General features: G+C 64.9%; 48 protein-coding genes (2 of these 48 cut by a window edge). 23 read left to right on the top strand and 25 right to left on the bottom strand.

From position 1 onward, the window contains the following. On the bottom strand, positions 1 to 565 hold the 5' portion of the coding sequence (locus tag IEW01_RS17165) for a DUF4336 domain-containing protein (RefSeq protein ID WP_229738330.1). The gene continues 161 nt to the left of window position 1, outside the view; only the first 565 of its 726 coding nucleotides appear in the window; it begins with the start codon at positions 563 to 565; its stop codon lies beyond the left edge, outside the window. 7 nt (positions 566 to 572) lie between these two features. Further along, entirely contained in the window at positions 573 to 923 is a 351-nt protein-coding gene (locus IEW01_RS17170; protein WP_188530127.1) for a hypothetical protein, read from the bottom strand. Positions 924 to 1098: 175 nt separating this feature from the next. On the opposite strand from IEW01_RS17170, the gene IEW01_RS17175 reads away from it, so the two are divergent. Further along, positions 1099 to 1971 (top strand): CHAD domain-containing protein, encoded by an 873-nt coding sequence (locus IEW01_RS17175; protein WP_188530130.1) that lies wholly within the window; start codon positions 1099 to 1101, stop codon positions 1969 to 1971. On the opposite strand, the gene IEW01_RS17180 is transcribed toward IEW01_RS17175, so the two are convergent. Then, the gene (locus IEW01_RS17180) at positions 1968 to 2375 is read right to left on the bottom strand and encodes a DUF4864 domain-containing protein (protein WP_188530132.1); all 408 of its coding nucleotides are present in this window, start codon (positions 2373 to 2375) and stop codon (positions 1968 to 1970) included. The genes IEW01_RS17175 and IEW01_RS17180 overlap by 4 nt on opposite strands. Before the next feature lie 49 nt (positions 2376 to 2424). Further along, positions 2425 to 4008, bottom strand: a complete 1584-nt coding sequence (locus tag IEW01_RS17185; protein ID WP_188530134.1) for a lysine--tRNA ligase — start codon at positions 4006 to 4008, stop codon at positions 2425 to 2427. Between the two features lie 163 nt (positions 4009 to 4171). On the opposite strand from IEW01_RS17185, the gene IEW01_RS17190 reads away from it, so the two are divergent. Beyond that, on the top strand, positions 4172 to 4552 hold the full coding sequence (locus tag IEW01_RS17190) for a tellurite resistance TerB family protein (protein ID WP_438810830.1): 381 nt from the start codon (positions 4172 to 4174) through the stop codon (positions 4550 to 4552). A gap of 32 nt (positions 4553 to 4584) precedes the next feature. Further along, positions 4585 to 5286, top strand: coding sequence for a glutathione S-transferase C-terminal domain-containing protein (locus IEW01_RS17195; protein WP_188530138.1), 702 nt, complete (start codon positions 4585 to 4587; stop codon positions 5284 to 5286). A 1-nt stretch (position 5287) separates the two neighbouring features. Here the strand turns inward: IEW01_RS17195 and IEW01_RS17200 are convergent, their stop codons facing one another. The 5 genes from IEW01_RS17200 to mgrA all read right to left on the bottom strand — a co-directional run bounded on the left by IEW01_RS17200 (position 5288) and on the right by mgrA (position 9751). Beyond that, positions 5288 to 5686: a c-type cytochrome gene (locus IEW01_RS17200; RefSeq protein WP_188530140.1), complete on the bottom strand. Its 399-nt coding sequence runs from the start codon at positions 5684 to 5686 to the stop codon at positions 5288 to 5290. A 113-nt stretch (positions 5687 to 5799) separates the two neighbouring features. Continuing rightward, a complete protein-coding gene (locus tag IEW01_RS17205) occupies positions 5800 to 6198 on the bottom strand; it encodes a c-type cytochrome (protein WP_188530142.1) in 399 nt (132 codons plus the stop codon). 128 nt (positions 6199 to 6326) lie between these two features. Then, entirely contained in the window at positions 6327 to 7838 is a 1512-nt protein-coding gene (gene dacB, locus IEW01_RS17210; protein WP_188530144.1) for a D-alanyl-D-alanine carboxypeptidase/D-alanyl-D-alanine endopeptidase, read from the bottom strand. 103 nt (positions 7839 to 7941) lie between these two features. Beyond that, on the bottom strand, positions 7942 to 8553 hold the full coding sequence (locus IEW01_RS17215; RefSeq protein WP_188530147.1) for a nicotinate-nucleotide adenylyltransferase: 612 nt from the start codon (positions 8551 to 8553) through the stop codon (positions 7942 to 7944). A 133-nt stretch (positions 8554 to 8686) separates the two neighbouring features. Continuing rightward, positions 8687 to 9751, bottom strand: coding sequence for an L-glyceraldehyde 3-phosphate reductase (gene mgrA / locus IEW01_RS17220; protein ID WP_188530149.1), 1065 nt, complete (start codon positions 9749 to 9751; stop codon positions 8687 to 8689). Positions 9752 to 9877: 126 nt separating this feature from the next. Here mgrA and ettA point away from each other — a divergent pair, with 126 nt between their 5' ends. Further along, positions 9878 to 11533: an energy-dependent translational throttle protein EttA gene (gene ettA, locus IEW01_RS17225; protein WP_188530151.1), complete on the top strand. Its 1656-nt coding sequence runs from the start codon at positions 9878 to 9880 to the stop codon at positions 11531 to 11533. A gap of 740 nt (positions 11534 to 12273) precedes the next feature. Here ettA and IEW01_RS17230 read toward each other — a convergent pair. From IEW01_RS17230 to IEW01_RS17245, 4 genes are all read right to left on the bottom strand, one after another. Next, positions 12274 to 12807: an REP-associated tyrosine transposase gene (locus IEW01_RS17230; RefSeq protein ID WP_188530153.1), complete on the bottom strand. Its 534-nt coding sequence runs from the start codon at positions 12805 to 12807 to the stop codon at positions 12274 to 12276. Between the two features lie 75 nt (positions 12808 to 12882). Beyond that, positions 12883 to 13056, bottom strand: a complete 174-nt coding sequence (locus IEW01_RS17235) for a hypothetical protein (protein WP_188530155.1) — start codon at positions 13054 to 13056, stop codon at positions 12883 to 12885. Positions 13057 to 13168: 112 nt separating this feature from the next. Further along, a complete protein-coding gene (locus tag IEW01_RS17240) occupies positions 13169 to 13369 on the bottom strand; it encodes a YgaP family membrane protein (protein ID WP_188530156.1) in 201 nt (66 codons plus the stop codon). A gap of 117 nt (positions 13370 to 13486) precedes the next feature. Next, a complete protein-coding gene (locus IEW01_RS17245; RefSeq protein WP_188530157.1) occupies positions 13487 to 13954 on the bottom strand; it encodes an Lrp/AsnC family transcriptional regulator in 468 nt (155 codons plus the stop codon). Positions 13955 to 14159: 205 nt separating this feature from the next. On the opposite strand from IEW01_RS17245, the gene IEW01_RS17250 reads away from it, so the two are divergent. The 5 genes from IEW01_RS17250 to IEW01_RS17270 all read left to right on the top strand — a co-directional run bounded on the left by IEW01_RS17250 (position 14160) and on the right by IEW01_RS17270 (position 18969). Next, entirely contained in the window at positions 14160 to 15560 is a 1401-nt protein-coding gene (locus IEW01_RS17250; protein WP_188530159.1) for an aminotransferase class V-fold PLP-dependent enzyme, read from the top strand. Positions 15561 to 15690: 130 nt separating this feature from the next. Next, the gene (dctP, locus tag IEW01_RS17255; protein ID WP_188530161.1) at positions 15691 to 16704 is read left to right on the top strand and encodes a TRAP transporter substrate-binding protein DctP; all 1014 of its coding nucleotides are present in this window, start codon (positions 15691 to 15693) and stop codon (positions 16702 to 16704) included. A 9-nt stretch (positions 16705 to 16713) separates the two neighbouring features. Continuing rightward, positions 16714 to 17259, top strand: coding sequence for a TRAP transporter small permease (locus IEW01_RS17260; RefSeq protein ID WP_229738331.1), 546 nt, complete (start codon positions 16714 to 16716; stop codon positions 17257 to 17259). A 3-nt stretch (positions 17260 to 17262) separates the two neighbouring features. Then, on the top strand, positions 17263 to 18552 hold the full coding sequence (locus IEW01_RS17265; RefSeq protein WP_188530163.1) for a TRAP transporter large permease: 1290 nt from the start codon (positions 17263 to 17265) through the stop codon (positions 18550 to 18552). A gap of 12 nt (positions 18553 to 18564) precedes the next feature. Beyond that, complete coding sequence (locus IEW01_RS17270; RefSeq protein WP_188530165.1) at positions 18565 to 18969, top strand: OsmC family protein; 405 nt, start codon at positions 18565 to 18567, stop codon at positions 18967 to 18969. Positions 18970 to 19096: 127 nt separating this feature from the next. Here the strand turns inward: IEW01_RS17270 and IEW01_RS17275 are convergent, their stop codons facing one another. From IEW01_RS17275 to IEW01_RS17315, 9 genes are all read right to left on the bottom strand, one after another. Continuing rightward, positions 19097 to 20602, bottom strand: a complete 1506-nt coding sequence (locus IEW01_RS17275; RefSeq protein ID WP_188530167.1) for a sulfatase-like hydrolase/transferase — start codon at positions 20600 to 20602, stop codon at positions 19097 to 19099. Then, positions 20589 to 21374 (bottom strand): phosphonoacetaldehyde hydrolase, encoded by a 786-nt coding sequence (phnX, locus tag IEW01_RS17280; protein ID WP_188530169.1) that lies wholly within the window; start codon positions 21372 to 21374, stop codon positions 20589 to 20591. Before phnX ends, IEW01_RS17275 begins: the two co-directional genes overlap by 14 nt. After that, the gene (locus IEW01_RS17285; RefSeq protein ID WP_229738332.1) at positions 21371 to 22564 is read right to left on the bottom strand and encodes a 2-aminoethylphosphonate--pyruvate transaminase; all 1194 of its coding nucleotides are present in this window, start codon (positions 22562 to 22564) and stop codon (positions 21371 to 21373) included. The genes phnX and IEW01_RS17285 overlap by 4 nt, the downstream gene beginning before the upstream one ends. Before the next feature lie 14 nt (positions 22565 to 22578). Continuing rightward, positions 22579 to 23670 (bottom strand): ABC transporter ATP-binding protein, encoded by a 1092-nt coding sequence (locus IEW01_RS17290; protein WP_188530171.1) that lies wholly within the window; start codon positions 23668 to 23670, stop codon positions 22579 to 22581. Beyond that, complete coding sequence (locus IEW01_RS17295) at positions 23667 to 24668, bottom strand: ABC transporter ATP-binding protein (protein ID WP_229738333.1); 1002 nt, start codon at positions 24666 to 24668, stop codon at positions 23667 to 23669. The genes IEW01_RS17290 and IEW01_RS17295 overlap by 4 nt, the downstream gene beginning before the upstream one ends. A gap of 4 nt (positions 24669 to 24672) precedes the next feature. Further along, a complete protein-coding gene (locus IEW01_RS17300) occupies positions 24673 to 25824 on the bottom strand; it encodes an ABC transporter permease (RefSeq protein WP_188530174.1) in 1152 nt (383 codons plus the stop codon). 2 nt (positions 25825 to 25826) lie between these two features. Beyond that, entirely contained in the window at positions 25827 to 26819 is a 993-nt protein-coding gene (locus IEW01_RS17305; RefSeq protein WP_229738334.1) for an ABC transporter permease, read from the bottom strand. Positions 26820 to 26890: 71 nt separating this feature from the next. Further along, complete coding sequence (locus IEW01_RS17310; protein WP_188530176.1) at positions 26891 to 28954, bottom strand: ABC transporter substrate-binding protein; 2064 nt, start codon at positions 28952 to 28954, stop codon at positions 26891 to 26893. An 84-nt stretch (positions 28955 to 29038) separates the two neighbouring features. Next, positions 29039 to 29941: a LysR substrate-binding domain-containing protein gene (locus IEW01_RS17315; RefSeq protein WP_188530178.1), complete on the bottom strand. Its 903-nt coding sequence runs from the start codon at positions 29939 to 29941 to the stop codon at positions 29039 to 29041. Between the two features lie 202 nt (positions 29942 to 30143). On the opposite strand from IEW01_RS17315, the gene IEW01_RS17320 reads away from it, so the two are divergent. The 3 genes from IEW01_RS17320 to IEW01_RS17330 are packed head-to-tail and all read left to right on the top strand — an operon-like array spanning position 30144 to position 32770. Further along, on the top strand, positions 30144 to 30461 hold the full coding sequence (locus tag IEW01_RS17320; RefSeq protein ID WP_188530180.1) for an ArsR/SmtB family transcription factor: 318 nt from the start codon (positions 30144 to 30146) through the stop codon (positions 30459 to 30461). Positions 30462 to 30516: 55 nt separating this feature from the next. Continuing rightward, positions 30517 to 31563, top strand: coding sequence for a permease (locus tag IEW01_RS17325; protein WP_188530182.1), 1047 nt, complete (start codon positions 30517 to 30519; stop codon positions 31561 to 31563). Positions 31564 to 31609: 46 nt separating this feature from the next. Then, on the top strand, positions 31610 to 32770 hold the full coding sequence (locus tag IEW01_RS17330) for an MFS transporter (protein ID WP_188530184.1): 1161 nt from the start codon (positions 31610 to 31612) through the stop codon (positions 32768 to 32770). A gap of 19 nt (positions 32771 to 32789) precedes the next feature. On the opposite strand, the gene IEW01_RS17335 is transcribed toward IEW01_RS17330, so the two are convergent. Then, positions 32790 to 33101, bottom strand: a complete 312-nt coding sequence (locus tag IEW01_RS17335; RefSeq protein WP_188530186.1) for an NIPSNAP family protein — start codon at positions 33099 to 33101, stop codon at positions 32790 to 32792. Positions 33102 to 33289: 188 nt separating this feature from the next. Here IEW01_RS17335 and IEW01_RS17340 point away from each other — a divergent pair, with 188 nt between their 5' ends. From IEW01_RS17340 to IEW01_RS17390, 11 genes are all read left to right on the top strand, one after another. Beyond that, positions 33290 to 33982 carry a TetR/AcrR family transcriptional regulator gene (locus IEW01_RS17340; RefSeq protein WP_188530188.1) on the top strand — a complete coding sequence of 231 codons (693 nt, stop codon included), beginning with the start codon at positions 33290 to 33292 and terminating at the stop codon, positions 33980 to 33982. Positions 33983 to 34214: 232 nt separating this feature from the next. Beyond that, positions 34215 to 35543, top strand: a complete 1329-nt coding sequence (locus IEW01_RS17345; protein ID WP_229738335.1) for an extracellular solute-binding protein — start codon at positions 34215 to 34217, stop codon at positions 35541 to 35543. A gap of 84 nt (positions 35544 to 35627) precedes the next feature. Beyond that, positions 35628 to 36548: a carbohydrate ABC transporter permease gene (locus tag IEW01_RS17350; protein ID WP_229738336.1), complete on the top strand. Its 921-nt coding sequence runs from the start codon at positions 35628 to 35630 to the stop codon at positions 36546 to 36548. Positions 36549 to 36550: 2 nt separating this feature from the next. Next, positions 36551 to 37513, top strand: coding sequence for a carbohydrate ABC transporter permease (locus tag IEW01_RS17355; protein WP_188530191.1), 963 nt, complete (start codon positions 36551 to 36553; stop codon positions 37511 to 37513). Between the two features lie 15 nt (positions 37514 to 37528). Further along, positions 37529 to 38632: an ABC transporter ATP-binding protein gene (locus IEW01_RS17360; RefSeq protein WP_188530193.1), complete on the top strand. Its 1104-nt coding sequence runs from the start codon at positions 37529 to 37531 to the stop codon at positions 38630 to 38632. A 16-nt stretch (positions 38633 to 38648) separates the two neighbouring features. Next, entirely contained in the window at positions 38649 to 39530 is an 882-nt protein-coding gene (locus tag IEW01_RS17365) for an FAD binding domain-containing protein (RefSeq protein ID WP_188530196.1), read from the top strand. Next, on the top strand, positions 39520 to 40014 hold the full coding sequence (locus tag IEW01_RS17370) for a (2Fe-2S)-binding protein (protein ID WP_188530198.1): 495 nt from the start codon (positions 39520 to 39522) through the stop codon (positions 40012 to 40014). The genes IEW01_RS17365 and IEW01_RS17370 overlap by 11 nt, the downstream gene beginning before the upstream one ends. Then, positions 40011 to 42380: a xanthine dehydrogenase family protein molybdopterin-binding subunit gene (locus tag IEW01_RS17375; RefSeq protein ID WP_188530200.1), complete on the top strand. Its 2370-nt coding sequence runs from the start codon at positions 40011 to 40013 to the stop codon at positions 42378 to 42380. The genes IEW01_RS17370 and IEW01_RS17375 overlap by 4 nt, the downstream gene beginning before the upstream one ends. A 9-nt stretch (positions 42381 to 42389) precedes the next feature. After that, entirely contained in the window at positions 42390 to 43295 is a 906-nt protein-coding gene (locus IEW01_RS17380; RefSeq protein WP_188530202.1) for an NAD(P)-dependent oxidoreductase, read from the top strand. Continuing rightward, positions 43295 to 43900, top strand: a complete 606-nt coding sequence (locus IEW01_RS17385) for an SRPBCC family protein (RefSeq protein ID WP_188530204.1) — start codon at positions 43295 to 43297, stop codon at positions 43898 to 43900. The genes IEW01_RS17380 and IEW01_RS17385 overlap by 1 nt, the downstream gene beginning before the upstream one ends. Before the next feature lie 5 nt (positions 43901 to 43905). Further along, complete coding sequence (locus tag IEW01_RS17390) at positions 43906 to 45078, top strand: M20 aminoacylase family protein (RefSeq protein ID WP_188530206.1); 1173 nt, start codon at positions 43906 to 43908, stop codon at positions 45076 to 45078. 73 nt (positions 45079 to 45151) lie between these two features. Here IEW01_RS17390 and IEW01_RS17395 read toward each other — a convergent pair whose 3' ends face one another. Further along, positions 45152 to 46801 (bottom strand): ShlB/FhaC/HecB family hemolysin secretion/activation protein, encoded by a 1650-nt coding sequence (locus IEW01_RS17395; protein ID WP_188530207.1) that lies wholly within the window; start codon positions 46799 to 46801, stop codon positions 45152 to 45154. Positions 46802 to 46863: 62 nt separating this feature from the next. Next, positions 46864 to 57671, bottom strand: the 3' portion of a protein-coding gene (locus IEW01_RS17400) for a leukotoxin LktA family filamentous adhesin (protein WP_188530209.1). Its footprint extends 8611 nt past the window's final position; 10808 of the gene's 19419 nt are visible here — the last part of the coding sequence; the start codon falls outside the window, past its right edge; it ends in the stop codon at positions 46864 to 46866.

Below are 57671 nucleotides of genomic sequence, written 5' to 3' on the forward strand. Positions count from 1 at the left end.
GCATGCTGCCGCGCGGCGCCTGGATGCCGCCCAGCCTGGTGGCGAGCCGCATCCAGAACCCGAGCTTGCGCGGCTCGAAATTCTCGATCAGATCGGTGAGAATGAGCGTGGCGCTCGCACGGTGGAAAAACACCGCCTCGCGGTGCACCTCGGACCCGCGCACGATCATCTGGTCGATCTCCCCGGCCCAGCCGGCGGGCGGGTCTTGCGTGAGCTGGTGGTCGAAATGCAGCGTCATTCCCCGCTTGCTCGCCCGTTTCGCAACGCCCGGTGCAGCCCAGGCCTCGGCCTCGGGGAAGCGGGCCTGCCAGTCTGCGACGCAGGCGTAGTGAATCCAGTTCGGGGCAACGAGATGGCGCACCGGCCCCAGCGCCTCGACCCGTTCGGCCAGCGCCGGGGTCAGCCGCGTCGGGGAATGCACCCAGAGCGCACCGTCCGCCAGCCGAACGATGGTGGCCCGGGTGGAAAACGGCATGCCGTAGAAGCGGATAGCGGGGCCATCGACGATCCAGATATCCTCGGCCACCGGCTTGGGCAGATCGAGCGGTTCGTATCCCGTGCCCACCTTGCTCTCACGACCCGAGCATCGTGCGCACCAGCGCCTCTTGCGTGAAAACCCGGTAGTCCACCCCCAGCATCTCGGCCACCGTGCGAACGCGGAACTCGATCGCCCCCTCGCGCCCGTCGGTGTCGATCAGAACCACCATCGGCGTCTTGCCGGTCAGTTGCGCGGCAAACAGAGCCTGCTGGATCGAATCGAGCGAGGAGCGGGTATCGCGCCCGGCCTCGATCACGTGCGCCTCGATTTCGCAATCCACCCGGATGCGGTGGATGTCGTAGCCGACGCTGTAGCCATGCGTCACCTCCGGTTCACCACCGAAGATGAGCCCGCACATGATCGCGATGAAATGGCTCTCGTACATCGAATCCCCAACACCCTACCACAATATATGGTAGTCAGAGCGCGTGGCGAAACCCTTTCTTGTGCCGGATTGCCGTCATCTTCCATCAATCTTGCACGCGGCGGCCGCACCGGCTTCAAATTCGCCTGCGCGATCCCAGATATCTCTTGAGGGTAGAACGGCGGGCGATGAGACAATGGCAAAGCGCTTCAAACCAACGCGCGGACGGATTGAGAAGCAATTCCGCCGCATCGCGCGCAAGCGGCTTGACCACGCGCTCGCCGCGCTCGACGGCGAAAAACCGACGGGCGAGGCCCTGCACGCGGCCCGCACCGATGTGAAGCGCCTGCGCAGCCAGTTCAAGCTCGCCCGCCCGGCCTTCAAGGCCTATCGCCGCGAAAACACGGCCCTGCGCGATGCCGCGCGCGCCGTCTCCGCCCTGCGCGACGACACGGCGATGGTAGAAACCTTCGATCGGCTCGCCGCCACGATCCCGCCCGGCGAAGCCGAGGCATTCGCACCGGTGCGTGCCGCGCTCTCCCGCGCCGCCCCCGGATCGGACGACGCCAGCGCGCAGATCGACGGGTTCCGCCAGGCCCTTGCCTCGGTGCGCGCGCGAAGCAGGAAATGGAAGGTCAAGGGGCACGGTTTCATGCCGTTGTCCAAGGGGCTGAAAAAGACCTACGAAAACGCGCGCCGGTCAATGCGCGAAGCCCATGAAACCGGCGCATCAAGCGCGTTCCATGATTGGCGCAAGAGCGTGAAGGCGCATTGGTATCAGGCCCGCATGCTCAAAAAGATCGCACCGAAAAAGATGGCCGCTCACGTCGCCCTCGCCGGCGATCTCGGTGAACTGCTCGGAGAGCACCACGATCTGGTCACCTTCGCGGCCCGGCTCGACGGGCTGAATGTCGACCCGGCGTTGCGTGAGCGGATGAAGGCGGTGATCGAGACCGAGCGCCGCCGGATCGAGGCCCGTGCCTTCACGCTCGGGGGGCGGCTGCTCGACACAAGACCCCGCGCGCTGACGCGGCTCTGGCGGCGTCGCTGGGCAAGGCGCGCGGACTAGACGCCGAACTCGGCCTGCCGCAGGTATTGAACCCCGCCAATCCGCCAATCGGCATCCACGCGCATCATCTCGTAGTCGAGCACATGCCAGGCTCCGGCCTGATCGCGGATCAGCACCTTCTGCCACAGCGCGCCATCCAGCTCGCGCAGCTCCAGAAACCGCGTTTCCGCCGGGCGCCACACCATCGGGTAGCCGTTCTGCACCATGCTGCCGAAGCCCTCGGGCGTCACGAAAATCCGCTGGATACCGGGCGCGGCATAACTGAAGGCGCTTTCGACATCGTCGGCCAGAAAGGCTTCGAATTGCGACGAGATCACCGCGCGGATGCCGTCTTCGGGCTCCGCCGCCTGAAGCGGGAAGCTCCAGGCCACGATCATCGCCAAAACCAGTATGATCTGTTTCATGTCCTGTCTCCCTGTGCTCAGGCTACGAAAGCCAAGGGAGGTTGGTTCATCAATTCTCGGCGAGAAAATCCCCGGCGAGCGCCTTGTCGATCAGCGCCACGGTCTCTTTCACACCGTAAAGCGCCACGAACGAACCGAAACGCGGCCCCTGATCGGCGCCGAGCAGCACCTGGTAGAGCGCCTTGAACCAGTCGCGCATCGGCTCGAACCGTTCGCGCCCGCAGGCAAACACCTCGCCCTGCAGCGCCTCGCCATCGACAGGGCCATCCCACGCCGCCAGCCGGTCGCGCAGATCGGTGAGCGCCTCGCGCTCGAGATCGCTCGGCAGACGGTATTGCTTCATCGGGGCGACGAAATCCTCGTAGTATTTCACCGCGTAGCCCGCCGCCGCGTCGAGATCCGGGTGGGTTTCAGGGCTGGCCTCGGGCGCATAATTGCGGATGAAGCCCCAGAGTACGCCCTTGTCGTGCGCGCTGGCCACCGAGGCGAGGTTCAGCAGCATCGAGTAGTTCACCACCATCCGGCTCTCCGGCACGTCGCCGTTGTGGATGTGATGCACCGGATTGGCGAGCTTCTGTTCGAGGCTCTGGCCCGGGTAGGCGGCGAGTTGCTGGTGGTATTCGTCCATCGCCCGCGGGATCACGTCGAAGAACATCCGCTTCGCGGTCTTGGGCTTTTGATACATGAAATAGGCGAGCGACTCTGTCGAAGCATAGGTGAGCCACTCGTCGATCGTCAGCCCGTTGCCCTTAGACTTGGAGATCTTTTCGCCCTTGTCGTCGAGGAACAGCTCGTAGACGAAATGCTCCGGCGGCCGGCCGCCGAGCACCTTGCAGATGCCGTCATAGATCGGCGTGTTTGACGAATGGTCCTTGCCATACATCTCGAAATCCACGTCGAGCGCCGCCCAGCGTGCGCCGAAATCGGGCTTCCATTGCAGCTTCACGTTGCCGCCCGTCACCGGCAGCGTCCATTCGCGGCCGTCCGCATCGTCGAAGGTGATCGTGCCCGCCGCAGCATCGACTTCCTTGATCGGCACGTAAAGCACCCGCCCCGTCTCGGGATGGATCGGCAGGAAGATGGAATAGGTCTGCTGACGCTCCTCGCGCAAGCTCGCCATCATGATCTTCATGATATCGTCATAGCGTTCGGCCGCGCGCTTGAGCACCTCGTCGAACTGGCCCGAGGCATAGAACTCGGTGGCCGAATAGAATTCGTATTCGAAGCCGAAGGTATCGAGAAACCGGCGCAGCATCGCGTTGTTATGGTGGCCGAAGCTCTCGTATTCCCCGAACGGGTCGGGCACGGAGGTGAGCGGACGCTGCAGGTGCTCATAGAGCATCTCGTTGTTCGGCACGTTGTCGGGCACCTTGCGCATCCCGTCGAGATCGTCGGAAAAGCAGATCAGCCGGGTCGGGATATCGCTGATCGTCTCGAAGGCGCGGCGGATCATCGTCGTGCGCATCACCTCGCCGAAGGTGCCGATATGCGGCAAGCCGCTCGGGCCGTAGCCGGTCTCGAACAGCACGAACCCCTTTTCCGGCGGCGCCTTCTCATAGCGTTTCAGCAACCGGCGCGCCTCCTCGAAGGGCCAGGCTTTCGACTTCATCGCAAGGTCACGGATCTCGGACATCGGTTGCACTCTCTCAGGGGCCCCATGCCCCGCAAATGACGCTTCCTATTGAAGCCCGGAGGTTTGGTCAATATTCTGCGCCGCAACATCACCAAACCCCAAGGATGCGCCAGTGCCCGACCTTCCCCACGCCCTCTCGCCAGAGGACAGCCTCGTCGCCGTGATGCTGGCCGTATCCGTCTCCGACAGCCAGATCGGCACCGCCGAGCTTGTGCGCATCGAGGCGACCGTAAATCACCTGCCGGTATTCGCGACCTACGACATGGACCGCGCCCGCACCGTGTCGCAGGTGGTGTTCGACCTGCTCACCGAGGATGACGGGCTCGACGCCCTCTTCGGCCTGGTGCGCGAGAACCTGCCCGAGGCGCTGTGGGAAACCGCCTACGCGCTGGCCTGTGACGTCGCCGCCGCCGATGGCGCGCTGCACACCACCGAGTTGCGCATCCTCGAAGAGATCCGCCACGAGCTCAACATCGACCGGCTGCACGCCGCGGCCATTGAACGGGGCGCGCGCGCCCGGCACATGACGTTGCGGGACGAGTGACCCCGCGGCGCAAAGCGAAAGACCGAACACCCATGCTCGACGCATTCGAGATCACCCGGCGCTGGCCGGCGAAAGACCCGTCGGCCATCCAGCTCTATTCCTACGCCACGCCGAACGGAATCAAGGCCTCGGCCATGCTGGAGGAATGCGGCCTTCCCTACGAGGCCCATCTCGTGAGCTTCGCCGAGAACGACCAGTTCACGCCCGAGTTTCTCTCGCTCAACCCGAACAACAAGATCCCGGCGATCATTGATCCCGACGGGCCGGGCGGCAAGCCGCTGGGGCTGTGGGAATCCGGCGCGATCCTGCTCTACCTCGCCGAGAAAACCGGAAAGCTCCTGCCCACCGACCCGGCCCGCCGCTACGAGGCGATCCAGTGGCTGATGTGGCAGATGGGCGGCGTCGGCCCGATGTTCGGCCAGTTCGGGCATTTCCACACCGGCGCCGGCAAGGACCTCGAGGAAAAATACCCCTGGCGGCGCTACAAGGAAGAAACCGAGCGCCTGCTCGATGTGCTCGACGAACGCCTGGACGGCCGCAGCTTCATCATGGGCGAGGATTACACCATCGCCGATCTCGCGGTCTGGCCCTGGGTGCGTGTGCTGTCGGGGCATTACGATGCCTTCGACCTGCTGGACATGGGCGATCTCGACAACGTCAACCGCTGGTTCGAAGCCTGCTCGACGCGCCCCGCCAGCCTCAAGGCCGTCAACATCCCGCCGCGCCCGGCGTGAGTCATTCCTGGATGGCTTCGAGGTAGTAGACCAGCGACAGAAGCCGCCCGCGCGCGATCATCTCGGCGTCGAACGGCCCGCCGAGGGCCTCGGCGGCGGCGACGTAGCGGTCGCCCCAGATCGGCATCGGCCCCCCATGCGCTGCGAGTGCGGCGCGCCCGTCGATGATCCGCAGGGTTTCCATCACCGGAAACACCCCGCCATTGGCCGCCGCGAGCCCGGTGAGGCCCGGCACCGCGACGGAAAGAACCTCCGCGAAGGGCCCCTCGCCGCGCCCGCTCTCGCCGTGGCAGACGGCGCAAGCGGTCATGTATTCAGCCTCGCCCAGCCCCTGTTGTGCAACCGCCCCGGCCGCGGACAAGACCACGGCCAGCGCCGCCGGCAACACGCGATGTTTCATGGAATCCTCCCGTATTTCCCGCCTCCCAGCATAACGAAACCGGCACCGATGTCATCGGCCCCGGTCTCAAGCAAGGCGCGCTCCGGCCTGCTGGGGCCGGGGCGGCTGTGATCCTATTCCTGGATCGATTCGATGTATTCGACGAGCGCCATCAGCCGCCCGCGCACGATCAGTTCAGACCCGTAGAAGCCGCTTTCTTCAAGCGCCGAGGCTTCGAAGCGGTCGCCCCAGATCGGCATCGGTCCACCATGGCCGCGCACGCCGGTTCTCCCGTCAATCGCCATCAGCGTGTCGAGGAACGGGAAAACGCCCTCGTTCGCCGCACTCAGCCCGGTGAGGCCCGGAACATGGATGGTGAGCAGTTCGGCGAACGGACCCTCGCCCTTGCCGCTTTCACCGTGGCAACCCGCGCAGGCAATCATGTACTCGTTTTCACCTGCACTTTGCTGTGCCATTGCCGAGAAAGTCGTGGCTGCGAGGATGATCGCGATGAATGTCATGAGCCGTTTCATCATATCCTCCTTCCTCCTGTTCAATTCTAATATGTTACCACCCAATCGCAATATTTCCCCTGATCCCGGTCAAGCGGGCCGTCCTTCGGCCAGTTCCGGCCGATCACGTGCCCGGCACGCCTAACGGCTCAAACGCCGTAGAGCCCGGCCCAGCGGTTGATAAGTTGATGCTGTAACCAGCGCGAGCGTTGCGCCCATGCCCGCGCCCCGGGCGCGCGCTCCATGTCTTCGGGGCTGATGTCCGCGCGGCGGATGGTATCGCCGGTGAAGATCGCGAAGACGAGCGGCACACCGTTGTCGGCGGTCACGTATCCCGCCAGCGTCGAGACGAAATTGAGTGTGCCGGTCTTGGCGTGAATACGGTGCAGCGCCCCGGGGTCGGCCGCGCCGCTGGCGTTCTGCGGCACGATCTCGCGCATCAGCCGATGCAGCGGCCCGCCGGGGCCGAGCCTGACGAGGAAGCGCGCCATGTCGGCGGCCGACAGCTGCGACGCGTCACCAAGCCCCGAATGATCCACGAAATCCGCGCTCCGCGCGCCGAATTCGTCACGCATCCATGCGCTCATCGCCGAGGCCGAGCTGCGCAGATCCGCCGCCCCGACCCCGCGGCGCGCGCTGGCGCTGAGGCCGATCACCTCGGCCGTCAGGTTGGTCGAATACCGCATCATCCCGCGGATGATCTCCGAAAGGCTCTCGCTGGTATGCGCAACCAGCACGCGCCCGGCCGGAATGTCTTCGATCGGCTCCGCATCCGGCAACTCGATCCCCTGCGACGCAGCGATCACCTGGCAGACCTCTCCGGCGTAGAGATCAGGCCTGCGAACCGGCAACCAACGCGATCCGGCATTGCCCAGCGCCTCGCTCGCGACGGTCCAGTCATCCACGCCGCCGGCGTCGCTGTAGGTGTAGATCGGCACGTCCCGCGCCGCCACGGCCATTCGCGCCACCGTCACCGGCGGGCGCAGGCTGGCCGAGCGCGCGTCGAGGTTCACCGACCAGCCGCTCTCGGCCCGCTCCCATTGAAAGTGAACCCGGTTGTAATTGAGGTTCAGCCCCGAGATCGCCGGGCTGTAGCCCACGTGGTCGGGCTGGGTCGGATCAATGGAGCGCACGTAGGGCAAAGCCCCCGCGGCGACGAGAAACCGCCCACGCACGCCGCGCACGCCCCGCGCCTTCAGCTCCGCCACCATCGCGGCCATCGCATCGGTATCGAACACCGGGTCGCCGGCACCCGCGAGCACGAGATCGCCCTCGATCACCCCGTCCTCAACCGGACCGGTCGCAATGAACCGGGTTCGAAAACGATGGTTTTCGCCGAGCGTGGAAAGACCGTATATCGCGGTCACCGCCTTGGTGACGGAGGCCGCCGGAAGCGCAAGATCGGGCTCGCGGGTCTCGAGGAACACACCGGTGCGCGCGTCGGCAACGACGAAGCCGATGCGCCCGCCCAGCCGCGCTTCCGCGATCAGATCGGGAACCGACGGCGAGGCCAGCCGGGTAATCGCCGGGGCCGCGCCACCGATCAGGTCCGGTCGGGGCACCGGGCGCAAGGACGAGAGCGGGGCCTCCGCCAGGGCGGCACCCGCGACGGCAGAGAGTCCCCCCGCCAGAAACCCCCGTCTGGACACGCCCCCAAGCATGGCACGAGTTAACCAAGCCACCCGAGTCGCCTCAAGGTCTCTTCTGGAAACAATCCACAGGATTGTTGCAGCGGTTCCGTCAAAAGATCGTGCGTCCCGGCCATCAACCGGGCGCGCCGCGCCAGCCGCCACCGGCGCGGATCGCGCTCGACGAGGTATCGACCATCGGCACGTTGACGAGGCACCAGGCCGGTGCCGACGCATGTGCCAGAAGCGGCGCCGATGCCCCGCTCAGCCGCGCCGCGCGAAACCGCCGCGCCGCCGGCGAGGTGCGGGCCGCAACCCGCTCGCCCGGGCGCGCGATCACGCCAACGGGCAGCGCCTGCATGATCTCGTCCCACCGCTCCCAGCGATGGAAGTCGGCGAGGTTGTCGGCGCCCATGAGCCAGGTGAATCGCACCCCAGGGTAGAGCCCGAACAAGGCCTTCAGCGTTTCGGCGGTAAACCGCGTGCCCAGCCGGGCCTCGATATCGGTCACGACCACGCGGGGGTGATCTATCACCGCGCGGGCCCGTGCCATCCGCTCGGCCAGCGGTGCGGGCCCATGCGGTTTCAACGGATTGCCCGGCGTGACCATCCACCACACCCGATCGAGCCCGAACCGCTTCAGCGCCTCGCGGGTGATATGGGCATGGCCCTCATGGGCGGGGTCATATGACCCCCCGAGAAGCCCGATCGCCTGCCCGGACCGCGCATATGGAATATCATGCCGCATCGCGTCTGCTTCGCCCGGTGCGCGTGAAGTGTCAATCGCCCGCCGGCGCGCCCGTCACCCCAGGTCGAACACCTGTGAGGCACCGGCCGAAGGCGCGCCTCGGCACGGCGGGCAGCCTCCCGGCACCGACGCCTCAGTCGATCTCGGCCGATTGCGCCCAGAGATTGATCGCCTCCTCGTCGGCATAGCGGTCGATCTCGGCCAGTTCCTCCTCGGTGAAATCGAGCCGCGCCACCGCGCCCGCGCAATCCACCACCTGCGCCGGTTTCGATGCACCGATCAGCGCCGAGGTGATCCCGCCGCCGCGCAAGACCCAGGCAATCGCCATCTGCGCCAGCGTCTGGCCCCGCGCGGCAGCGATATCGTTCAGCGCCCGGATATGGCCGATTGCCCCTTCGCTCAGCATTCCCGGGTCGAGCGATTTGCCCTGCGCCGCCCGGCTGCCCTCGGGGATGCCCTTGAGATACTTGTTCGTGAGCATCCCCTGCGCCAGTGGCGTGAAGGCGATCGAGCCCACGCCCAGTTCCGCCAGCGTCTCGCGCAAGCCGTCGCGCTCGACCCAGCGGTTGAGCATGTTGTAGCTCGGCTGGTGGATCAGCATCGGCGTGCCCATCTCGCGCAGGATCGCCACCGCCTCGCGGGTGCGCGCGCTGTTATAGGACGAGATCCCGACGTAGAGCGCCCGCCCCGAGCGCACGATATGATCGAGCGCGCCCATGGTCTCTTCCAGCGGCGTCTCCGGGTCGAACCGGTGGGAATAGAAGATGTCGACATAATCGAGCCCCATGCGCTTGAGCGACTGGTCGCAGGACGCGATTAGGTACTTGCGCGAGCCCCATTCGCCGTAGGGCCCCGGCCACATGTCATAGCCCGCCTTCGACGAGATGATCAGCTCGTCGCGCAAGCCCTTGAAGTCGCTCGCGAGGATATCGCCGAAGGCCGCCTCGGCGCTGCCATAGGGCGGGCCGTAGTTGTTGGCGAGATCGAAATGGGTGATGCCGTGATCGAAGGCCGTCCGGCAGATCTCGCGCTTGGTCTCATGCGGCGTGTCATGCCCGAAATTGTGCCACAGCCCGAGGCTGACCGCCGGCAGCTTCAGCCCCGATCTGCCGCAGCGGTTGTAGACCATGCGCTCGTAGCGGTCCTCGGCGGGCACGTAAGGGACAGGGTGATTTTTCGCGGACGTGATGCGGGTCATGGCGGACTCCTTGCTCTTTGGCCGCGAGCAGACACCCGGCGCGCGACGCTGTCAACGCACCCCCCATTGCCCCGCCTCCCCGGCGCCGCTATCTAGGCCCAAACCCGCATTCCCGGAGGACGCACCATGGCCGCCTATCAATATGTCTACCACATGAGCGGGGTCTCCAAGACCTACCCGGGCGGCAAGAAGGTGTTTGAAGATATTCACCTCAACTTCCTGCCCGGCGTGAAGATCGGCGTGGTCGGGGTGAACGGCGCCGGCAAATCGACGCTGCTCAAGGTCATGGCCGGGTGGGACAAGGATTTCACCGGCGAGGCCTGGGCCGCCGAGGGTGCCAAGGTCGGCTACCTGCCGCAGGAGCCCGAACTCGACGAAAGCCTCACCGTGCGCGACAACGTCATGCTCGGGGTGAAGGCAAAGAAGGACATCCTCGATCGCTACAACGAACTGGCGATGAACTACTCCGACGAAACCGCCGACGAGATGGCCGAGTTGCAGGACACGATCGACGCCCAGAACCTCTGGGATCTCGACGCCCAGGTCGACGTCAGCATGGAAGCCCTGCGCTGCCCGCCCGACGACGCGATGCCCGCCAACCTCTCGGGCGGCGAGAAGCGCCGGGTGGCGCTGTGCAAGCTCCTGCTCGAAGCGCCCGACATGCTGCTGCTCGACGAGCCCACCAACCACCTCGACGCCGAAACCATCGCCTGGCTGCAGCAGCACCTGATCGACTACAAGGGCACGATCCTGATCGTCACCCACGACCGCTACTTCCTCGACGACATCACCGGCTGGATCCTCGAACTCGACCGTGGCCGGGGCGTGCCCTACGAGGGCAATTATTCCGCCTGGCTCGAACAGAAGGCCAAGCGGCTGGCGCAGGAAGCGCGCGAAGACAAGTCCAAGCAGAAGACGCTGGAGCGCGAGCTGGACTGGATCCGCCAGGGCGCCAAGGCCCGGCAGGCCAAGCAGAAGGCCCGGATCAACGCCTATAACAGCCTCGCCGAGCAGTCCGAGCGCGAGAAGATCAGCCGCGCCCAGATCGTCATCCCGCGCGGGCCGCGCCTCGGGCAGAAGGTGATCGAGGTCAACGGCCTGAAAAAGCACATGGGCGACAAGCTCCTGATCGAAGATCTCAGCTTCGCGCTGCCGCCGGGCGGCATCGTCGGCGTGATCGGCCCCAACGGCGCCGGCAAGACGACGCTGTTCCGCATGCTCACCGGGCAGGAACAACCCGACCAGGGCAGCATCGAATACGGCGACACGGTGAGCCTTGCCTACGTCGACCAGTCGCGCGACGCGCTCGACCCGGAGAAGACCGTCTGGGAAGAGATTTCCGGCGGCGGCGAGGTGATCGACCTCGGCGACGCGCAGGTGAACTCCCGCGCCTATTGCTCGTCGTTCAACTTCAAGGGCGGCGACCAGCAGAAGAAGGTGGGGCTCTTGTCGGGCGGCGAACGCAACCGGGTGCACATGGCCAAGCTGCTCAAATCCGGCGGCAACGTGCTCCTGCTCGACGAGCCGACCAACGACCTCGACGTCGAAACCCTCCGCGCCCTCGAAGACGCCATCGAGGATTTCGCCGGCTGCGCCGTCATCATCTCCCACGACCGCTTCTTCCTCGACCGGCTCTGCACCCACATCCTCGCCTTCGAAGGCGAAGCCCACGTGGAATGGTTCGAGGGCAACTTCGAGGATTACGAGGAAGACAAGAAGCGGCGGTTGGGTCCGGATGCGCTGGAGCCGAAGCGGTTGAAGTATAAGAAGTTTACGAGGTAGGCGGCTTTCCGAAGGAAAACGCCTACAGTGCGCGAAAGCGTTTTGGCGCAGCCAAAATGCGTGCGCACCCAGGTTGGACGTCGTGAGGCATACCTAGCACAGGGATCATCTCAGGCGACTGGTCATAGACAGGGCGAACAAAACACGAATATTCGCCCTTGAACGTGCCGGGCGAAGGCACTAATTCTGAGAAGCCTTAGGAGGCCGCTCAAACCGGCTGTAGGGCAGGTGCGCCACTCGCGATGCGAACAAGGCAATCCCCGCCCACGATCAAGGAAGTGCCTAGCGGCGCTAAGTGGGGCCTTAGCGGGTTCCTGCGAAGGTGGCCCGATGGCGATGCCTGAGGACGACCGTCGACTGGGAAGGCCCAAGTGATCATAGGGCCAACCCAACCGCTGTGAAACGGGCGGTATACAAACACTGAGCGTTTGAAACGCTCGAGCGCTCGAGCATCTCAAAGGCTTTATGCTATGAGATACTTGAGAAAGTTGAAGGGGCGAGTGTCCTACGCCGATGTAATCGGCACTATCGCACTCGTTCTGACGATCTTGACGTTCTTCGTCTGACCGTCGGGCGGCTCTTCGGGGCCGCCCTTCATTTTTTACATCCAACGACCCACAGATTCGCCCCCGGCCCGAGGGTGGGGGCGATTTCGCCCCCGCGTCGCGGCGTAGCAAGCGTAGGATGGGTGCTCGCACCCATCACCCCAATCGTAACGACCGCAACAACGATGGGTGAAATCACCCATCCCACTCGCCGAATTCTCCCGCCAAGGCCACGCCCGCCCATTCCGGGGCGACACGTCCGGCCCGGATGTCGCGATGGATCGACGAATACGGCCAATCGACCGCCCGCGTGACAAGCCCATGTTTCACCGGGTTGGCCCAACAATACTGCACATGCATCGCCAGATCGGTTTCGTCGCGGATCCTGTGTTCCCAGAACCGGCGTTGCCAGATTCCGCGCTCGCCTTTCACGTGTTTCGACGCGCTGCGCGACGCGGCCGCCCCGATCTCGCGGACAAAACGCGATTTGATCAACCGCCACCGGGTCGAGAAATCCGCGTCTCCCTCGGGCAGCGTCCACACGGCATGCAGATGGTCCGGCAACACGACGAATGCATCGGTGACGAAAGGCCGCTCCGCGCGGGTTGCCAAAAACGCATGACGCAACACATCGACGTGGTCGACAAGGGTCGATGCCGTCCGGTTCGCCAGTGCGACCGTGAAGAAATACGTGCCCCCCGGGATCGATACGCGTCGGTAGTTCGTCATCGGCCAGATTGAACCGGATTGTGGTTAACGATGGGTGAAGATCACCCATCCTACCTCCGGGGCCGGGTGCCGCGCCTATCCCTTGCCCACCACCTTCTTCACATCCTCCTTGGTGGTCAGGTCACGCTTGGCGTCGTAGACGTCGTCCATCATGAACTCGGCGGGGCGGTCCTTGCCGGAGGTAAAGGTACCGGTTTTCACGCCGAAGCGCAGGATTCCAAGTTTCGCAAGCCAGTCGAGGAGTTTCATCGTTCCGTCTCCCCCCAAAACGCCCGGCGCGGGCTGCGCCGTGCTGCATAGTGACTAGCGCGCGGTGGACCGGTTGTCGTTGACACCGGTCAAGCCGTGGCCGGTTGCGGGTTCAGAACGCCTTGCCCTCGTCCACCCCGAGCTTGCGGAACACCCAGGCCGCCGGGCAGAGCCCGGTTAAGGCCGATTGCAGCATGTTCAGCCCGATGAACACGGTGAACCACATCCAGAGCGGGTGGACCCAGACGGTGAGCGCGACGCTCAGCAGGGTCATCAAGCCGGCAAAGGCCAGCACGGCACGGTCGAGGGTCATGGCATGTCTCCTTGAATTCGCGGGCGCCCGCGGCCCGCAACCGGTTCATCCTGCGATCGCTTCGGTGAGACGTCCTTGATTTGGCGCAAGCAGGAGGCCCCGCGCCGCGCCTTCGTTTCAGCCGATGTCGAGAAGATTGGGCAATCGGTTGTCGAGCATGGTTTCCATAGAGAAATAGCCCGTCACCCGCTCCAGTTCCGCCCCCGTCGTCAGGCGGCGGTAGACCGAGTCGTAGCCCGCCATGCCACGGGTGATGATCTTCAGCATGTAATCCCATTCGCCGCCGATGCGGTGCATCTCCACCACCTCCGGGATGCGGGAAACGTGGTCACGAAAGACCTCGGCCCATTCCATCGAGTGGTTGCGGGTCTGCACCATGACGAAGACGGTCAGGTCATAGCCCATCGCGGGCAGGTTGATCCTGGCCTGGCTGCCGAGGATCAGCCCGTCGGCCTCCAGCCGCTTGAGCCGCCGCCAGAGGGCGTTTTGCGACAGCCCGACCCGGTCGGCCAGTTCCCGCTGCGAAAGCGAGGCATCGCCGTGCAGGGCGCAGAGGATCTTGCGGTCAATTCTGTCAGCACTCATCGGCCCCTCCAGCGCATCACCGGCGGCGGGGATCAGCATGACACACCATCCAGCACCGATGCGATATTTTGATCGAACTTTATCCCATTTTACAAATCAAACACACCATCTTTTCCCATTCAGTCCAAGTTTTTTGTGAGTTTTTCCCGCCGATTCCGCGCTAGAAAGGCGAGACGAATCCCGGCAACAGGAAAACGGAACGCCCATGTCTGCGAGCACTGCGCCCCTTGAAAGGTTCGAAGCCGCGTTGCGCGCCGAGCCCGATCCGATCGGCGCGCTGCGCAATGGGCTGGTCGGCCACGATGCCCGGATCGAAACGCCCTCGGGTCCACGCAAGCTGGTCTATGCCGATTACGTGGCCTCCGGGCGGGCGCTGAAACAGATCGAGAGTTTCATGCTCGACGAGGTTCTGCCGTTCTACGCCAACAGCCACACCGAAAGCTCGTTCTGCGGCGCCTTCACCACCGGCCTGCGCGAGGCCGCACGCGCCACCATCGCCCGGGCCTGCGGCGCGCGCGCCGAGGACCACGCGGTGATCTTCTCGGGCAGCGGCGCAACGGCCGGGCTCAACCAGCTCGTGCACCTGCTCGGCGTGCCCGATGCGCTCGCGCACGGCGAGCCGGTGCGGGTGTTTACCGGCCCCTACGAACACCATTCCAACATCCTGCCGTGGCGCGAAAGCGGCGCCGAGGTCGAGACCATCGGCGAGGCGCCCGAGGGCGGGCCCGATCTCGCGGCGCTGGAGGCAAAACTGGCACAGCACGAAGGCTCGGGCCGGATCATCGTCGCGATGAGCGCGGCCTCGAACGTCACCGGAATCCTCGCCGACGTGCCCGCCACCACCGCGCTGGTGAAGCGCTACGGCGCGACGATGATCTGGGATTATGCCGCCGGCGCGCCCTATCTTCCGATGACGATGTCCCCCCCGGGCAGCGAGATCGACGGCATCGTGTTTTCGGCCCACAAGTTCATCGGCGGGCCGGGCGCCAGCGGCGTGATGATCCTGCGCCGCGACGCGGTGCGCGCCACCCGCCCCTACCGAACCGGCGGCGGCACCGTGGCCTTCGTGAACGACGACCAGCACGATTATCTCGCCGAGATCGAGCACCGCGAAGAGGGCGGCACGCCGAACATCCTCGGTGATATCCGCGCGGCGCTGGTGCTGATCGTGAAGGATGTGATCGGGCAGGAGGTGATCGACGCGCGCAACCGCGAATTGGCCGACCGTGCCTTCGCGGCCTGGAGCAACGATCCCAGCATCGGCCTGCTGGCGCCGCAACACCGCAACCGGCTGCCGATCTTTTCCTTCGTTCCCCGCGCCGATCTCGGCGTCGACCCGGCCGATTTCACCCGCGCGCTCTCGCAAGTGCATGGCATTCAGGCCCGGGGCGGATGCGCCTGCGCGGGACCCTATGCCCACCACCTGCTGCGGATAGACCCGGCCCGGTCGGCGATCCTGCGCGAACGCATCCTCGCCGGGCACGACGAAGAAAAACCCGGTTTCGTGCGATTGAATTTCAGTGTGCTGATGACAGAAGATACGGTGAACGAGATTCTCGAATCCGTATCGACCCTTGCGAAGTCCTGGGAGGTGCGCGCAGCCTGACCGATGAAACGACCGGCTCCGCGATCGCGCAGGTTCCGGTTGACGTGATGAACCGAGAGATTGCGGGCGCTTAACGACCCGGAATTTCCAAAAACCAGGGGCAATCGGCCCGACCAACAGGAGTGACCCGATGAAGAACAGCTTCCGAACCACCGCATTGAGCCTTGCCCTGACCGGCATCGCGGCCGTGCCCGCGTCCGCCGAGGAATGGCGCCTCAACAACTTCCTGCCCGAGACCCGGCCCGAGTCGGCGCAGATCGAACAGTTCACCGCCGACGTGAACGCGGCGCTGGCCGACAAGGATTTCACCCTCACCCACTACCCCGGCGGCTCGCTCGGGATCAAGAACACCGACCTGTTGCGCGTTCTGCCCAAGGGCGCGGTGGAGATGAGCCTGATGTGGTCGAACTACCTCGGCCGCGACGCACCGGCGCTCAGCTCGGTCTTCGTGCAGGGGGCGATCAGCACGGTCGAAGAGCTCAAGGCGGTTCTGCCCGTGGCACAGGAGATCTACACCGAGGAATACAACGACTGGGGCGTGACCACGGTTGGCTTCGTCGCCATCCCGACGCTCTCGGTCTCGGTGTTCTGCGCCGACAAGCCGGTGAACTCGCTTGAAGACCTCAACGGCGTGAAGCTGCGGGTCTGGGCGCGTGAGCAGGTGGAAACTTTCACCAACCTCGGGGTTTCCGCGCAGATCATCCCGCAGGAGGAAACCTACGTCGCGCTCAAGACCGGCGTTGTCGATTGCGCGCTCTACCCGGCGCTCTATGCCCACACGATCTCGCTGCAAGAGGTGACGAGCTATGCCTCGTTCCTCTACCCGATGGCCTCCGCGCCCTATTCGCTCGGCGTTGCCACCGACAAGTGGGAAGCCACCGATCCCGAGATCCGCGAAGCCATCGTCACCGCCGCCGACGCGCTCTGGGAGCGCACCAACCAGTACGACAAGGATTTCGAACTCGAGCTCGCCGCGCGTGAAAAACTCTCCGAGATGGGTGTGACCTGGGGCGAAGACTTCCCCGAGTCCGACCGTGCCCTGTTCCTCGACGCGGTGTCGGAAACCTGGGCGATGCTGGCCGAAGAAGCCGGCGGCAACGCGATGGACTACCGCCAGCGTGTTCTCACCGCGCTCGGACGCTGATCCGCGCCGATGCGTGCTGCACGCAAATACTTCGCGCAAGGGCTGGAGGTTCTGGCCCTTGCGATGGCCCTGCTCGCGTCGCTCGCCATGGTCGGGATCGTCGCGATCATCGTCACCGGCGTCACGATGCGCCGTTTCTTCAACACGCCCTTGCACATCACCGAAGATGTCGTCGGGCTGATGCTGAGCGCGGTGCTGTTTCTCGGCCTGCCGCTGGTTACCTTCCGCTCGCAGCACGTGAGGGTTTCGATCGTCGCCGAGGCACTGAAGGCACGGTTCGATACCGCCATGCGCATCGCCGCGATGCTGGTGGGGGTGCTGTTCTTCGGCTGGATCCTGCTCGAGAGCATCCCCTGGTTCGAATTCGCCTGGAAACGCGGGCTGAAAACCGAGACCGCGCGGCTCCTGCTCTATCCCTGGATGGCGGTTCTGCCACTGTCGATCGGGCTGACCTGGGTAATCTACCTGGCCCGGCTCCTCGGCCTCCTCGACGCCGAACGCCACGGCAAGCTCGAAGAGCTGCCCACCATCGCGCCCGCGCAGAAGGACGGCTGACGAATGCTCTGGGCAAACCTGATCGGGATCATGGTCGCCACCGCCTCGACCGGGGTGGCGCTCGGCGCGGCGCTCGGGTTGACCGGGCTGGTGCTCTTGCAAGTCTATTCGAACGGCGCGACATCGCTTGCCGTCGACGCGATCTGGAGCGTGTTCAATTCCTTCACCCTCAGCGCGGTGCCGCTGTTCATCCTGCTGGGCGAAATCCTTCTGCGCAGCGGCGTCAGCAGCCGGGCCTATACGGCCCTGGCACCGGTATTTCGCCGGGTGCCCGGCGGGCTTCTGCACACCAACATCGCCGTTTGCACCCTGTTCGGCGCGGTCAGCGGATCCAGCCTGTCGACCGCCGCCGCGGTCGGCTCGGTCGCCTACCCCGAGATGACGAAACGCGGCTACGACAAGGACATGATCGTGGGCAGCCTCGCCGGCGGCGGCACGCTCGGGCTCCTGATCCCGCCCAGCCTTTCGTTCCTGATTTTCGGCGCCCTGACCGAAACCTCGATCGGCCGGCTCTTCGTCGCCGGGATCCTCCCCGGGCTGATGATCGGTGCCATGTTCATGGCCTATATCTTCGTGCGGTCGCTGCGAAATCCGCAGCTCGCACCGCATGACACGAGCCGCCAATCGCTCGGCGCGATCATTGTCGGCTTCGGCCAGGTCTGGCCCCTGCTGGTTCTGGTTCTCGCGGTGATCGGCAGCATCATCGGCGGCATCGCCACCCCGACCGAGGCCGCCGGCATCGGCGTGGTGCTGGCCGCGATCATCTCGTCGATCTGGGGGGATCTGACCCTTCGCAAGCTGCTCGACGCGATCTTCCATTCCACGTTGCTGTTCGCCGCCATCGGCTTCGTGGTGCTCGGCGCCACCATCCTGGCCCAATCGGTGAGCATTCTCGGCGTCCCCCAGCAGATCCTCAACGTGGTCGCCGACAGCGGGCTGGACCGTTACAGCATCCTGCTGATCGTGGTGCTGGTCTACCTGATCCTCGGCTGCTTCTTCGACGGTCTCTCGCTGATGATCATGACCCTGCCGGTGGTCTTCCCCCTGCTCACCGGGCTCGGCTTCGATCCGATCTGGATCGGCGTGCTGATCACCATCGTGATCGAGATCGGCCAGGTCACTCCCCCTGTCGGGCTGAACCTCTCGGTGCTCGCCAGCCTCACCAACAACGAGATCAGCCTCGGCCGCGTGGCCAAGGCAACGGTGCCCTATTGGGGGATCCACCTGTTCGCCGTGGTGGTGCTCACGGCCTTCCCGATCATCGCGCTGTTCCTTCCCAACCTGCTGTTCTGACGAGGCATCGACATGGCCGCCACCTTCAAGCCCAAGCGTTTCCCGCCCGTTTTCGTGTTCGACGATGGCGCGGGGGGCACCACATTCGCCACCAGCGAGACCGGCGAAAGACACAGCCACCCGCCGAACGACAAGCCGGTTCTCACTCTTCTGGCCGCTGTCAGCCAATGCCTTCAGGTATCGCTCCGCATGGTGGCAAAGCACGAAGGCGTCACGCTGCCGGCGTTCGACGTCTCCGCCGGCGGCGAAAAGGCGATCGACATGCCCGGGCGCCTGCAATCCATCCACTGCTTGATCCGCGGCGATCTTGCCGACGATCCGGAGGAGGCGCAGCGGTTGGTGGCTCAGGCCAAGGAGATCTGCACCGTGAGCAACACGCTGAACTGCGAGATCACGCTGGAGTGGGCGCGCGCCTGATCCGGTTCGCCGGTCGCGCGTTGCCCCGCACCGACCCCGGATAGCCGCACACCACAGCCGCCCCGGTGCGCGACCTTGTGCGACGGGATGAAAACTCGGCACTCACGCACCGGCGACAAGCCGCCTTTCACGCACCAAACTGGAACCGCGTAAGGCGCTGGTCGGCACGGGTCATCCGCAAATCCAGCATCCGCGCGCGCATCGCCGCGATCTGCCTCTCCGCCGCCGCGTCGCCGGAAAGGTCGATCCGCTCCTCCGGGTCCGAATTGCGGTCGAACAACATCGGCGGGACGCCACCGTTGAAGTGCACGCAGGTCCAGCGCGCATCGCGCAGGATCGCGGCGTTGGCCTCGTTCGGCGCCAGGCCCAGCGCGCGCTGGAAGCGCGAGGGCTGCCGGGCATCGCCAAGGTCGATCTCGGTGAACACGCTCCGCGGGGCGGCCCCCTCTCCTGCAAGCAGCGACTGCAGCGGCACGCCGTCCATCGCCGGCGGCACCGCGCCGCCCAGCGCGGTCAGGATCGTGGGGGCGATATCCACGCTCGACACCATGTGCTCGACGGCCTGCCCCGCATCGACGCCGGGCGCGCGGATGATCAGCGGAATGTGATGCGCAGGCGCCAGCACGTTGTCCTTGCCCCAGAAGCCCTGGTCGCCCAGCATCTCGCCATGATCGGCCATGACGATCAGCACCGTGCGTTCGGCCTGGCCGGTGTTGTCGAGCCAGTCGAGCAGGCGGCCGAGGTGATGATCCAGTTCCGCCACAAGGCCGAGGTAGACCGCGCGCAGGGCCTGCGCCGTTTCCGGCTGCATTCCCGCGCAATCGCCGTCGAACCCCCACCAAAGGCCGTTCGACGCGGGCTGCGAGAACCACGCTTCGCGAAACGGGTGCGCCGCGCCCGGCGCCACCGTCGCCGGCAGCGCGGCAGGATCGACCAGCCGGTTATAGGGCGCGGGCGCCACCAGCGGCGGGTGCGGACGAATATAGGTTACATGCGCCGTCCAGGTCGTGTCGCGCCGCGCATCGAGCGCCTCCAGCGTGCGGTCGGTGAGGAACGCGGTGTCGCTGTCGGCTGCGCTATAAAGCGCGGGGTCGTCGATGCGGGGTTCCCCGCCCTCTGACGCGACCGGGCGATACAACTCATACCACCGTTCCGGTAGCGGCTCGGGCAGATCATAGCCCCGCCCGCGCAGGTGGCCGATCCAGGCCAGCGGGTTTTCGAACCGCATTTCGACGATCTCGCGAAAGCCCGGCGCGGGCAATTCGTAAGTCTGGAAGTCGGGGTCGTTGAGGTCACGCCCGGTGGGGTCGGGCGTGATGTCGTTATAGCCGAAGAGCAAAGGCTCGCGCCCGAGTTTGCGCAGTTCGGTGCCGAGCGTGGCGTGGTGGCGCGCCAGCGGTGTGCCGTTGCGGATGGCCCGGTGATTGAAGGCGTAAAGCCCCGTGAGCAGCGAGGCGCGCGACGGTCCGCACGGCACCGTCGCCGTGTAGCAGTTAAGAAACGTCGTGCCGCCAGCCCGAAGCCGGTCGAGGTTGCGCGTGGGGGCGTAGCCATGCAGACGCCCCGACACCACATCCGCCCGCAGTTGGTCGAGCGTGACGAAAAGAAGGTTCAGATCCTCAGGCCTCGGCATCCAACCGCTCCAGAAGCGCCGGCAGATCGGCCACGGTATCTATCACGTGATCGGCGCCCGCTGCCCTCAAGGCCTCCGCCGCGCGCCGACGCAGGCGATCCACCTCCGCCTCCGGCAGCGCGGCCAGTTCGTCGACCGTGAGGCCCACGTGGTTGCCCGAAAGCGCCACTCCCACGGTCACGCAGCCCGCCGCCACCCCTTCGGCGATACCGGGTTCGGTGTCGTCTACCTTGACCACCGATTGCGGCGGGTAGACCTGCAGGTCGATGAAGCATTTGTACATGCCCAGGGGCCCAGGACGGCCCTCGGGCAGGTCATCGGCGCAGACCAGATTGTCGGGGGCATAGCCCTGCTCGGCCGCGACCGGCAGGACGCGCTCCATGATCGAGCGCACGTAGCCGGTGGTCGAGCCGATCTTCACCCCTTTGGCGCGCAAGCCGTCGACCACCTCTTTCGCACCAGGCACCAGCGTGGCGTAGCGCGTGACCACCTCTTCGTTCATCGGCACGAAAACCTTGTAGACCTCGTCCACATCGGCGTCGGTCGGGGCGTGGCCGTAATTCGCCTGCCATTGCGCGGCAATCTCGGCATCGTCCATCATCGCCCGGATGTGATCCCATTTCGGCATCCCCATCGGCGCGCGGGCCTGCGCCACGGTCGTCTCGATCCCGAAGCGCCTGAACGCCTCGACAAATACGCCCATCGGCGCGAAGGAACCGAAATCGATCATCGTGCCGGCCCAGTCGAAGACAACGGCTTTGAAACGTCTCATGCTTTAACCTCTTCCAGAAAACGCGCGCGCTCATCCAGCGCGGATTGGGGCGGGGCGGCGGAAACCACACCCATGTCGGCCAGCGTCTCGCCGATGGCGGACAGGACCGCGTCGATCACCGACCCATCAAGACGGCCGATGGTGCCGATACGGAAACTCTCCACCACCGTCAGTTTGCCGGGATACAGGACAAAGCCCCGCGCCTTGAGCCTGTCGTAGAAATCGGGGAAGGCAAAAGCCGGATCGGCGGGGCAGAAGAAGGTGGCGATGATGGGGGAAAGCCACGCGTCGGCCAGAAGCGTCTCGAACCCCAGCTCGCGCATGCCGCGCACCAGCCTGTCGCGATTGGCGGCGTAGCGCGCGCCACGGGCCGCAACGCCGCCTTCCGCCTCATGCTCGCGCAGGGCCTGCAAGAAGGCCGCCACGACATGGGTGGGGGGCGTGTAGCGCCACTGGCCCGACCCCTCCATCTCGGCCCATTGGGCGTGGGCGTCGAGGCTGAGGGAATGGGCGTTGCCTGCCGCAGCCTCCAGAACCTCTCTGCGGCACAGCATGAAGCCGAAACCCGGCACACCCTCGATGCACTTGTTGGACGAACTCACCAGCGCGTCGAAAGCGATCTCGGACGGGGGCACCGGCACGGCCCCGAAGGCCGACATGGAATCGATCAGCAGGCGGCGGCCGGCGGCGGCCGTCGCTTCGGCGATCTCCGCCAAGGGGTTGAGGATACCCGAGGACGTTTCGCAATGAATCGCGACAACGTGGGTGACCGCCGGGTCGGCGTCGAGAATGGCCGCAACCTCGGCCCCGCGCGGCGGCAGGTAGTCACCCTTGTCGAGCACTCGGAAGGCGCGGCCCATCACCGCAAGTGATCTTGCCGCGCGTAGGCCGTAGGCGCCGTTCGCCAGCACCAGCGCCTTGCCATCCCGCGGAATGAGCGTGCCCAGCATCGACTCGACGCAATAGCTGCCCGAGCCCTGCATCGGCACACATTCGTATGACGCGCCCCCCGGCCCCAGCATCGCGACGAGGCGGGCGCGCACCTCGGCCGTCATGGCGCGGAAATCGGTGTCCCAGCTCCCCCAATCCCTCAGCATCGCCTCCTTCACCGCGAAGGAGGTCGACAGTGGCCCGGGCGTCAGCAGCCACGGCTCCCCCATGCGGGGCGCTTCGATCTTCACATGCGTCACTTTGTTTTCTCCGGTCAGGCGATGGTGCGCGAGAAATCCATCTCGTCGACAAAATGGCAGGCGACGTAATGCTCCGGTGCCACCTGTCGCCACTGTGGCTCCTCGGCACTGCATTTCGGGCGCGCAAAACGGCAGCGGGTGTGAAACCGGCAACCCGGCGGCGCGGCGGCGGGATTGGGAATTTCGCCCTCCAGCCGCTCGGGGCGGAACTCGATATCCGGATCAGCCTGCGGCACCGCCGTCAGGAGCGCGTGGGTATAGGGATGGCGCGGGTTGAAGAACAACGCCTCGGTCGGCGCGTATTCAACGAACTTGCCGACATACATCACCGCCACCCGGTGGCTGATCTGCGCCACCACGCTCAGATCATGCGCGATGAACAGAAAGGAAACCCCCATCTCCTCCTGCAAGTCCTTCAAAAGATTTATGATCTCGGCCTGGATCGAAACGTCGAGCGCGGAGACGCTCTCATCGCAGACGACGAAATCGGGGCGTGCCACCAGCGCGCGGGCGATGCAGATCCGCTGCCGCTGCCCGCCCGAGAAGGCGTGCGGAAAGCGCCGAAGATGTTCGAGGTTCAACTTGCAGCGCGCGGCGATCTCGCGCACCCGGGCGTCGATCTGCTTCCGGTCGGTCATCAGGCCGGCAGCCACCAGCGGCTCGGCGATGATGTCGCGCACCGTCATGCGGGGGTTGAGGCTGCTGTAAGGGTCCTGGAACACAAGGCTCATGCGGGGGCGAAAGGCGCGCAGCGCCGCGCCACCCAACGTCGCCAGATCCAGCCCGCCCTCGCGGAACACCATCTGAAGCTTGCCGCGCACCTTGGCGATCTCGTCCTTTCGGGCGTGGGCGAGGTCCAGATCGCCGGTTTCGCCGTGATAGAGAACGCGCCCGCCCGACGGTTCGAGGGCGCGCAGGATCGCGCGGCCCACCGTGGTTTTGCCCGAGCCGGATTCGCCCACCAGCCCGACGGTTTCGCCGTGCTTGATGTCGAAGCTCACATCATCGACGGCGCGCAGCTTTTTCGCCGCGCCGCTGAAAAGGCCCCTGCGCCCGATCTCGAAGGTCACCTCGAGATTCTGCACTTCGATCAGCGTGTCGGTCATGTCGCGGTCCTTTCGGGATAATGCCGATGACAGCGCACCATGCGCCCTCCCCCCAAATCGGTGACCGGCGGGGTCTTGGTGGCGCAAAGCCCGTCGATGGCGTCCGAGCAGCGGGTGCGGAACGAACAGCCGGTGGGCCGAGCCGAGGGGCTGGGGATCTCGCCCGGCACCGTGTGCAGCCGGTGTTCCAGCCTGTCGAGCCGCGGGATCGCCGCGATCAGATCGCGGGTGTAGGGATGGGCCGGGGTCTGCAGAACGTCACGCACCGGCCCCTGCTCGACGATGGTGCCGAGATACATCACGGCAACGTCCTGCGCGATCTGCGCGATCACGCCGAGGTCATGGGTGATGAAGATCATCGCCATGCCGAGCTCACGTTGCAGGTCGTGCATCAGGTCCAGCACCTGGGCCTGGATCGTGACATCCAGCGCGGTGGTGGGTTCATCGGCGATCAGCAGGCGCGGCTCGGCCGACAGCGCAAGCGCGATCATGCAGCGCTGCCGCATCCCGCCCGACAATTCGTGCGGATATTGATCTATGCGGGCTGACGGGTTCGAGATGCCGACCTTGCTCAAGGTCTCGACCGCCAGTTCACGCGCCTTGGCGCCCTTCAGCCCCCTGTGCAGGCGGATCGTTTCCATGATCTGGTTGCCGATGGTGTAGACCGGCGAAAAGCTCGCCATCGGTTCCTGGAAGATCATCCCGATCTCGCCACCGCGCAGGCGGCGCAGCGCCCGGCTTCCCGGGCGCAGCTTTTCGATCTCGATCGTTTCGCCCCGCTTGTCGACAAAGGTCATGCGCGTGTTTGCCGACAGCCGGGCGGAGTTGGGCAGAAGGCGCATCAGCGCCTTGGTCGACACCGACTTGCCCGAACCGCTCTCGCCCACAATGCCGAGGGTGCGCCCGGCGTCGAGCCCGAACTGCACGCCCTCCACCGGGGTGATCATGCCCTCGTCGGTGCGAAACGACACGGAAAGGTTTTCGACCCGCAGCATCATGGCGTCACCCGCTTTGCCCGTATGGGTCGGCCGCATCGCGCAGACCATCGCCCACCACGGTGAACGCCAGCACCGCGATCACCACGAACCCGGCAGGGATGAACAACCAGGGCGCCTGCTCGATCACCTGGATCGACTGCGCCTGTTGCAGCATCACACCCCAGCTCACCGCGGGCGGGCGCAGCCCCAGCCCGACGAAGGACAGCGCCGTTTCCGACAGGATCATGTAGGGAAACGAGATCACCAGATCGACGATGATGAAACTGGTGAAACTGGGCAGCATGTGGTTGGCGATGATCCGCCCCGGCCGCGCGCCGGCCAGTTCCGCGGCCAGCACGTAATCCTCGCCGCGGATCGACAACAGCTGGCTTCGGATCCTTCGCGCCAGCGTCGGCCAGCCGAAAAGCCCGAGGATCAGCGTCATCGCGAAATAGACCTGCGTTGACGACCATTCCTTGGGCATCGCCGCCGCAAGGCCCATGTAGAGCGGAATGATCGGGATCACCCGCACCACTTCGGTCACGCGCTGGATCGCACTATCGATCAGCCCGCCGAAATAGCCCGCCACCCCGCCGATGGTCAGCGCCAGCACGAACGAGATCAGCACGCCCAGAACCCCGATCGAAAGCGAGGTTCGCGTGGCGAAGAGCGTGCGCGAAAACACGTCGCGCCCCAGCGTGTCGGTGCCCCAGAGGTGCAGTTTCTCGCCGTCCTCCAACCCGAAAAAGCGGGTCTGGCTGGGGATCAGGCCCATGAGTTTCGTCGGTTCCGCCGGCACGAAGAAATGCACATAGCGGCGCGTTTCGGGATCGGGACGGGCCACCGCGCGCAGGGTGACCGGATCGCGCACCGTGCTGGTGCCATGCACGAAGGGGCGCAGCGAACAGCCGTTGTGATCACAGAACATCGGCAGTTGCGGCGGGCCCGAAACGTATGTGCGGTCGCGATCGGTCGGGCCGTATGGCGCGAAGAACTCGGCGAAGATGCCGAGGAACATCATCAACCCGAGGATCGCGGCCGCCACCATCGCGGCGCGATGGCGGCGAAAACGCCACCAGATCAACGTCCACTGGCTTGCCGCGTAATATCGTTCACGACGTTCGCGTTCGCGCCGCTCGGTGCGGGTTTCGGGGCGAGGATCTTCAGTTGCAGACATCTTCAGCCTCCCAGCCGGATACGTGGATCGAGCCACGCCAGAAGAAGGTCGGAGAGGAAGTTCATCACCACGATCACGACCGTCAGAAGCAGCAGGATCGCCCCGGCCACGTTCATGTCGAGGTCGAGGAAGGATTTCAGCAGCAGGTCGCCAAGCTCGGTCAGGCCCAGAACCGCCGCCACGATCGGCAGTTCCGAGAAGATCCGGTTCACGTCGAACCCGATGGTCGACGCGATCGGGTTGATCGCCAGCCGGGCCGGGTATTTCAGCAAGAGCCGCCCCTCGGGCACACCACGGGCGCGGGCGGCGGTGACGCTCAGCTTGCCGATTTCGTCCGACATCGTCGCCCGCACGGTCTGGATCTGATAGGCCATCGCCGACCAGGCCAGCACGAAGGCCGGCAGCCACATGTGCTTGACCAGATCCCAGAACTTGGCCAGCGACCAAGGCGCATCGGCGTATTCGGCGCTGAACAATCCGCCCACGGCGGCGCCGAACCATGAATTGGCGAAGTAGAGCAGCACCAGCGCCAGAAGGAAATTGGGCAACGCGAGGCCAAGGTAGGAGAAAACCGTCAGCCCGTAGTCGACGGCAGATCCACGGCGGACAGCGGCGAAGATGCCGATGGGAATCGAAACCACGTAGGTGATGATCAGGGTGACCAGCAGCAGCCCGAGCGTTAGCCACGCCTTCTCGCCGATGATCGAATTGACGGAGGTTTCAAAGGCGTAGGCCTGCCCGAAGTCGCCGCGCAGGATGATGCCGCCGATCCAGTCGAAATAGCGCAGGATCGCGGCCTTATCGAGCCCGAGCTCGGCCCGGATCGCGGCAACGTCGGCCTCGGTGATGGTCAGGCCGGTGCCGGAATACTTTCGAAAGGCGTAGCGGTCGGCGTAATCGCCCGGCGGCAGTTCCATGATGACGAACACCATGATCGACACGAGAAAAAGTGTCACCGCCATGCCGATGGCGCGCTCGGTCAGGAACCGGAGCATGGGTCAGCCCCCCGGATAGTCATGAAAAGGCCCGCCCCCGAAGCTTGCGGGGGCGGGCCGGGATCAACGGTTCATTCGGCCTTCAGGAACCACTGCTGCGGACGGTAAGGATAGGTCCAGTAGAAGTCGTAGGTCTTGGCCGTGAGCGGTTGCAGGTTGGCAAGATCGTTGCGGTAGACGTAGGGCGAGGGGATCCCCGCCACGACGCCGATCTTGAGCAGGTTGTCGGCGTGAATGTCGATGATCTCCGCGCCGATACGGTCACTCTCGGCGCTGCCCAGCGGCTGCTTGAGGAAGTCTTCGGCGAGATCCCACAGCTTCTTGATATCCGCCGGCGGTTCGATGCCCTCGGCGCCATCGGAGTTCATCCAGTTGACCCATTCATAGCCGCCGCCGGGGTTGAAGAAATCGCCGAACGGCGGCACCAGCATGGTCGCATCCTGGCTGATGAACGGGCCGGTGATACCGTCGTTCTTCCAGATGAAGACATCGACGTCGTTGCCGTTGCCCTGCGCGCGGTATTCGTCGGAAGTGACTTCGCGGATGTCCACCTGAAGGCCCAGGTCGGCCCAATAGCCGCGGGTCAGCTCGTGCAGCTGCACCGGGCTCCCCTGGCTGGCGAAGACGATGCGCACCGTCAGCGGCTTGCCGTCGGGGCGCTGACGAATGCCATTCGCGTCCCGCGTCAAGCCCATCTCGTCGAGCAGGGCATTGGCGGCATCGGGGTCGTGCTCGATGAACTGGGTGAGGTGCTCATCGGTGACGAAGTTCACCGTCGCGGCCTCGGCCGGCACGGCCTGCGCCGGCGTGCCCTGCCCCAGGTAGACGATTTCCTTGATCTCTTCCCGGTCGATCCCCAGCGACATCGCCTGGCTGAACCGCACGTCCGAGAATATCTCGGCAAGCACCGGGTCCTTGTGATTCCGGTTGAAGCTGTAGAACACCGTTTCGCCCAGGGTCGGCGCCAGCTCGGCGGTATAGTTACCCTTGGCTTCGTTTTCCTTGAGCAGCGGGAAATCGTTGAGTTCCATCGCCTGCTGCTTCCAGACCACCTCGCCATTCAGGATCCGCAGGTTCACCACCTCGCGCTCGGGCACGTAGTCTTCACGGATCTCGGGGATGTAGGGCAGCTGATTGCCGGCGGTGTCGACCATGTGGAAATAGGGGTTGGCGACGAGGCGGCGGCCTTCGGAATTTTCACGCACGACGATGTGCGATTCCAGCGTCGGCACGGCGGCCTTGCCGATGGCTTCGGCCTTGGACATGTCCTTCATCATTGCCGAGGGCACGTCCTTCCAGTCCGAATTGCCATAGTAGAAGTTCACGGCCTCGGCTTCGGTCTCAAATCCGTGCTGCTCACGCAGCGCGGCGGCGTCGGCGTTATACCTGTCCATGAACTGGCCGAGGAAATGCCTGGGCTGGAAGGTCTGGCCATAATCAACGGCCCAGCGGTTCAGCAGGTTCGGCTGGGGCGCCGGGAAGGAGAAACGCACCGTCACCTCGTCGACGGCCTCGACCTTGGCAGGCTCGCCCTCGAAGAGCCAGCGATCGGGCGTTTTTTCGGTGATCGCCGGGTTGGTGATGATGTCGTTATACCAGAACGCCACGTCCTCGGCGGTGAACGGCGCACCGTCCGACCACTTGTGTCCCTTGCGCAGGGTGAAGGTCAGCTGGGTGAAGTCGTCGTTCCACTCCCATGCCTTGGCGACGTTCGGAACGATGGTTTTCAGGTCGTCGGAATAGCGCACGAGGTTGACGTGCCGCACCGACAGAATATCGGAGGTGCCCGATTCCGTTCCGCGCGACAGGCCGGTCACAACACCGCCATAGCTGCCGATCTCGGCATAGGGGGCGACGACCAGCGGCTCGGCCGGCAGGCGCTCGGCCACCGGCGGCAGATCGGGGTTGCCCATGATGCGGGCGTTCAGATCGGCGATCTCGGGGTTTTCCTGAAAGGCAAGGTCGCAGCTCGCCGCCGCTTCCAGCTCGGCCAGTTCGAACTGTTGCGGGAAGGCGGGCGAAAGGCCCTGCATGTCGGCAACCGTGACAGCCGGGCAATCCGCCGCGGCGGCGGCTCCGGCAATCAGGCTCAGGGATGCGCCAAGCATAAGGCGCGCGCGGATGGTCGTGGTCATGGCAGACTCCCGTTGTCTCGATACGGGCAGACCATCGACAGCAATTGTAACACCTCAGTGAAAAAGAAAAACTATATATAAACCCTATAGTTTCGCCGGGGTCGACTTGCTCAAATGGGCCCGAGCAAGATCAAAGAACGCCCTGACCGGCGCCAACCCGGCCATTTCCGGCAGGCAGGCAAGATAATGTCCCACCTCCAGAGCCGGATCGCGAATCGGCACGGCGGCAACCTGCGGATCGTCGGGGTCGATTTCGCCTTCCATCGCGACGCCAAGGCCGATGCCCGCGATCACCGCCGCGCGCATCGATTCCCACGACCCCAGATCAAGCACGTGCCGCACCCGCGCACCGGCGGCGACCGCAGCGGCGTCGAACATCATGCGCGTGCCCGAACTGGGCTCCCGCCGGATCAGGCCCAGCCGCGCGATATCGTCCCAGCCAAGCGGATCGCCGTGGCTCAGCGGGTGATCTCGGCGCGCCATCAGGATGATCCGCTCCCGCCGCAACTCAAGCGAATGTAACGCTGGATCGGGGCGGCTGATCGTGATGAACACCGCCTCGACTTCGCCGGCATGCAGCAGGCGCAGAAGATCGCCCGTGGCCTGCGACCGCGCCTCGACCCGCAGCCCCGGATAGGTGGTGATGAAGTCCGACAACAGCGGCATGACGAATTGATGCGTCGAATAGCCGATCGAAAGGCGACCGGCTTCGAGCGTGCTGGTGCGATCGAGCGTCGTCTCGATCTCCGACATCAGCGCCAGCGCCGCACGCATCCGCGGCAGCAGCGCGTGCGAAACCGCGTTGGGGATCAGCCGATGCCCTTCTCGCTGGAACAGGCGCAGGGCGTAACGGTCTTCGATCTGGCGCAACTGCGCCGAAACCGTGGGTTGGCTCACCCCGAGGTCGCGGGCCGCCGCCCCGACCCCGCCCGCGCGGCACAGCGCCTCGAGCACCCGGATTTGCGTCAATGTCAGGTTCTTCGTCATCGCCTCTAGCCCCCTTCCTCCGCGCTGCGCCGATCGGCGACAGAGCGTCATCCTGCGCATTTCAATCCATGCATCGCGGATCAGCGCAAGACCACCAGGATTCGTCCGGCGCGCTCACCCCCAGGAGGCCGCTTGTCACCAAACCCGGCCAGTCCGCGCATCGAATCATTTACAAAACTAGAATTGCGGTTATGTTTTTCCCATGACAACGACCAGCCCTAACGCCCGCGCGCTCGCCGCCCTTGGCCACGATGCACGGCTTTCGATCTTCCGCCTCCTCGTCAAGGCAGGCGACGAGGGCCTGAGGGTGAGTGACATCGGCGAGCACCTCGGGCTCGCCCCGTCCACGCTCGCGCATCACCTGTCAACGCTGGTCGATGCCGGGCTCGTGTTGCAGGACAAGCAGGGGCGCGAGGTCTTCAACCGGGTCGATTACCCGGCCATGCGCGGCGTCGTGAACTTCCTGACGTCCGAATGCTGCGCCGGGGTCTCGTTCCCGCTTGCGGAGGATGTGGCGTGAGGCATGGCACCGATTTTTCTTGCCTTGAAATAACTATAATGCCGGAGATTTGGTAATGACTGACACCACCCTTTCCACGCCGGGCTTCCGGTCTGTTCTGCGGCGCCTCTGGCAAGACCAGCGTGTCTGGCTCGCGTCGGCCCTGATCCTGCTGGCTCTGGCGGTGTTCGACCCGGCACAATCCGCCCAAAGCGCGCGCTTCGCCGGCGGTGCGCTCCTGCACACCGCGCCCTACCTGGTGTTGTCGATCGCCATCGCGGCCTGGGCCGGCGCCACGGGGGCCGACAATCTGATCGCAAAAGCCTTCACCGGCGCCCCGCTCCTGATGATCGCGCTCGGCGCCCTCGCCGGCGGCATCTCGCCGTTCTGCTCCTGCGGGGTCATCCCGCTGATCGCCGCGCTGCTGGCGATGGGCGTGCCGCTCTCGGCGGTCATGGCCTTCTGGCTCGCCTCGCCGATCATGGACCCCTCGATGTTCGTGCTGACCGCCGGTGTGCTCGATCTGGAATTCGCCATCGCCAAAACGCTCGCCGCAATCGGGCTTGGCGTGTTCGGTGGCCTCGTCGTGCACACGCTTTCGCGCGGCGGGGCGCTGGCCCACCCGCTGCGGGAAGGCATCGGCGATGGCGGCTGCGGCGGCGCCACGGTGCGCGCGCCGAAGCCCGTGGCCTGGCGCTTCTGGGCCGAGCCCGAGCGCCGCGCGAAGTTTGGCAAGACGGCCCTCAACACCAGCCTTTTCCTCGCCAAGTGGCTGACGCTGGCCTTCATCCTCGAAAGCCTGATGCTGGCATGGATCCCGACCGAAACGGTGACGGCATCGCTCGGCGGCGAGGGGCTCTTGCCGATCCTCACCGCAACGCTGGTGGGTGTGCCCGCCTATCTCAACGGCTATGCCGCGCTGCCGCTGGTGGGCGGGCTGATCGAACAGGGCATGGCGCCCGGCGCGGGCATGGCCTTTCTCATCGCCGGGGGCGTGACCTCGATCCCCGCGGCCATGGCGGTCTGGGCGCTGGCCCGGCCCCCGGTCTTCGCCCTCTACATCGCCCTGTCTCTTTCGGGCGCTTTCTCCATCGGGCTCCTGTTTCAACTCTGGAGCATGTGATGACCGGAGCCAAAGCCCCCCGCGCCGCCGCCGAGGATTGCCACGCATGATACCAAGGCTCTCGGCGGGGCAGCGCGGCCCCGTCATCGCCGCCCTCGGCACCGCGCAGACGGTGGGCTGGGCGTCGAGTTACTACATCCCGGCGGTTCTGGCCGTGCCGATGGCGCAGGACCTCGGGCTTTCGCCGGTCTGGGTCTTCGCGGCCTTCTCGATGGCGATGGTGGTCTCCGCCATGGTCGGCCCCGCGGCCGGGGCCCGGATAGACAGGCTGGGCGGGCGCGGCGTTCTGATGCTGTCGAACCTCGTCTTCGCGACAGGACTCGGGTTGCTCGCCGCGGCCCCCTCGCCGGTCATTCTCTTCGCCGGCTGGGCGATCATCGGTCTGGGCATGGGGATCGGTCTCTACGAGGCCGGGTTTGCCACGCTGGCGGGGATCTACGGCCGCGCCGCGCGCGGGCCGATCACAGGCATCACGCTGATCGCCGGATTTGCCAGCACCATAGGCTGGCCCTTGTCTGGCCTGATGCTGGCAACGTGGGGATGGCGCGAGGCCTGCCTTGGCTGGGCGCTGATCCACCTCGCCCTCGCCCTGCCGCTGAACGCCGTGCTGCCCCGGGCCACCGAAAAGCTCACCCGCGCGCCAACCCCGATCGAGGAAGGCCCGCCACCGCCGCGATTGGCGCTCGTGCTACTGGCCTTTGTCTTCGCGGCGACATGGTTCAACGCCACCGCCATGGCCGCCCACCTCCCCGGCCTGTTGCAGGCGGCCGGGGCCACCACGACCGTGGCCATCGCCGCTGGCGCGCTGATCGGCCCGGCGCAGGTGGCGGCGCGTTTTCTGGAGTTCGGCCTTTTTCGACGGGTCCATCCCCTCGCCTCCACACGCCTCGCCGCCTCGGCGCATCCGCTGGCGGCCGTCGCGCTGGTGGTCTTCGGCGGACCTGCCGCCTACGCTTTCGCGATCCTGCACGGCGCGGGCAACGGCATCCTGACGATCGCGAAGGGCACGTTGCCGCTCGCCCTGTTCGGTGCCGAAGGCTACGGGCAGCGGCTCGGCTGGCTGAACGCGCCCGCCCGCATCCTGCAAGCGGCCGCACCCCTGATCTTCGGGGCCGCGCTGACCGCGTGGGGGCTTTCCGCGATCTGGCTGACGGCGGGGATCGGCCTGGCGGCCCTGGCGGCGTTGCTGGTTCTCAGGCGCACCTGAGGCCCGATCCGCCGCGCGATCATGCGTGCGGCGAGAACGGCGCCGGGTTGAGAAACATGCTTTCCTGGTATTCGAGGAAAGGCAGGATTCTCGGAACGAATGCCTGCCATTCCGGGTCTGCGCCGAGCTTGCCGCGCTGCGTTGCCCGGTGTTCGTAACTGTCGTAGCCCCAGATGAACACGATCGAGTTGAGCGGCCCGCTCTCGGTCACCCAGCAGCCGATCAGCGTGGCGTATTTCGAGATGATGCCAAGCCCCTCCTTCTCGTAGATCGCGAGAAACTCGGCGGCCTTGCCGGCGGTGATCCGGTATGTGCGATGTTCGTAAATCATGTCTTCCCCACTTCTGGACATCGGGTCGGTCGAACCGGACCGTATCGGGACCGAAACCGCCTCGCAACAATTAAGTCGTCACCTGACGACCTATTGTTTTCCTTTCCTTGGCGCTGGGATTGTTATCTATTCACAGAACCCCCGGCACCGGATGATCACGCAAACGATACGAGAAGAAGGCCAAGTCCATGAAGGCAAAGTCTGACGCCCTTCGCAAACGAACCAGGAAGAACGGCCCCGAGGCCGAAGGCGGGACGACGACGCGCTTGCCGCACGCCGAGCGCAAGGCGCAGATCCTCGAAATCGCATCGGATTTCTTTGCCGATTACGGCCTGACGGCGCAGACGCGGCGTCTCGCCGAGGAATGCGGCATTTCCCAGCGCCTGCTCTATCGTTTCTTCCCGACCAAGGAGGATCTGGTCGCGGAGGTTTACCGCAAGGAAATCGTGGGCGCCTTCAAGGCGGTCTGGTTCGTCGAACTGCAGGACCGTTCGCGCAGCATGGAAGACCGTTTAAGCCATTTCTACGAGGATTACACGGAACAGACGCTTACGCGTAAGTGGTTGCGATTGTTCATGTATGCCTCGCTTTCCGAGTCTTCGATGGCGCCGGACTACATTTCGAGCATCATCACCCAGCTGCTGGAGGTGATCATGTCGGAGACCGCTGCCGAGTGCGGGGTCGAGCTGCCAGACGACCGGGATGTCATCCGGGAAATGGGATGGACGCTGCACGGCGCGATCTCGCACTACGCGATTCGCCGGCATCTCTACCACGCGAGCCAGGCCGTGCCGCTCAAGCGGGTGGTGAAGATCCAGGTTCGGCTGTTTCTCAATGGCTTTGCCGACATGGTGCAAAGCGCGGCCGAAGAAACCGGGTGACCGAGGCGGCCTGCCGTTTGCCTCGCCCGTGCGCAACATGCGCGCGCTTTGCTCAACGATTGAGCGGAAATTTTTCCCAAACCTTCCAAAGTCGTCAATTGACGACAATTTGAATCGTCGCTACCGTCGCCCCCGCTGGCAATCTTGACCCTTGGGCGGGCCGGCCTGCGTTGACCCGCGAACAAGGGCACACGCATGAAAAACAAAAACGACCAACAGAGAGGAACTGACCATGTCGACACGAAAAATGGTTCACTTGGGGCGGCGCGATTTCCTGCGCACCTCGGCCGCGGCCGGCGCGATGGCTCTCGCCGGTCCTGCGCGCATGGCAATGGCGCAAGGCGCTCCCCTGACGATGCACACCTGGTCGGCGGCCGTCGATACCGTGCAAAGCCACCTCAATGCCTTCCAGGAAGAGACGGGCATTCAGGTCAACTACGGCAACTCGCCCTGGGCGCAGTATCGCGAGGGCATGGTCACCAAGTTTGTCGGCGGAGCCCCCCTCGACATGATGTGGGTCTCTGACTCGTGGCTGCCCGAATGGGTCGAGGCGGGCTGGATCGCGCCGATCGACGATTTCGACTTCCTGATGAAATACAACGCCGAAGCCGAAGACTTCTCGACCGACTCGATGACCTACAAGGGCCGGCAATACGGCCTGACCTACTACACCGATTACATGGCGTTCTTCTACGACGAGGAGAAGGTGAAGGAGGCCGGGTTCGATGCGCCGCCGACGACCTGGGAAGAGGTGGTCGAGCAATCGCTGGTGATGAAGGAAAAGGGCATTTCGGAATACCCGATGATGCTGGCGATGGCACAGGAGAGCTGGCTGATCGAGTTCATGTCGTCGCTGGTGTTCTCGCACGGCGGCCACTTCACCGACGACAACGGCGATTCCGTGATGCAGAACGCCGACGGCGGCGCGGTGCAGGCCCTGCAGTGGGTGGTCGACGCGGTGAACAAGCACGGCATCATCTCGCCGGCCTGTGTCGAAACCGGCGAGCTTTCGGGGCTCAAGGCCTTCGCCTCGGGCAACCATGCCTTCGCGATGGTGGCCAAGTACCGCCTGCGCATGCTGAACGATCCCGAGCAATCGCAGATCGCCGGCCGCGTCAAACAGGCGATGATGCCGATGGGGCCGGACGGCGATCACTCGACCGTTGGCTGGATGCGGTTCCACGGCATGTCGTCGCAGGCTGCGCAAGACCCGAAGCGCGCCGAAGACACCGCCCGCCTGATCGAGTGGTTCGGCGGCAAGGCGAATGGCGAATACAAGTTCCAGAAGCTCCTGTTCCTCGATATCGGCGCGGGCTTCGGTGTGAAACCGCTGTTCGACGATCCCGACATCCAGGCCGCCTACGATCAATACGGCGACGTCGAGATCATCAAGGCCCAGCAGGCGATCGCGCGCAAGAAAGACGTGATCACGCCGTGGTTCGGCGAGTGGAACGAGGCCAACGGCACCGCCTGGCAGCAGGCCATCCTCGGCAATTCCGATGTTGCTTCGGCGCTCGCGAAATCCGGCGAAACCTGGGACGAGCTGAAGTCCGAATACTGATCAAGACGCCGCTGCGGCGCGGGCCCACCAGCCCGCGCCGCCCCTTGGCTCGGCCCAGACGGGCCCAACAGACGGATTATCACATTGGCCAATACCGCTATCCACAAAGCCACGCGGCGCTCGCTTCTGGACCGTTACGGATACGAAGAGCGCAGCGCCGTTCTCTTCCTCGCACCGGTCATGCTTGTGTTGATGTCGGTGGCCGTGTTTCCGATCCTGTACTCGTTCTACCTCAGCTTCTTCCGAATGAAGCTGACCCGGCCCAACAACCAGCCGTTCATCTGGTTCGAGAATTATTCCGACCTGCTCACCAACGAGCTGTTCTGGGTTTCGGTGAGCCGCACGGTCGTGTTCACGCTCATCTCGGTGAGCGCCATCGCCGTGATCGCGCTGTTGGTCGCCCTCCTGTTGAACCAGGAGTTCAAGGGCCGCCGCGTGCTCAGCACGATAATTCTCATTCCATGGGCCATTCCCTACGTCGCCAACGCGCTGATGTGGAAATGGATCTACGATTCGGGCTATGGCGCGCTGAACGGGGCGCTCTACCAACTCGACTTCATCGACAAATACATGGTCTGGCTCGGTGACCAGGACAAAACCCTGCCACTGATCGCGAATGCCTTCGTCTGGAAGGAAGTGCCACTCGCCGCGATCCTCCTCCTCGTCTCGCTCAAGGCGATCCCGGCCGACCTCTACCAGGCCGCGCGCGTCGATGGCGCCACGGTGTGGCAGCGCTTCATCCACATCACGCTCCCGGCGATGAAACCCGGCTTCATGCTTGTGATGATCTATGAAACGATGATGGCGATCCGCCACTTTGACCTGTTCTTCATCCTCACCGAAGGCGGGCCGGGCGACGCGTCGCACGTGCTGTCGTGGCACATCTACGTCGAAACCTTCCGCAACCTCTCGTTCGGAAGCGGTGCGGCGATGTCCTACCTGCTCGCCCTCGCAACCTTCGCGCTCTCCTACTTCTTCATTCGCACGCTCGGGCGGAGGATCTGATCATGGCGAACAGCATCGAAACCATCGACACCAACATCGACTACCGCCGCCGCCAGCGACTGGGGCGCCTGGGCCATAAAGCCGTGATCCTGTTCGGCGCGCTGCTCCTGGCGTTCTACGCCCTCGCGCCGATCTCGTGGCTGGTATCGTCCTCGCTCCAGACCGAGGCCGAGATCGTCTCGGTGCCGCCGCACTGGATCCCCGACGAGCCGACGCTGCAGAATTTCAGGGCCATCTTCAGCGCCGGCGAAGACGAACCCGTCACCTACGAAACCCGCAGCGGCGCCGATCCGGTTTCGGGCGGGTTCATCCCGTCATCCGCGAGCAGCCTGCTGCCGTCGATGTGGAACAGCACCATCGTGGCCACCCTGGTGGTGATCCTGAACCTTCTCGTCGGCGTGCCCGCCGCCTATGCCATCGCCAAGATCCGCTACTGGGGCCGCAACGCCTCGATGTATTTCATCCTGATCACGCGGGTGATCCCCGATATCGCGCTGGTGGTGCCGTTCTTCCTGGTGATCCGCAAACTCGGGATGCTCGACACGATCGGCTCGCTGGTGATCACCTATCTTGCCGTCACGGTTCCGTTCACCGTGTTCATCCTCGTTCAGTTCTTCGAAGGCTTGCCCGATGAACTCGACAAGGCCGCACGCGTCGACGGCTGCTCGCGCTTCCAGGCAATGGTGCGGGTGTTCCTGCCGCTTTCCCTGCCCTCGCTTGTCGCGGTGGTGCTCTTCACCTTCCTGACCAGCTGGAACGAGTTTCTTCTGGCGCTGATGTTCACCCAGACGGAGGCGTCGCAGACCCTGCCGATCCTCCTGGCATCGTTCACCTCCGATTTCACGGTGAGCTTCTCGTTCCTCAACGCCGCGGGCGTCCTGGCCATCGTGCCGCCAGTGATCGTCGCAATCATCTTCGAACGCTACATCGTGTCGGGCCTGACGGCCGGTGCGGTGAAAGGTTAAAACAGGAGCAAGCCCTTGGCCCGCATCAGTTTCGAAAACGTCAACAAGAACTACGCGAATGGATTCCACGCGGTGAAGGATCTCAACCTCGAGATCCACGACAAGGAATTCCTCGTCCTGCTCGGCCCGTCAGGTTGCGGCAAGTCCACCACGCTGAACATGATCGCCGGCCTCGAAGAGGTGAGCGACGGCGCGCTTCGCTTCGACGACCAGATGGTGAACTACGTGCCGCCGCACAAACGCGACGTGGCGATGGTCTTCCAGTCCTACGCGCTCTATCCGCACAAGACGGTGTTCGACAACATCGCCTTCGGCCTCCAGATGCGGAAGCAGCCGAAATCGGAGATCGAGCGCCGCGTGAGAGACGCGGCCCGGAAGCTCGAAATCGAGCATCTGCTCGACCGTCGCCCCGGACAGCTCTCCGGCGGGCAACGCCAGCGCGTGGCGCTGGGGCGGGCGATGGTGCGCGACCCGGCCGTGTTCCTGATGGACGAGCCACTCTCCAACCTCGATGCCGCGCTGCGCATCTCGATGCGGGCCGAGATCAAGGAACTGCATGAAGCGATGCAAACCACCTTCGTCTACGTGACGCACGATCAGGCCGAGGCCCTGACACTCGCCGACCGGATCGTGGTGATGCGCGATGGCGAAGTGCAGCAGATCGGCACCTCGGACGATATCTACGAACGCCCGGCCAACACTTTCGTCGCCTCGTTCCTCGGCAATCCGCCGATCAACTACATCGACGGCGAGATCGAGGTGAGGGGAGAGGCCGAGGCGGTGTTTCAGCACCCGTCTGTCACCCTGACCCTGCCGCCCGAAATGGCACGCAAGCTGTCCGGCGCGCAGGGGCGCCGGGTCCGTCTCGGGATCCGGGCCGAGGATGTCGACGAACGGGGTGACGGAGCCGAGGGCCACCTGATCCATGGCACGGTCAACTCGGTGCTGCCGGTCGGCTCGGACCAGTTTCTCGGCATGGAGTTTGGCGGCGCGGAGCTGTTTTTCCGCGTTGGCAAGGGGATGCGCCACAAGAACGGCGAGGCCATCGCGCTCACGGTCGACGTGAACCGCCTGCATGTTTTCGACGCCGAAACCGGCGCATCGCTTTTGTACGATTGAGGCTTGTGCCAAGACCATGAAACCGGCCCCGTTCAGTTACCATCGTCCCGGCACGCTTGAAGAGGCGCTGGGCCTGTTCGCGTCCCACGGCGCGGCGGCCAAACCGCTCGCGGGCGGGCAAAGCCTTGGGCCGATGCTGAACATGCGGCTTGCCCGTCCGGCGCATCTCGTCGACCTGAATGACCTGATCGAACTCGACTACGTGCGGCAGGACAAGTCCGTGCTGGAGATCGGCGCACTCACCCGGCACCACCGGATCGCCACCGCCCCCGAGGTGAAGCGGCTGGTCCCAGTTCTGGCTGCGGCCGCCGCAAGCATCGGACACTACGCCATCCGCCAGAGGGGCACCCTCGGTGGCAGCCTTTGCCATGCCGATCCGGCGGCGCAATTGCCCCTGCTCGCCGTGGCGCTCGATGCCGAAATGGTCATCGCGTCTTCGCGCGGCACGCGGCGGGCGCAGGCGGAAGCGTTCTTCCAGTCGATCATGATGGTTGACCTCGCCGAGGATGAATTGCTCACCGCCGCCCGGTTTTCCCTGCCCGAGCCCGACACGGGCTGGGCCTTCGAGTTGTTCAGCCGGCGGCACGGCGATTTCGCAATCGCGAGCATCGCCGCCTTGCTCAAGCTCGATGCGGATGGTGCGGTTGCCGCGCTCAGGATCGCGATCGGCGGCGCTGGCTCCGTGCCGCTGCGGTTGCATGACATCGAGGCCAACGCCCTCGGCGAGCGCCCCGGCGAAAGCTGGATCGAGACAACGGCCGAGGCCGTGGCGCAGGCCATCACCTTCGAAGACGATCCGATGGTGCCCGCGCAATACCGCCAAGATCTTGTCCGCGCCCTCGCGCGCGAAGCCCTATCCAAGGCCCTTGGCCGCTGTCTGGTGACCCATGGAAGCTGACCGTCCCACAACCGTCAACCTCACCGTCAACGGTGAAAACCACGAGGTGGCCATCACCCCGCGCAAACTCCTGTCGGACGTTCTGCGCGAGGATCTGCGCCTCACCGGCACGCACGTGGGCTGCGAGCATGGCGTTTGCGGCGCCTGCACCATCCTGATCGACGGCGCTCCGGCCCGGGCCTGCCTGACCTTCGCGATACAGATGGAAGGCCACGAGATCGAAACCATCGAGGGGGTCACGCCAGACAGCGGCTACAGCCCGCTTCAGCAGGCGCTCCACGACGAACACGGTCTGCAATGCGGCTATTGCACGCCCGGCATCATCATGACCTTCGAGGCCTACCTGAAGGAAAACCCCACCCCGACCGAAGCCGAGATCCGCGATGTGCTTTCGGGCAATCTCTGCCGCTGCACCGGCTATCAGAACATCGTCGCCGCGATCGTCAGGGCGGCTGAGGCCATGCGCGAGGAGGGGGCCCGATGAGCGAAGCCGCCGAGTTCAAACACATCGGCCAACCCTTGCCGCGCCGGGAAGACCACCGCCTGCTCACCGGGCAGGCGCGCTTTCTCGACGATATCGTGCTGCCCGGCGCGCTGCATGCCACCTTCGTGCGCTCGCCCCATGCCCATGCGCGGATCATCGGGATCGACTCGAGCGAGGCGCTAGAGATGCCCGGCGTGGTCGGGGTGTTCACCGGCGAGGATCTCGCGCAGTGGACAACCCCGTTGCGCCTCGCGCCGCAGATCGAAGGGCTGCACCCGGTCGAAATGACGACCCTGCCCATCGACAAGGTCCGGTTTCACGGCGACCCCGTCGCCTGCGTCGTCGCCCTCGATCGCTACGTCGCGGAGGATGCCGCCGAGGCGGTGGAGGTCGAATACGAAGTTCTGGAGCCCGTCGTGGACATCGCCTCGGCCCTCGCCGAAACGGCGCCGATGGTGGATACCACGCTTGAAACCAATCTGGTGTCGCACCAAACCTTCGCCGCCGGCGACCTCGCCGCTCGCCGCGCAGAAGCGCACCGGGTGGTCGAGGCACGCTTCGATCTGCACCGGCACACACATGTGCCGATGGAAACCCGCGGCTGCGCCGCCGACTGGGACCAGGGCCGCGAGCACCTGACCATGCATATCGGCATCCAGGTGCCCCACCCGCTGCGCGGCCAACTCGCCGCGCGGATGGGGCTTGCGGAAAACCAAGTCACCGTCATCTCGCCGGATGTGGGTGGTGGCTTCGGCCAGAAGATCGCGCTCTACCGCGAGGAACTGACCGTCGCGGCGCTGGCGCGGCACCTGCGCCGCCCGGTGCGGTGGCGCGAAGATCGGCTAGAGAACCTCATGGCCGCCAGTCACGCCCGCGAATACCAGAGCCGCACCCGGGCGTCCGTCGACGAAAAGGGGCGGATACTCGGGCTCGAACTCGAGCTGACGGAAGATTTCGGCAGTTATTGCTTTTTCCCCGCGAACTACATGGCCCGGGTGATCGCGCTCATCCTCACCGGCCCCTACCGTATCCGCGATTACGCCTTCGACGTGCGCGTGGTGCTCACCAACAAATGTGGCAACGGGCCGATGCGGGCGCCGATGGCCGTTACCTCATGGATCATGGAAGGCACGATCGAAGCCATCGCGCGCGAACTTGCGCTCGATCCGGTCGAGGTGCGGCGGGTGAACGCGCTCACGGCGGCGGATATGCCCTTCACCATGGCCACCGGCGAAGTGGTCGAGGACATCACGCCCCTCGAAACGCTGGAAGCGGCCGTGAGCGGGATCGACGTCGCGTCCTTCCGCGCCCGGCAGGCCGAAGCACGCCGCGAAGGGCGCTTCCTTGGCCTCGGCCTCTGCACGGTGGTCGAATCCACCACCTATGGCTCGGGCTTCTACAAGTCCGCCGGCATCCCCGGCTCGGGGCACGAGGCGGCCTGGGTGCGGATCGAACCCAGCGGGGTGGTCAATGCCTCGGTTGGGCTGATGGGCACCGGTCAGGGCTACGAATCCTCGCTCGCCCAGGCGGTGGCCGAGGGGCTGGGCGTCTCTCCCGACAAGATCCGGCTTCAGATGGGCCATACCGATATCGCGCCCTACGGCATGGGCAGCCGCGGCGCGCGCGGCGGCACGGCCGGCGGCGGCAGCCTCTACCTCTGCGCCCGCAAGGCGCAGGACCGCGTTCTTGTCATCGCGGCCGACATGCTGGGCCTCAACTCACCCGAGATGTTGCGGCTGAATGACGGGCAGGTCGAACGCATGGTCGCCTCCGACTGGCAGGCCACCGGCATCGGGCTCGCCGATGTGGCCCGGCGCGCCTATCTCGAGCCAACGCTGCTTCCCGAAGGGGTCGACCCGGGGCTCGACGTGTCGATCACCTACGATCCGCCGCCGATGACCTATTCCAACGCCACCCATGCCTGCATCGTCGAGATAGACCCCGCGACCGGGCGGCTCGAAATCGAACGCTACGTGATCGCCGAGGATTGCGGCACCGTGCTCAACCCTGTGGTCGTGCGCGGCCAGCAGCAGGGCGCCACCGCGATGGGCCTGAGCGGCGCGCTCTTCGAACAGGTCGTCTACGACGAGACCGGGCAGAACCTGACCGCCACGCTCGCCGACTACCTCGTCGCCACCGCCTGCGAGACGCCGAATTTCGAGATCATCGAGATGAACACGCCGAACCGGCGCACCCCGACCGGCTCCAAGGGCATGGCCGAGGGCGGCGTGATGGGCGCAATCGGCGTGATCGCCAACGCGGTGAACGATGCGCTGGCCCCCTTCGGCGTTGTCATCGACCGCCAACCGATCACCCCGCAATCCCTGCGCGCCGCCCTGCGCGGGAAGACACCAACCACTTCTTGAGGACAGACCATGACCAACGAAGGCACCAAAGCGACGATCGGCTTCATCGGCCTCGGCATCATGGGACGCAGCATGGCCGGGCACATCCTCGATGCGGGCTACCCGCTACACGTGTTCAACCGCACTGCCGCCAAGGCCGATGACCTCGTCGCCCGCGGCGCGGTTCTGGCGAAGACGCCGGGCGACCTCGCGGCGGCCTGCGATGTGGTGATCACCATCGTCGGCTACCCCGCCGACGTCGAGGGGCTCTATTTCGGCCCGGACGGCCTGATCGCACGGGCGCGTGAGGGCGCGCTGCTGATCGACATGACAACCTCGAGCCCGGATCTCGCCCGGCGCATTGCCGTGGAAGCCGCGAAAGCCGGGATCGAGACGCTCGACGCCCCTGTTTCCGGCGGCGATGTCGGCGCCAGGGCGGGCAAACTGGCGATCATGGTCGGCGGCAGCGCTGCCGCCTTCGGGCGCGCCCTGCCGGTGTTCGAGACGATGGGTGAACGGATCGCCCTGATGGGCGGGGCCGGCGCGGGCCAGCACACCAAGATGGCCAACCAGATCGCCATCGCCTCGACGATGCTCGCCGTGAGCGAGAGCCTCGCCTATGCCGAGGCCGCCGGACTGGACCTTGCGCAGGTGATCGAAGTGGTCGGCTCCGGCGCCGCATCGAGCTTCCTTCTTGGCGGCCTCGGGCCGAAGATGTCCGCGCGTGATTATGCGCCGGGCTTTTTCGTGCACCACTTTGTCAAGGACATGGGGATCGCGCTCTCAGAAGCCGAGCGCATGGGGCTCGATCTGCCGGGCCTCGAACTCGCCCGGCGGCTCTACCAGCGCCTTGTCGACGAGGGATATGGCGAGGAGGGCACGCAGGCGCTCTTTCGCCTCTACGACGCGCGCGATGGCGCGAGGGGTGCGAACTGATGCAATTCGCAGGCGAAAATCTTGTTCCCGCAACGCCCGAGCGGGTCTGGGACGGGCTCAACGACCCCGACATCCTGCGCCGGTCGATCCCCGGCTGCACCGCGATGGAGCGCACCGGCGAGTCCGAGTTCACCGCCACGATCGTTGCCCGCGTCGGCCCGGTTTCGGCAACCTTCAAGGGCAAGGTCGAGATCGTCAATCCCGAGCCTCCGCTCGCATTCACGCTGCGCGGGCGCGGCCAGGGTGGCCCGGCGGGATTTGCCAAGGGCGAGGCCCGCATCGCGCTTTCGCCCGAGGGCGACCAGACCCGGTTGCGCTACGAAGCAGACGTTGAAATCGGCGGCAAGCTCGCGAGCGTCGGCTCGCGGCTGATCCAGGGCGTGGCCCGGAAAATGGCCGATGACTTCTTTGCACGCTTTGCCGACGCTCTGATGGGAACCGGAGCGCAGGCAACGGAAGGGCCGCCGCCACTTGCGGAGCAACACCAAGGCGGCCCTTCCACCCCTTCATTCGCGGCGCGGCACATTCCACTGATCGACCGCCTCGCCTGGCTCGGGGTCGGCGTGGCCCTCGGCGTGGCCGGCGCGCTTTGGCTTCTGGAGTGATGGCGATGAAGATTTCCCCTCATATCCGGGAACTGGAAGGCCAGTTGGTGGATTGGCGCCATCACCTGCATGCCAATCCCGAAACCGCCTTTGAAGAGCATGAAACGGCCGCCTTCATCGCCCGTGAGCTTCGTGCGATGGGGCTGGAGGTGCATACCGGGATCGCCGGCACCGGGGTTGTGGCGCTTCTGCGCAATGGCCCGGGCCGCACCATCGGCCTGCGCGCCGATATCGACGCTCTGGATGTCGAGGAGCTGACCGGGCTTCCCTATGCGTCCACGAAGGCGGGCAAGATGCATGCCTGCGGGCATGACGGCCATACCACCATGCTGCTCGGCGCGGCGCGGCATATGTCGGAAAACCCGCCCGGCCCCGGCACCGTGATCTTCATCTTCCAGCCAGCGGAAGAAAACGAGGGCGGCGCGCGCGAGATGATCCGCGACGGGCTTTTCGAGCGCTTCCCGGTGGACCTCGTTTTTGCCCTGCACAACTGGCCGGGCCTCGCCGAAGGCAGTTTCGCCGTGCATGACGGGCCGGTGATGGCGTCGATGGATAATTTCGTCCTTCGCCTCGTCGGAAAAGGCGCCCACGGCGCCATGCCGCACCAGGGGATCGACCCGATCACGATCTCCGCCCAGATCCAGTTCGCGTGGCAGACCATTGTGAGCCGCGCGGTCGATCCCACCGACGCGGCGGTGATCAGCATCACCCAGATCCACGCCGGCGACACGCTGAACGTCATTCCGGAATCGATCGAGCTGAAGGGAACCGTCCGGTCCTTCCGCCCCGAAACACGCGATTTCCTCGAAGCCGAGATGTCTCACCGCGCGCGCCACGTCGCCGAAGCCTTCCATGCCACCTCGGAGTTCACTTTCGAACGGCGCTATCCCTCGACGATCAACGATCCCGCCGCCGCTCGCCTTGCCGAAAGCGCAGCGCGGGAAATCGTCGGTGCCGATGCGGTTCAGTCGGGCCTCGCGCCAAGCATGGCCTCGGAAGATTTTTCTTTCATGCTGGAACAGATGCCCGGGGCCTATGTCTGGATCGGCAACGGCCCGGCGGACGGCGGGCGCAACCTACACAGCCCGCACTACCGGTTCAACGACAGCATCCTTCCCCTCGGCGCGCAGTATTTCACCGAGATCACCCGCCTCGCACTGCGCGGAGACAATCGCTGAGCGTATAATTGCGGCTCGATCGAGCCGTCGCTGGATCAGGAATCCGGTCGCCTGTTCTGAACGCGCGCGACCACTAGAAAGCGGCGTAGGACAGCGCCACTGACAGGGTCGCCCGCGACTGGTTTGGCACCGCATTGATCAACGGCACGGCCACGGCCGCCTCGAGCCGGAACCCGTTGTTGAAATCGAAGGCCGCGCCAAGCCCCGACGACGCCATCGTGGTTCTGGCCGGGAAGGTCGAGAAAACCTCGCCAACGTCGGCAAAGACGAAGCCGTCGATCGAAACATCCTGTTTCTTGAAGGTCTTGTGCAGTTCCAGGTTGGCGAAATAACCGCTGCCACCGGCAACGCCTTCGGTAGGATAGCCCCGCACCGTCGACGGCCCGCCGATCTGGAACAAAAGGTTGCCGGGCAGGAGCGGCACCGCGCTTGTCTGCCATCCGCCGCGCCCGATCAGGGTCAGGCTGTCGTTGAACCGATAGGCGCCGTCGAAAGACCCGGCTCCAATGACGTAGTCGGTGCTCGTCGCGGCGATATTGTCCTCGACCGTGGCGAAAACCGCCTGCGCCTGGGTGTTGAAGGTCCAGTTCTCACCGGTGAAGCCGATCGAAACGCCCGGCGCGAGTTTCGTGGTCTTGGCGTCAACCAGCGGCGTGCCCGCCGATGTCGAGACGGATAGCCCCTGAAAGGCCGAGGCCGTCGCTTCGAGCAAGAACCGGTCAGTCGCCACGATCGGCTGGGTCAAGGTGGCGGACCCTGACCTCGACCAGCCTTCCAGATCCAGCCCCACCGAAGGCCCTGCGATCACGTCGTAACTCGAAACGGTCCCGTTCAGCGCGAGCCGCGTGCCGATCGGGGTGATCGGGAAATCGAAGCGGGCGGTGGCCGACCGGCTCCCTTGCGACAATTCGCCATACAGCAGGAAGGTATCGTCGATACCGAAGAAGCCATAGCGGCTGATCATCACCGAGCCGCGCACCGCGCCGGTCGAGGAGACGCCATCGTTGTCGACGAAAAACTGCAGCTTCCGCGGAGACGGCTCCGTCACGCCGAACAGCAGATCGGTCAGCCCGAAGGCAGCGCCGGGTTGCAGCAGGAGCCGCAGTTGCGCCCGGTTGGTCTGGTTGAAGAAACTGATGTCGCGCGCCGCGGTGGGCACATCCACCGTGGTGCCGCGGGTCAGGCGCACCCGATCGGTGATGTATTCGGTCCTGGTCTGGTGGTCACCGACCACGCCCACAACGCCCAACTGGCCCTCGACGAGGTTGATGACGAGTTCGCCGTTGTCGAGGTCCTGTGGCGGCAGGATCGCCGCGGCGGTCACCACTCCCTTGGCGGCATAGAGATCGTTCACATCCCGCACCAGCTCCGACAGGCCGGCGAAATCGACCCGCCGGCCGACATAACGCGCCTTGATCGCGTCAAGCTCGGCTTCCGAAAGAAAAGCCGAACCCGGGGTGAAGGTAACCGATGTCAGCAAGACGGTCGGTCCGCCCGGCGGCGGAAGTTCGCGGCGGACAACGGGATCGGAGATGACCGCATCCCCCTCCTGGCGAACCCGGGTCGCGTCGTCCTCTTCGTCCAACCGGCGCTCGGCCTCGGCGGCGATCGTGGCCGCGAGGTCGGCCGACTGGGCCAGAACCGGTCTGGCGTCCAACACGGCGTTGATCCCAAGCGCGAGAACGGCAGTCGTCGCCACCTGCCGAAGTGCTCGTCGTGCCATCTTGTCCACCATGATCAATGCCCCAAAGTCTTTTCCGGTCCGCGGTGTTCCGCTGGAAGTTGTCATTGCCGCAACAGAACAGCGGGGCCGTTCCCTCGCACGACCACACTGTATTCTATCCCGTCGATTTCAACCAGTGTCCCGTCGAACTGGGAAAGATCAAAATCGTCGTCGTCCTCTTCGCCGTTTCCGAGACCGAACGACCCGAAGGAGCCCGGAAGGATGATCGGATCATCGGCGTTCCACATCTGGCGAACCGTATCGCGCACCAGGCTGATACCATCATAGGGCAGGCCCAGAACATCCGTGAGCTCGACCGTGTCGTCGTAGACCACCACGAACGAGTCCGTCGATGTCGCGATGCCGTCGAGCGTCATCGTGAAGGGATTGCCATTCAGATACATCTGGATGTTGCTGGGCGGGTTCGTCTTCGGCGTCTGCGTCCGGTCATCGACGAACACCGTCTGCGACGGGGTGGTCAACAGGAACGTCCCCGCCATCGGCGACGTGCCCTGGATCGGCACGATCGCGTTGACGACATCGACGAATTGCGCCGTCGTCGTCATCAGCGTTTCGGAGACGAACACCTGCGGCATAACCACCCCGGCGGGAGAGTCGATGTTCACCTGCGCGAATGTCGCCACCGTGCCATCCGGCCCGGTCAGGGTGACATTCAGCGGATCGGGGCCGCTCGGCACTTGCGTGATATCCAGCGCGCGGATGATATCGGCGCGCAGCGAAAGGTTCTGCGCAACCTCGAGCGTGCCCACGTCGAGCGTTCCAGTGGCCTGAAGGTGGATGTTCTTGGCGCGCATCACCTTCACGTCGAGGATGCCGGAATTGCCCGGCCCGAAGCCCGCGATGTTGATGATGGTCTCGCCCGCTTCCTCGAGATCGCCGATGATATCGCCGGTCGAATAGATCTCGCTGTTGAGGCCGGCCTTGATCGTGTCGAACTTGACGCCGTTGCCGGTGATGGTGGAGTTTCCGCCAGCGTTCAGGCTGGTGAGAATATTCACCGGCCCGGTACCCCCGGTCAGGGTAGAATCGACCCCGGCCTTGAGCCTGGTGACCGTGATCCCGGTTCCGGTGATCTCGGACGATCCGCCTGCATCGACATCCACGCCAGTCACGGCGCCGGTGCGGGCCAGGATCTTCGTGTCGGCCCCCGTCGTGATGCTGTTGAAGTCCACCTCATTCCCGGTCAGATCTGCCGATCCATTGGCGTTGATCTGGTCACCCTCCACGTCTCCGGTGACGGAAACGAGGGTCACGTCGCCCGCATCTTCGGGCCCAGGCACAGCCGGGATACCGGTCGTTTCAAGGCTCACGAAGGTCAGGTTGCCCTCGGCGGTGAAGCTCTGGCTGCCGCCGCTTTGTGCCGAGGTCACGGTCAGAACGTCATCGCCGGTCACATCGATCGTGCCGTTCGGTGCCGTGAGGCTGGTCAGCTCCATCGCTGTGAGGGCGTGAAGCGCGATCCCGCCATCGGTCGCCTCTGCTTCGAGCGTGTGGGTGCGGATGCGCAGCGGGTTGGCAACATCCGTGACGGTGTTGTCGAGCGCCGACGTGTTGGCTTGCGTCTTGTGGCCGATCCCGAGACCAGCCGACAGGTACACGCCCGCCCCCACCGACATCGCGGTGATATCGGTGCGCGGATCGGAGGTTCCGGCAAAGATCCGGCCTCCCGCGGTAACCGAAACCGCGTCGGCCAGCGCTATTTCCGAGGTGATCCCGGTCACCAGGGCGTCGCCCGTCGTCGCGATGGTCACCTGCCCCGCGTTCGCCAGGATCTTGGCGCCATTGAGCATCTTCAGTGAGGCCGAATTGATATCGACAAGCCCGGCGGTCGAGTGCACATCGCCAAGTGCCGTGAAGAGCGTTCTGCCCCCGGTCGCGATGGTGATGTCGCCCGGGGCTTTCACTAACCCGTCGATCACGCCTTCACCCGCAGCCGTAAGGCGGATGATGCTGCCGGCCTTGGCCGAACCGATGATGAAGAGCGAGTTCGCCGGGCCGAAGAGGTTGATCTCCTGCGCCGCTTTCGCGGTGATCTGGCCACCAAGGCCGACGCCCACGTTGAGGCTGCGGGCAACCGTGCCGATCGAGCCGGTCACGGCTTCAAGCTCGACCTGCGCGCCGAGGACGTTGATCAACTCGTCGTTCTGCGCGTTCAGAAGCGAGTCCTGCGCCACCAGTTTCACGGCCTGGGGCGAGTAGACCGTATCGATCAGCCCGCTCGCGTTGAGGGTGATGTTTGTGAAGGCGATGTTAACGCCGTTCTGTGCGCGCGCGGTCGTGGTGCTGCCGTCGCGCAGCGAGAGATTCAACGGCGTTATCGTGGTGCCGATGCTGCCTTGCGCGGCTTCGAGGATAAGGTTGCCGGTTTGCACGATGCCGCTGGAGGCATTCGCGATATTTCCGAACACCTTGATGCGCGTGTCGCCATAGGTGCTGATCGACCCGAGCGTCGCCGCGCCGCGCGAGGCGAGGAACGCGCTGCCGATATCGGCGTTCGATCCGTCCGACACGTCGGGAACGTCGATGTTCAGCGCCGTGACCGCGTTGAAGTTCAGCGGGCGCTTGCTCAGCACGGTGAGCAGCGTGTGCTCCGGCGCCACCAGCCCGAGGGCGGCCGCGTCGAGGGCAGCTTGCTGCTTATCCGACAACAACTCCGCCCCGAGGTTGAGCGAGGTGAGCGCGCCGGGGAGGTGGAGGTTCTTACCCTTGGCGGCATCGTAGGCCGCGATCTGCTCCGGGGTTGCGTCGGCCGGAAGATGGACCGGGCCGAGTGTCAGTTGCAGGTCGTTGCGTTCAGCCGAGGCCAGCGCCACTTTCTGATCGAGCGTCAGATCGCGCGGGTCCATGCTGGAGAGGATCGAGACGCCAAGCGGGCCCGTCGTGCCTGCCCCGATCGTCTCGCCGATCCCGAGGCCCGCCTCGATGGTCACCGTGCGGCCCGAGACGTTCGGGTCTTTCAGCACCGGGTTGGTGCCGGTCACGGTTTTCAGAGCACCGGGCGCCAGCGAGAACGCCAGTTCACGCTCGGTCCAGACCGATCCACGCGTCAGGTCGGCCTTCTGCTCATCCGTGGCCGTGTAGGTGAAATCCGCGTCGTAGCTTGCGGTCAGGTCACCGACAACGCCGTGCAGGCGGTGGTATTCCGTCGTCTGCTGCAACTCGACATCCGCGATGCGGTCCTCGACGAAAGCGTCCACGTCGGCTTCTCCGGCCTCGATGGCTTCGGCGCGGAACTGGGCATCCAGCGCACGGTATTGCGCCGAGTCGTCGGTGATCTCGACAGTGGCCGACGGGTCATAGGCAGCATCGCCGCGAATGCGCCAATACTGGTTGTAGGTCTGGGTGGTCGAGGCTTCGAACGCCGAGATCGCATTGGCTTGCTTGGCCGCATTCACGGAGCCATCCACACCGCGGGACGGATCGTCGGCCAGCAGGCCGAGGCTTTCCCAGAAGCCGAGAAGCTGGTCGTAGGTGCGCTCGTCGATGGATTGCACCGGGTTGTTGTCGAGGATCTGGCCGGTGGCCGCGAGCCGCACATCGCCGCCGGTGGTCTGCACCTTGACGACGAGGGAATTGCCATCGGTGTTCCCCGCCCAGCCGTCGGAGCGCACGCCGATGTCGCCCGCTGCCGTGATCGAAAGCCCGAGCTTGGCATTGGCATCCGCCGCCGGCAGGTCAACCTCGGGATCGCCGAACGGCCGATCGGCCGGGTCGGTGGTGAAGCCGGTGTTAACGCGCAGAAGCGAATTGTCGGCGGTGTTGCCCACCGATCCGCTCATCGAGTTGAGAGACACACGCGGCGCCTGGATGCGCGCGTTCTGGTCCTTGCCGTCGATCGAGCCGTAGGAGAACAGATCAACCCGGCCGTTGCGATCGGCCACAAGACCCGAGGCCGTGACCTGATCGACAACGATATCGCCGCGCGAGATGATCGACACGTTGCCCGCCTTGGCATTGGCCGAAAGCGCACCGAAGCCCGCCGCTTGCGTGCCGGTGAGATTCACCGTCATCGCCGGCGTCGTCGGGGCCCCGGTGTTGCGCAGATCGGTGACGCCGCCAACCGAGGCGTCGGCGGTCAGCGAGATGTTTTTGGCCTTGATCTCCGCCGCAAGGGTGCCCTGGATGATCGAGGCATCGCTGATTGCAGTGGTTCCGGCATTGATCGTGACGGTGCCCGCAACCGCATTGAGGTTGCTCGTCAGCACCACGTCCTCGGTGGCCGAGGTGATGTTGATCGCGCCGGTGTTGGAGCCGATGAAGTTCACGCCGATCGGGTAGTCGGCCTTGAGCGACTCGGTGATGATCGTCGTGTATTCCTGCCGAAGCTCGTAATAGCGCGTCTTTTCCGATGCGATGCAGAGCGTCCACCAGTTGCACTTGCGCGAGCTTTCACCGGTCTTGACGAAATCGTTCTTGGTGAAGGTCGATTGGTTGGCTTCGGTCAGCGGGGTGCCCGACAGGCCCGAGTTGAGGCTTTCGGTCGCGGGCGGATCCTGGAAATATGCACCGTTCGCCTCGACGAGACCGCCACCGTTTATGGTCTTGTTAGTCGTGACATAGGTCCCATCGGCGAGGCGGTAGGTGCTCAGAAGCAGAGGCGTGCCAACTTTGGTGAGATCCCAAATCCGATCAACCGTCAGCGACGACGAACCGAACAGCTCCGTCGAGGTCTGCTTGTAATTCGACGTGCTCTTGAACTCTTCGCCGGTTGTCCAGACGTAGCGCTGGTTGGTGGTGCCGGGCGTGTAGATCGTGCTGCGGTCCGATCCTGTCGTCTCGGTCACGCCGCCGAGGTTCAGTTCGCCCGTCTCGTTGACGATGGTGCCTGTCCGCGTCTCGATCTTCACCGAACCCGAGTCATCGCCCGGCACGTAGTCGCGGGTGAACACGGTCTTGCGGACGTTGATGAGCGGGTTTTTCGGGCTGTAGGGATCCGTGGTGGTCAGGCCGACCACGTCGGTGATCTCGATCTTGCCTTCAACGCCGCGCAGGGTGCCGGTCGGGTCTTCGCCCGCGCTCAGGTTGCGCAGCACCACCGGGATGTTGGAGGCGTTGTGGATGTTGATCGTGCCGAACCCGTCGAGCACGTTCAGCTTGCCGACGGCGGTCGAGGAGGCGGTGTTCATGATCTGGCCGAAGAGCTGAATATAGCCGCCCTTCACCGAAGCCCCGTTCACGAAATACTGCTTTTCCCTGGCGTCGTAGGAAGCACCGATATTGTCGGTCGTCGAGTCGTTGACGACCGAGAAGATGCCGTCGCTCGTAAGGGTTGCGGCAGCGAAAGCATCCGCCTGCTCCTTGGTGAACTCAAGCCGGATCTTGATCTCGTCGGAGAGGTAATCCTTGATGTTCACCTGCGTCGGCACATCGTTGATCGTGATCGTGCGCACCGGGTTGGCGTTCGGGTCAACGAGCACCTCCTCCTTGTACTGCTCGACCACGAGCGCCAGTTCTTCCTCGTCGACGCCCGGCGGCGCGCGGTTGATCTTGATCATCTGCCCGGCGCTGTTTTCCACCTCCGTCTTATCAACAAGAGCTTCATCTTCAGGGTCGACACCGATCGCCGATGCGCTCGCGGTCAGCGTCGGGTTGCTGTTCAGCGTCAGGTTCCATTCGGCGATGCCCGACTGGATCGTCGAGTTGATGTTGAGATAGCGCGCCGAGATCGAGATCGCGCCATTGGCGGTGATCCCCGGCCCCTGTTCCAGATCCTCGGGATGTTCGAAGCTCGCCGGATCGCCGCCGATATGGTTGAACCCGTTCACGTAGCTGGCGACGAAGTCACCGTCCTTGGCGAGGATCTCGACCGAACCGGCGTTGATCTGGCCGCGGATATAGATGTTGCCGGCCTCGGAGATGATCCGCACCGCGCCATTGGTGTTTTCGATCACCGAGCCGCGCTTGAGGATGATGTCGGGCGCGATCTTGCGATCATCGACGTCGGTGATGGACTCGGGCGTATAGGTCGAGAGGATCTCGACAAGGCCGCGGCTCGAGGTGCGCGAGGTCACGACATTGTCGATGGTGTTGAAGCCGGAAGGGACGCCGCCTGCGTTCAGCGAGGTGATATCGGCCCCGCTGTGCACCAGCACGCCATTGAACCGCAGGTTGCCCGCATCATAGGTCGGCACGATCAGGTTGCCGAGTTCCAGCGTGTGATGCGTGGTGTTGGTGATCTGGATCTTGGCGTCGCCGGGCGCCAGGAGCTGGCCCGCGCCGCTGGTGCGGAGCTGATCCCCGGTGACGAAGATATTGCCCAACCGTGCCACCGTATCGGCGATCTCGATGTTGTAGGCCCGTGGGGTGCCGGAGGAATTGGACGCCGTTGCTGCCGTTCTGGTTGCATCCGCAAGATAAGTGGTCAGATCCTTGAGAAGGCCGACGAACTGGCTCAGCGAGTTATTGTTATTGCCGCCAATCGTTCCGTCCTCGGACGGAAGGGCCTTAAGGGTTCCGATGTCGGCGGTCAGGTCATCGGCCACGTTCTTGACGCCGATGGTTACAACCACGGTCTCTCCGTCAATTTCGTCGTTGACCCCATTATATTCGTCCGCAAGGTAGCTGGCGGAATACGCAACCTTGGTGAGGCTGCCGCTCTCGGATGTCAGCGAAGACTTGAGCGCATCAACCTGGTCGTTGGTATCGATTGCGGTATCATAGTTATCATCATCCTCATCCGGCACCGGCACATAGAGTGCATCGAGAAGCTGATCCAGCTTCGTCTTCGCCGTCGCGGCGTGGTTCTTTGCCTGCTCCGATTTCGTCTTGAGCGTCGCGACATGCCCTTCAATATCCGTCAGTTTGGTTGCGATCGCGGTCTGCGCTTCGTCGATAATGCCATTCTGCTCGTCCCGAAGAACAGTATCATTATCGACCAAAGCAGTAGTGAGCAGATCCCGAGCCTCCTCGATCTCCTGCGTTTTCTGGGCGATTTCACCCCGCAGGGTATTGATGTCATCTTGGGCCGTCTTGGCGTCAGCCGCTGCCTGTTTGCCGGCGTCCCGCGCGTTCTGAGCAGCCGTTACATAGCTGCCATGGCTATCGGAATCATATGGCGCGCTTGCCTCGATGGATGTGATGGTCGCATCGACCGTCGCAATCAGACCATTGGTGGCAGTTTCGTAAACATCCACATAGCCTTGGATGGTGTCACCCAGACCGACCGCCTCCGCGAGACTGGTCTTGATGGCAAGATCGGACTCCACGATTTCGATATCGCCGGTGAAGCCGGCGACTTGCTCCAGCGCCAGTGCCTTCGGCGAAGGCCCGGCATAGGTCCCCGGCTCGAATTTGCCATCTGCGTCGAACGAGCCGAGGCCCAGCCCAACGAGTTTGTTGTGTAGGAAGTTGATCTCGTTCTGATAGGCCGCCTTGGCGATCGGATCGGTATCGTAATCCTTGATAAGCTGCTCAAGCTCGGCAACGCGTTCGAGGATGTTCGTGCCAACGTCGAACGGGCCGTCGAGGTCGAATTCGATATTGTCGCCCGAGTTGGTGTCGATGCAACTCTTGAGGCCCGCTTCGCATTTCAGATCAAGCGTCAGCAGCTTGTGGCGCTGAATGCCGGTTTCCACCCGGCCTTCGACATCGACCCGGGCGACGCCGCCGCCGGTGTTGGTCGATCCGCCGTGGTAGTCGAACGTCACGTCGCCTCCGCCAAAGGCGTTGGACACCGCCGAGGCCGCCTTGGCAAGTTCCTCGCGATAGATGTCTTTGCCGGTGCCCACCGCGCGGGCGTCGATCTCGCCCCGGCTCACCGCGAGGTGGATATCGCCCGCCGCGCGCACGCCCTGCGGATCGGTGTTCATGTTATCCGAATCCGTGGTGCCCACGGTGATGATGCCCGAATTCGTGACGGTCACGGTCGGGTTCGGGGCGGACGGGATCGGAATCGCCGTCTTGTTGAACAGATCGACGATGGCGTTGAAACCCAGTCTGGCGGTCTGGCCTGCCGGGCCGGTGCCCGCACCGATATAGACCGTCGCATAGCGCGGCATGTCGCCGTTGGTCGGGTTGTCGCCATCGGTCGCCTGAACCAGCGCATCATTGCCGACGGTGACGGTGTTTGCGCCGGTGTAGGTGATGTTGGCATCGCCCGAGGGCGCGCCCGCGAGGCCGTAGGTGGTCGCGGATGCACGCATGTCGATGTCGGCTTCACCCCATGCCGCGATCTGGATATCGCCGTAATCGACCTCGACGTCGGCTTCCGAGCCGACCGAGGCGGTTGCATTGGCGGTGATGCCCGAATTGATCACGGCATCCGCCAGCGCGATGGCGCCACCGCTGTCGAGGTTCACCTTCTGCGCCGAGGAGATATCGTTATAGGCCTCCTGCTTGTAGAGCGAGGGGCCAGTGCCCGGCTGGTGCAGCCGCACGGCAGCGTTTGCCCCGACGTTCGCTGCCGTATTGTGAATGATCGTCACGGTCGCCCCGCCCGCGGGCACGTTGGCAAGCCCGCCGGAGATCGACTTCACGTTGTTCGCCCCGCCTGCAAGGAACGGGTTGCTGGTGATGTTGCGCGCCGACAGCGTGAGATTGGCTGCGGACAGTTGCACCTGGTCGCCGATCTCGGCGTCGACGTCGCTGCTGACGAAATGGTCAAGCGTCGCGCCGCTCGCCCCGACGAGCGAGGCCTGCGTGCTGTCGACCGAACCGCCGAAGTTGGTGGTGTGCTGGGCCGAGATGTTCGCATCGCGGCCCACGATCACCCCGTAGCCTGCCGCACCGGTGGTATCGGCCGCGGCCCGGGTCGTGCTCCGGGTCGAGGTTTTCGAGGTCGCCGCAGACCCGGCGACAACACCGCCGCTGCCCGCAACCGTGACGGCATTGTTGTTGTCCGTGCCGGTTGCGGTCACATTCAGCGTGTCCGCCGTCAAGAGCGCGAGGTTGCTCAGGGTGGCGCTGGTGGTGGTGTCCGATCTTGCCTCGGAGATATTGAAACCGGCGGCCACGAAGCCCACGGCCAGGCCGGAGCCATTGGCATACTGGTTCGTCGTGTTCGACGCCGACACGGTGGTGGTGCCGCCGGGCGAACGCAGCGTCGACCCGGTCACGGAGGTGATCGCGTTGGTCGAGTTCAGCGATTTCGTGACCGTGGCGTTCAGCCCGACTAGCGCGCCCGCCGCGCCGATGGCCTTGGAATTGACCCCGCCGGTACCAGCAGAGGTGCCGATTGTGATGCTGCCTGCATCGATCACGGATCCGTTCGCAACCGTCGTCGAAACCTCCGAGGCCACCTCGGATTCTGCCGCCGATGCACCGGCCGCGAGACCGCCCGCAACCGCGATGCCCACGGCTTCGGTATCGACCGACCCGGTCGCCGTCGCGTTCACTTCCGTCAGGCCCGACGAATAGATCCGGGCCGAATCCACTGAAGCGGTAACCGAGGGCTTCACGGTCGCGATGGACCCGGCCCCCTGCAGGGCGGCGCCGATGCCGCCGCCGACGGCGTAAGCTTCCGTGTCGGCAGTCGACGTCGCGGAAGCGGTGACCGAGACCGATGCCGCGCGCCCGGTGTTGCTGCCAATCGTCGCGTCGTCGGAAATCGAGGCCGATACAGCCCCGCCAACCGTTGCTTCACCGACCGAGGCGCCGACCGCGACTCCCCCGAACGATCCGCCGATGGCATCAACCGTCAGGTCGCGGGTGGAGTCTGCATTCACCGCCACCGCGCCGCCGGTCGTGATTTCCTTGCCCCGGATCGCCGCCGTGGTGCGCGAATTGTCGGTGTGGATGCCGACATCGGCGCTGACCGCCGCGGCCAGACCGCCGGCACCCGCAAAATGCAGGCCGTATAACGTGTGATCAGTCAGAGCGTTCACGTTGACGGCGCCCGCCTCCATGGTGCCGGTTCCGTCGATCTTTGCGGTGCTGCCGGTGTCGACCGTCAGAACCCCGATCCCGGCGCCACCGGCAAACCCTCCGGCCGCCACCGCGCCGGTGGTCATCTTCACGTTCAGCCCGTCCGAGCTCTTCACGCTAACCGTACCGCCCGCGTCGATCGTGCCGCTGCCGATGGTCGCCGACGTGCCCGCAGGGGCGGAAAGTGTATCGGTCGCCCCGACCACGTCGATCTGATTGCGCTTGTTCTGCGCGGCCGCGCTCACGCCGCTGATGCGGGTATCGTCGGAGGCGGCGAGCTGGTCATTCGCCGTCCCGTCTTTCGCCTGCGCCTGCGCTTCTCTGGTGATGCTGGCGAAGCTCAGCGTCCCGTCGTCGCTCGCATCGCCGATGTTCTTGTCGGCCTCGCCGTTCGGGGCCACGCCATCACCGTAATTGTAGATCGCGATGCCAGCCGCCAGGCCGACGATCCCGCCGCCCGCGCCCATGACATAGGCTTCGCCTGCCTTGTTCGACAGGCCAGAAACGCGCACATCGCGCTCGGCGTTGAGGGTCACGTTGTTGCCGATCGAGGCCGCGGCGGTGTTCTTGAACACGCCCACATCGACCACGCCGGCAACCCCGCCAAGCGCACCGGCAGCCACGCCACCGGCAGCAACCGAGGTCACGGTTTCGTCGCGGGCCGTCACCACGACATCCTGCGCTGCGTTGTTGTCCGTGCCGGTCGCCGTGTTGATCGAGGCATCGTTCCCGATCGAGGCGGTGTTGGTCACACTCATCAGATAGAGCGTGAGAACGCCCGCGACCCCGACATTGCCCGCCGCCGCACCGGCGGCCGCGAGGGTGAACCCGGATTGCAACGAGTTGGACTGAACGTTGACGCCGCGCGAATCCGTGCGCTCATCGCTGAAGTCGTCACCCGTGAAGATCGTGTGATTGCCGCGTTGCCCGAAGGCCGTCACCGTCGCACCGGACGCGATGGCCGCGTCGATTTCCTTGTTGAGGTTGA

The organism is Sinisalibacter lacisalsi, from assembly GCF_014640115.1.
Lineage (GTDB): Bacteria > Pseudomonadota > Alphaproteobacteria > Rhodobacterales > Rhodobacteraceae > Sinisalibacter > Sinisalibacter lacisalsi.

What these genes read in the sequence shown, in the direction of transcription:
- mgrA (WP_188530149.1), bottom strand. Translation starts at nt 9,751, where the DNA reads ATGACCCGCATCACGTCCGCGAAAAATCACCCTGTCCCTTACGTGCCC.
- IEW01_RS17300 (WP_188530174.1), bottom strand. Translation starts at nt 25,824, where the DNA reads ATGTCTGCAACTGAAGATCCTCGCCCCGAAACCCGCACCGAGCGGCGC.
- IEW01_RS17385 (WP_188530204.1), top strand. Translation starts at nt 43,295, where the DNA reads ATGCAATTCGCAGGCGAAAATCTTGTTCCCGCAACGCCCGAGCGGGTC.
- IEW01_RS17330 (WP_188530184.1), top strand. Translation starts at nt 31,610, where the DNA reads ATGATACCAAGGCTCTCGGCGGGGCAGCGCGGCCCCGTCATCGCCGCC.
- IEW01_RS17315 (WP_188530178.1), bottom strand. Translation starts at nt 29,941, where the DNA reads ATGACGAAGAACCTGACATTGACGCAAATCCGGGTGCTCGAGGCGCTG.
- IEW01_RS17335 (WP_188530186.1), bottom strand. Translation starts at nt 33,101, where the DNA reads ATGATTTACGAACATCGCACATACCGGATCACCGCCGGCAAGGCCGCC.
- IEW01_RS17325 (WP_188530182.1), top strand. Translation starts at nt 30,517, where the DNA reads ATGACTGACACCACCCTTTCCACGCCGGGCTTCCGGTCTGTTCTGCGG.
- IEW01_RS17260 (WP_229738331.1), top strand. Translation starts at nt 16,714, where the DNA reads ATGCGTGCTGCACGCAAATACTTCGCGCAAGGGCTGGAGGTTCTGGCC.
- IEW01_RS17365 (WP_188530196.1), top strand. Translation starts at nt 38,649, where the DNA reads ATGAAACCGGCCCCGTTCAGTTACCATCGTCCCGGCACGCTTGAAGAG.
- IEW01_RS17355 (WP_188530191.1), top strand. Translation starts at nt 36,551, where the DNA reads ATGGCGAACAGCATCGAAACCATCGACACCAACATCGACTACCGCCGC.
- IEW01_RS17180 (WP_188530132.1), bottom strand. Translation starts at nt 2,375, where the DNA reads ATGAAACAGATCATACTGGTTTTGGCGATGATCGTGGCCTGGAGCTTC.
- IEW01_RS17175 (WP_188530130.1), top strand. Translation starts at nt 1,099, where the DNA reads ATGGCAAAGCGCTTCAAACCAACGCGCGGACGGATTGAGAAGCAATTC.
- IEW01_RS17305 (WP_229738334.1), bottom strand. Translation starts at nt 26,819, where the DNA reads ATGCTCCGGTTCCTGACCGAGCGCGCCATCGGCATGGCGGTGACACTT.
- IEW01_RS17295 (WP_229738333.1), bottom strand. Translation starts at nt 24,668, where the DNA reads ATGATGCTGCGGGTCGAAAACCTTTCCGTGTCGTTTCGCACCGACGAG.
- IEW01_RS17200 (WP_188530140.1), bottom strand. Translation starts at nt 5,686, where the DNA reads ATGAAACATCGCGTGTTGCCGGCGGCGCTGGCCGTGGTCTTGTCCGCG.
- IEW01_RS17395 (WP_188530207.1), bottom strand. Translation starts at nt 46,801, where the DNA reads ATGGCACGACGAGCACTTCGGCAGGTGGCGACGACTGCCGTTCTCGCG.
- IEW01_RS17215 (WP_188530147.1), bottom strand. Translation starts at nt 8,553, where the DNA reads ATGCGGCATGATATTCCATATGCGCGGTCCGGGCAGGCGATCGGGCTT.
- IEW01_RS17275 (WP_188530167.1), bottom strand. Translation starts at nt 20,602, where the DNA reads ATGCCGAGGCCTGAGGATCTGAACCTTCTTTTCGTCACGCTCGACCAA.
- IEW01_RS17185 (WP_188530134.1), bottom strand. Translation starts at nt 4,008, where the DNA reads ATGTCCGAGATCCGTGACCTTGCGATGAAGTCGAAAGCCTGGCCCTTC.
- IEW01_RS17235 (WP_188530155.1), bottom strand. Translation starts at nt 13,056, where the DNA reads ATGAAACTCCTCGACTGGCTTGCGAAACTTGGAATCCTGCGCTTCGGC.
- IEW01_RS17205 (WP_188530142.1), bottom strand. Translation starts at nt 6,198, where the DNA reads ATGAAACGGCTCATGACATTCATCGCGATCATCCTCGCAGCCACGACT.
- IEW01_RS17345 (WP_229738335.1), top strand. Translation starts at nt 34,215, where the DNA reads ATGTCGACACGAAAAATGGTTCACTTGGGGCGGCGCGATTTCCTGCGC.
- IEW01_RS17380 (WP_188530202.1), top strand. Translation starts at nt 42,390, where the DNA reads ATGACCAACGAAGGCACCAAAGCGACGATCGGCTTCATCGGCCTCGGC.
- dacB (WP_188530144.1), bottom strand. Translation starts at nt 7,838, where the DNA reads ATGCTTGGGGGCGTGTCCAGACGGGGGTTTCTGGCGGGGGGACTCTCT.
- IEW01_RS17190 (WP_438810830.1), top strand. Translation starts at nt 4,172, where the DNA reads ATGCTGGCCGTATCCGTCTCCGACAGCCAGATCGGCACCGCCGAGCTT.
- IEW01_RS17340 (WP_188530188.1), top strand. Translation starts at nt 33,290, where the DNA reads ATGAAGGCAAAGTCTGACGCCCTTCGCAAACGAACCAGGAAGAACGGC.
- IEW01_RS17270 (WP_188530165.1), top strand. Translation starts at nt 18,565, where the DNA reads ATGGCCGCCACCTTCAAGCCCAAGCGTTTCCCGCCCGTTTTCGTGTTC.
- IEW01_RS17320 (WP_188530180.1), top strand. Translation starts at nt 30,144, where the DNA reads ATGACAACGACCAGCCCTAACGCCCGCGCGCTCGCCGCCCTTGGCCAC.
- IEW01_RS17240 (WP_188530156.1), bottom strand. Translation starts at nt 13,369, where the DNA reads ATGACCCTCGACCGTGCCGTGCTGGCCTTTGCCGGCTTGATGACCCTG.
- dctP (WP_188530161.1), top strand. Translation starts at nt 15,691, where the DNA reads ATGAAGAACAGCTTCCGAACCACCGCATTGAGCCTTGCCCTGACCGGC.
- ettA (WP_188530151.1), top strand. Translation starts at nt 9,878, where the DNA reads ATGGCCGCCTATCAATATGTCTACCACATGAGCGGGGTCTCCAAGACC.
- IEW01_RS17290 (WP_188530171.1), bottom strand. Translation starts at nt 23,670, where the DNA reads ATGACCGACACGCTGATCGAAGTGCAGAATCTCGAGGTGACCTTCGAG.
- IEW01_RS17390 (WP_188530206.1), top strand. Translation starts at nt 43,906, where the DNA reads ATGAAGATTTCCCCTCATATCCGGGAACTGGAAGGCCAGTTGGTGGAT.
- IEW01_RS17195 (WP_188530138.1), top strand. Translation starts at nt 4,585, where the DNA reads ATGCTCGACGCATTCGAGATCACCCGGCGCTGGCCGGCGAAAGACCCG.
- IEW01_RS17375 (WP_188530200.1), top strand. Translation starts at nt 40,011, where the DNA reads ATGAGCGAAGCCGCCGAGTTCAAACACATCGGCCAACCCTTGCCGCGC.
- IEW01_RS17245 (WP_188530157.1), bottom strand. Translation starts at nt 13,954, where the DNA reads ATGAGTGCTGACAGAATTGACCGCAAGATCCTCTGCGCCCTGCACGGC.
- phnX (WP_188530169.1), bottom strand. Translation starts at nt 21,374, where the DNA reads ATGAGACGTTTCAAAGCCGTTGTCTTCGACTGGGCCGGCACGATGATC.
- IEW01_RS17370 (WP_188530198.1), top strand. Translation starts at nt 39,520, where the DNA reads ATGGAAGCTGACCGTCCCACAACCGTCAACCTCACCGTCAACGGTGAA.
- IEW01_RS17265 (WP_188530163.1), top strand. Translation starts at nt 17,263, where the DNA reads ATGCTCTGGGCAAACCTGATCGGGATCATGGTCGCCACCGCCTCGACC.
- IEW01_RS17230 (WP_188530153.1), bottom strand. Translation starts at nt 12,807, where the DNA reads ATGACGAACTACCGACGCGTATCGATCCCGGGGGGCACGTATTTCTTC.
- IEW01_RS17310 (WP_188530176.1), bottom strand. Translation starts at nt 28,954, where the DNA reads ATGACCACGACCATCCGCGCGCGCCTTATGCTTGGCGCATCCCTGAGC.
- IEW01_RS17170 (WP_188530127.1), bottom strand. Translation starts at nt 923, where the DNA reads ATGTACGAGAGCCATTTCATCGCGATCATGTGCGGGCTCATCTTCGGT.
- IEW01_RS17250 (WP_188530159.1), top strand. Translation starts at nt 14,160, where the DNA reads ATGTCTGCGAGCACTGCGCCCCTTGAAAGGTTCGAAGCCGCGTTGCGC.